This window comes from Mycoplana sp. ABR4_002 (genome assembly GCF_056159645.1).
Map to the genome: position 1 here is coordinate 287,492 of NZ_JBSWVO010000002.1, position 56,033 is coordinate 343,524.

51 protein-coding genes (1 of these 51 cut by a window edge) are annotated in these 56,033 nt (G+C 65.8%); 21 read left to right on the forward strand and 30 right to left on the reverse strand.

Annotated features, from left to right (window positions below):
• Positions 1-8: 8 nt before the first annotated feature.
• Both ACXAGF_RS21590 and ACXAGF_RS21595 read right to left on the reverse strand, forming a co-directional pair.
• Complete coding sequence (locus ACXAGF_RS21590) at positions 9-2,072, reverse strand: 2Fe-2S iron-sulfur cluster-binding protein (RefSeq protein ID WP_475019598.1); 2,064 nt, start codon at positions 2,070-2,072, stop codon at positions 9-11.
• 42 nt (positions 2,073-2,114) lie between these two features.
• Entirely contained in the window at positions 2,115-2,726 is a 612-nt protein-coding gene (locus ACXAGF_RS21595) for a glutathione S-transferase family protein (protein WP_475019599.1), read from the reverse strand.
• A 137-nt stretch (positions 2,727-2,863) separates the two neighbouring features.
• Here ACXAGF_RS21595 and ACXAGF_RS21600 point away from each other — a divergent pair, with 137 nt between their 5' ends.
• Positions 2,864-3,757 carry a LysR family transcriptional regulator gene (locus ACXAGF_RS21600; RefSeq protein WP_475019600.1) on the forward strand — a complete coding sequence of 298 codons (894 nt, stop codon included), beginning with the start codon at positions 2,864-2,866 and terminating at the stop codon, positions 3,755-3,757.
• 12 nt (positions 3,758-3,769) lie between these two features.
• Here the strand turns inward: ACXAGF_RS21600 and ACXAGF_RS21605 are convergent, their stop codons facing one another.
• The 11 genes from ACXAGF_RS21605 to speB all read right to left on the reverse strand — a co-directional run bounded on the left by ACXAGF_RS21605 (position 3,770) and on the right by speB (position 15,651).
• Entirely contained in the window at positions 3,770-4,552 is a 783-nt protein-coding gene (locus ACXAGF_RS21605; RefSeq protein WP_475019601.1) for a slipin family protein, read from the reverse strand.
• A complete protein-coding gene (locus tag ACXAGF_RS21610; RefSeq protein WP_475019602.1) occupies positions 4,549-5,970 on the reverse strand; it encodes an NfeD family protein in 1,422 nt (473 codons plus the stop codon). The genes ACXAGF_RS21605 and ACXAGF_RS21610 overlap by 4 nt, the downstream gene beginning before the upstream one ends.
• A 134-nt stretch (positions 5,971-6,104) precedes the next feature.
• Positions 6,105-6,566, reverse strand: coding sequence for a hypothetical protein (locus tag ACXAGF_RS21615; protein ID WP_475019603.1), 462 nt, complete (start codon positions 6,564-6,566; stop codon positions 6,105-6,107).
• A complete protein-coding gene (locus tag ACXAGF_RS21620) occupies positions 6,563-7,909 on the reverse strand; it encodes a sulfite oxidase (RefSeq protein WP_475019604.1) in 1,347 nt (448 codons plus the stop codon). Before ACXAGF_RS21620 ends, ACXAGF_RS21615 begins: the two co-directional genes overlap by 4 nt.
• 171 nt (positions 7,910-8,080) lie before the next feature.
• The gene (locus tag ACXAGF_RS21625) at positions 8,081-9,418 is read right to left on the reverse strand and encodes a DUF2254 domain-containing protein (protein ID WP_475019605.1); all 1,338 of its coding nucleotides are present in this window, start codon (positions 9,416-9,418) and stop codon (positions 8,081-8,083) included.
• Positions 9,419-9,752: 334 nt separating this feature from the next.
• Positions 9,753-10,529: a carbon-nitrogen hydrolase family protein gene (locus tag ACXAGF_RS21630; RefSeq protein WP_475019606.1), complete on the reverse strand. Its 777-nt coding sequence runs from the start codon at positions 10,527-10,529 to the stop codon at positions 9,753-9,755.
• An 83-nt stretch (positions 10,530-10,612) separates the two neighbouring features.
• A complete protein-coding gene (locus ACXAGF_RS21635) occupies positions 10,613-11,413 on the reverse strand; it encodes an ABC transporter permease (RefSeq protein ID WP_475019607.1) in 801 nt (266 codons plus the stop codon).
• Complete coding sequence (locus tag ACXAGF_RS21640; protein WP_475019608.1) at positions 11,410-12,264, reverse strand: ABC transporter permease; 855 nt, start codon at positions 12,262-12,264, stop codon at positions 11,410-11,412. The genes ACXAGF_RS21635 and ACXAGF_RS21640 overlap by 4 nt, the downstream gene beginning before the upstream one ends.
• Positions 12,261-13,298 (reverse strand): ABC transporter ATP-binding protein, encoded by a 1,038-nt coding sequence (locus tag ACXAGF_RS21645; RefSeq protein WP_475019609.1) that lies wholly within the window; start codon positions 13,296-13,298, stop codon positions 12,261-12,263. The genes ACXAGF_RS21640 and ACXAGF_RS21645 overlap by 4 nt, the downstream gene beginning before the upstream one ends.
• Before the next feature lie 139 nt (positions 13,299-13,437).
• Positions 13,438-14,526, reverse strand: coding sequence for an ABC transporter substrate-binding protein (locus ACXAGF_RS21650; protein WP_475019610.1), 1,089 nt, complete (start codon positions 14,524-14,526; stop codon positions 13,438-13,440).
• A gap of 66 nt (positions 14,527-14,592) precedes the next feature.
• A complete protein-coding gene (gene speB / locus ACXAGF_RS21655; protein WP_475019611.1) occupies positions 14,593-15,651 on the reverse strand; it encodes an agmatinase in 1,059 nt (352 codons plus the stop codon).
• Between the two features lie 187 nt (positions 15,652-15,838).
• Here speB and gcvA point away from each other — a divergent pair, with 187 nt between their 5' ends.
• From gcvA to repC, 5 genes are all read left to right on the forward strand, one after another.
• Positions 15,839-16,861 carry a transcriptional regulator GcvA gene (gene gcvA / locus ACXAGF_RS21660; RefSeq protein WP_475019612.1) on the forward strand — a complete coding sequence of 341 codons (1,023 nt, stop codon included), beginning with the start codon at positions 15,839-15,841 and terminating at the stop codon, positions 16,859-16,861.
• A 28-nt stretch (positions 16,862-16,889) separates the two neighbouring features.
• Positions 16,890-18,065, forward strand: coding sequence for an aminotransferase (locus ACXAGF_RS21665; protein WP_475019613.1), 1,176 nt, complete (start codon positions 16,890-16,892; stop codon positions 18,063-18,065).
• 158 nt (positions 18,066-18,223) lie between these two features.
• Entirely contained in the window at positions 18,224-18,754 is a 531-nt protein-coding gene (locus ACXAGF_RS21670; RefSeq protein ID WP_475019614.1) for a MarR family winged helix-turn-helix transcriptional regulator, read from the forward strand.
• Between the two features lie 238 nt (positions 18,755-18,992).
• Positions 18,993-20,237: a plasmid partitioning protein RepA gene (repA, locus tag ACXAGF_RS21675; protein WP_475019615.1), complete on the forward strand. Its 1,245-nt coding sequence runs from the start codon at positions 18,993-18,995 to the stop codon at positions 20,235-20,237.
• A 337-nt stretch (positions 20,238-20,574) separates the two neighbouring features.
• The gene (gene repC / locus ACXAGF_RS21680; protein ID WP_475019616.1) at positions 20,575-21,777 is read left to right on the forward strand and encodes a plasmid replication protein RepC; all 1,203 of its coding nucleotides are present in this window, start codon (positions 20,575-20,577) and stop codon (positions 21,775-21,777) included.
• A 27-nt stretch (positions 21,778-21,804) separates the two neighbouring features.
• Here the strand turns inward: repC and ACXAGF_RS21685 are convergent, their stop codons facing one another.
• Positions 21,805-22,974: an alanine racemase gene (locus ACXAGF_RS21685; protein ID WP_475019617.1), complete on the reverse strand. Its 1,170-nt coding sequence runs from the start codon at positions 22,972-22,974 to the stop codon at positions 21,805-21,807.
• Positions 22,974-24,263 carry a D-arabinono-1,4-lactone oxidase gene (locus ACXAGF_RS21690; RefSeq protein ID WP_475019618.1) on the reverse strand — a complete coding sequence of 430 codons (1,290 nt, stop codon included), beginning with the start codon at positions 24,261-24,263 and terminating at the stop codon, positions 22,974-22,976. Before ACXAGF_RS21690 ends, ACXAGF_RS21685 begins: the two co-directional genes overlap by 1 nt.
• A 736-nt stretch (positions 24,264-24,999) precedes the next feature.
• Between ACXAGF_RS21690 and ACXAGF_RS21695 the strand changes: the two genes are divergently transcribed.
• Positions 25,000-25,662, forward strand: a complete 663-nt coding sequence (locus ACXAGF_RS21695) for a TetR/AcrR family transcriptional regulator (protein ID WP_475019619.1) — start codon at positions 25,000-25,002, stop codon at positions 25,660-25,662.
• 238 nt (positions 25,663-25,900) lie between these two features.
• On the opposite strand, the gene ACXAGF_RS21700 is transcribed toward ACXAGF_RS21695, so the two are convergent.
• Positions 25,901-26,335: a MerR family transcriptional regulator gene (locus ACXAGF_RS21700; RefSeq protein ID WP_475019620.1), complete on the reverse strand. Its 435-nt coding sequence runs from the start codon at positions 26,333-26,335 to the stop codon at positions 25,901-25,903.
• A 67-nt stretch (positions 26,336-26,402) separates the two neighbouring features.
• Between ACXAGF_RS21700 and ACXAGF_RS21705 the strand changes: the two genes are divergently transcribed.
• The 6 genes from ACXAGF_RS21705 (at position 26,403) to ACXAGF_RS21730 (ending at position 35,773) form a co-directional block, all read left to right on the forward strand.
• Entirely contained in the window at positions 26,403-28,730 is a 2,328-nt protein-coding gene (locus ACXAGF_RS21705) for a heavy metal translocating P-type ATPase (RefSeq protein ID WP_475019621.1), read from the forward strand.
• Between the two features lie 233 nt (positions 28,731-28,963).
• Positions 28,964-29,908: a TAXI family TRAP transporter solute-binding subunit gene (locus ACXAGF_RS21710; RefSeq protein WP_475019743.1), complete on the forward strand. Its 945-nt coding sequence runs from the start codon at positions 28,964-28,966 to the stop codon at positions 29,906-29,908.
• Positions 29,909-29,980: 72 nt separating this feature from the next.
• Positions 29,981-32,107, forward strand: coding sequence for a TRAP transporter permease (locus ACXAGF_RS21715; RefSeq protein WP_475019744.1), 2,127 nt, complete (start codon positions 29,981-29,983; stop codon positions 32,105-32,107).
• Complete coding sequence (locus tag ACXAGF_RS21720; RefSeq protein ID WP_475019622.1) at positions 32,104-32,496, forward strand: DUF1850 domain-containing protein; 393 nt, start codon at positions 32,104-32,106, stop codon at positions 32,494-32,496. Before ACXAGF_RS21715 ends, ACXAGF_RS21720 begins: the two co-directional genes overlap by 4 nt.
• 107 nt (positions 32,497-32,603) lie before the next feature.
• A complete protein-coding gene (locus tag ACXAGF_RS21725; RefSeq protein WP_475019623.1) occupies positions 32,604-34,418 on the forward strand; it encodes a sensor histidine kinase in 1,815 nt (604 codons plus the stop codon).
• Entirely contained in the window at positions 34,415-35,773 is a 1,359-nt protein-coding gene (locus ACXAGF_RS21730; RefSeq protein ID WP_475019624.1) for a sigma-54-dependent transcriptional regulator, read from the forward strand. Before ACXAGF_RS21725 ends, ACXAGF_RS21730 begins: the two co-directional genes overlap by 4 nt.
• Positions 35,774-35,908: 135 nt before the next feature.
• Here the strand turns inward: ACXAGF_RS21730 and ACXAGF_RS21735 are convergent, their stop codons facing one another.
• The 9 genes from ACXAGF_RS21735 to ACXAGF_RS21775 form a co-directional block, all read right to left on the reverse strand.
• On the reverse strand, positions 35,909-36,286 hold the full coding sequence (locus ACXAGF_RS21735) for a DUF3307 domain-containing protein (protein ID WP_475019625.1): 378 nt from the start codon (positions 36,284-36,286) through the stop codon (positions 35,909-35,911).
• Positions 36,222-38,144 (reverse strand): adenylate/guanylate cyclase domain-containing protein, encoded by a 1,923-nt coding sequence (locus tag ACXAGF_RS21740; RefSeq protein WP_475019626.1) that lies wholly within the window; start codon positions 38,142-38,144, stop codon positions 36,222-36,224. The genes ACXAGF_RS21735 and ACXAGF_RS21740 overlap by 65 nt, the downstream gene beginning before the upstream one ends.
• A gap of 4 nt (positions 38,145-38,148) precedes the next feature.
• Positions 38,149-39,462 (reverse strand): NAD(P)/FAD-dependent oxidoreductase, encoded by a 1,314-nt coding sequence (locus ACXAGF_RS21745; protein WP_475019627.1) that lies wholly within the window; start codon positions 39,460-39,462, stop codon positions 38,149-38,151.
• A gap of 3 nt (positions 39,463-39,465) precedes the next feature.
• Complete coding sequence (locus ACXAGF_RS21750) at positions 39,466-39,939, reverse strand: DoxX family protein (protein WP_475019628.1); 474 nt, start codon at positions 39,937-39,939, stop codon at positions 39,466-39,468.
• On the reverse strand, positions 39,936-40,736 hold the full coding sequence (locus ACXAGF_RS21755; protein WP_475019629.1) for an HvfC/BufC family peptide modification chaperone: 801 nt from the start codon (positions 40,734-40,736) through the stop codon (positions 39,936-39,938). The genes ACXAGF_RS21750 and ACXAGF_RS21755 overlap by 4 nt, the downstream gene beginning before the upstream one ends.
• On the reverse strand, positions 40,723-41,754 hold the full coding sequence (gene bufB / locus ACXAGF_RS21760; protein ID WP_475019630.1) for an MNIO family bufferin maturase: 1,032 nt from the start codon (positions 41,752-41,754) through the stop codon (positions 40,723-40,725). Before bufB ends, ACXAGF_RS21755 begins: the two co-directional genes overlap by 14 nt.
• A gap of 37 nt (positions 41,755-41,791) precedes the next feature.
• Positions 41,792-42,061, reverse strand: a complete 270-nt coding sequence (locus tag ACXAGF_RS21765) for a BufA1 family periplasmic bufferin-type metallophore (protein ID WP_475019631.1) — start codon at positions 42,059-42,061, stop codon at positions 41,792-41,794.
• A gap of 241 nt (positions 42,062-42,302) precedes the next feature.
• Positions 42,303-43,367: a patatin-like phospholipase family protein gene (locus ACXAGF_RS21770; protein WP_475019745.1), complete on the reverse strand. Its 1,065-nt coding sequence runs from the start codon at positions 43,365-43,367 to the stop codon at positions 42,303-42,305.
• A gap of 44 nt (positions 43,368-43,411) precedes the next feature.
• Positions 43,412-44,242, reverse strand: a complete 831-nt coding sequence (locus ACXAGF_RS21775) for a 3-hydroxybutyrate dehydrogenase (protein WP_475019632.1) — start codon at positions 44,240-44,242, stop codon at positions 43,412-43,414.
• Between the two features lie 262 nt (positions 44,243-44,504).
• Between ACXAGF_RS21775 and ACXAGF_RS21780 the strand changes: the two genes are divergently transcribed.
• From ACXAGF_RS21780 to ACXAGF_RS21805, 6 genes are all read left to right on the forward strand, one after another.
• Positions 44,505-45,416 (forward strand): LysR family transcriptional regulator, encoded by a 912-nt coding sequence (locus tag ACXAGF_RS21780; protein WP_475019633.1) that lies wholly within the window; start codon positions 44,505-44,507, stop codon positions 45,414-45,416.
• 164 nt (positions 45,417-45,580) lie between these two features.
• Positions 45,581-46,078 carry a cupin domain-containing protein gene (locus tag ACXAGF_RS21785; RefSeq protein ID WP_475019634.1) on the forward strand — a complete coding sequence of 166 codons (498 nt, stop codon included), beginning with the start codon at positions 45,581-45,583 and terminating at the stop codon, positions 46,076-46,078.
• 76 nt (positions 46,079-46,154) lie between these two features.
• Entirely contained in the window at positions 46,155-47,369 is a 1,215-nt protein-coding gene (locus tag ACXAGF_RS21790) for an MFS transporter (RefSeq protein WP_475019635.1), read from the forward strand.
• 101 nt (positions 47,370-47,470) lie between these two features.
• Positions 47,471-47,947 (forward strand): DUF302 domain-containing protein, encoded by a 477-nt coding sequence (locus ACXAGF_RS21795; RefSeq protein ID WP_475019636.1) that lies wholly within the window; start codon positions 47,471-47,473, stop codon positions 47,945-47,947.
• A 233-nt stretch (positions 47,948-48,180) separates the two neighbouring features.
• Complete coding sequence (locus ACXAGF_RS21800; RefSeq protein ID WP_475019637.1) at positions 48,181-48,789, forward strand: TetR/AcrR family transcriptional regulator; 609 nt, start codon at positions 48,181-48,183, stop codon at positions 48,787-48,789.
• Between the two features lie 10 nt (positions 48,790-48,799).
• Positions 48,800-49,084, forward strand: coding sequence for a YciI family protein (locus ACXAGF_RS21805; protein ID WP_475019638.1), 285 nt, complete (start codon positions 48,800-48,802; stop codon positions 49,082-49,084).
• Positions 49,085-49,153: 69 nt separating this feature from the next.
• On the opposite strand, the gene ACXAGF_RS21810 is transcribed toward ACXAGF_RS21805, so the two are convergent.
• Positions 49,154-49,981 carry a MerR family transcriptional regulator gene (locus tag ACXAGF_RS21810; RefSeq protein ID WP_475019639.1) on the reverse strand — a complete coding sequence of 276 codons (828 nt, stop codon included), beginning with the start codon at positions 49,979-49,981 and terminating at the stop codon, positions 49,154-49,156.
• 197 nt (positions 49,982-50,178) lie between these two features.
• On the opposite strand from ACXAGF_RS21810, the gene ACXAGF_RS21815 reads away from it, so the two are divergent.
• Together ACXAGF_RS21815 and ACXAGF_RS21820 are read left to right on the forward strand one after the other, a co-directional pair.
• On the forward strand, positions 50,179-51,456 hold the full coding sequence (locus ACXAGF_RS21815; protein WP_475019640.1) for a 4-aminobutyrate--2-oxoglutarate transaminase: 1,278 nt from the start codon (positions 50,179-50,181) through the stop codon (positions 51,454-51,456).
• A gap of 97 nt (positions 51,457-51,553) precedes the next feature.
• Positions 51,554-53,035 (forward strand): NAD-dependent succinate-semialdehyde dehydrogenase, encoded by a 1,482-nt coding sequence (locus ACXAGF_RS21820; RefSeq protein ID WP_475019641.1) that lies wholly within the window; start codon positions 51,554-51,556, stop codon positions 53,033-53,035.
• A gap of 78 nt (positions 53,036-53,113) precedes the next feature.
• Here the strand turns inward: ACXAGF_RS21820 and hpaR are convergent, their stop codons facing one another.
• From hpaR to ACXAGF_RS21840, 4 genes are all read right to left on the reverse strand, one after another.
• On the reverse strand, positions 53,114-53,650 hold the full coding sequence (gene hpaR, locus ACXAGF_RS21825; RefSeq protein ID WP_475019642.1) for a homoprotocatechuate degradation operon regulator HpaR: 537 nt from the start codon (positions 53,648-53,650) through the stop codon (positions 53,114-53,116).
• Positions 53,651-53,870: 220 nt separating this feature from the next.
• Positions 53,871-54,515: a maleylacetoacetate isomerase gene (maiA, locus tag ACXAGF_RS21830; RefSeq protein ID WP_475019643.1), complete on the reverse strand. Its 645-nt coding sequence runs from the start codon at positions 54,513-54,515 to the stop codon at positions 53,871-53,873.
• Complete coding sequence (locus ACXAGF_RS21835) at positions 54,512-54,715, reverse strand: DUF2783 domain-containing protein (RefSeq protein ID WP_475019644.1); 204 nt, start codon at positions 54,713-54,715, stop codon at positions 54,512-54,514. Before ACXAGF_RS21835 ends, maiA begins: the two co-directional genes overlap by 4 nt.
• A gap of 5 nt (positions 54,716-54,720) precedes the next feature.
• Positions 54,721-56,033, reverse strand: partial view of an FAD-dependent oxidoreductase gene (locus ACXAGF_RS21840; protein WP_475019645.1) — the 3' portion only. It continues 304 nt past the right edge of the window; only the last 1,313 of its 1,617 coding nucleotides appear in the window; its start codon lies beyond the right edge, outside the window; its stop codon occupies positions 54,721-54,723.

Here is a 56,033-nt window from a genome sequence, read left to right on the forward strand (position 1 = left end):
CGCCGGGTTCAGATGTCCAGCGTCAGCCGCAGCTCTCCATCCTCGGCCGGAACGGCGCAACAAAGGAGCGCTTCGCCGGCGGGCAACTGGAAGGACGGCGCTGCGGGATAGGTGACGCTGCCGCCCAGGATGCGCGTGCGGCAGCTGCCGCAGCTGCCGTTGCGACAGCCATAGTCCGGTGACAGGCCGCTGGCCTCGGCGAGGTCCAGCAGGCTGTCGCCGCCCGGCTGCCACTTTGCGTCCTTTCCCGAGCTGGAGAAGACGACCCGGACCGGCTGCGAGGAGGGCGCCGGCGCGGTCGCGGCCTCGGCATCGGGTGCCCGCTTAAGCGAGGACGGGCCGAAGGCCTCCGCATGGATGCGCGCATCGGCGACGTTGAGCGCGCGCAGCCCGTCATAGAGGTCCTGCATGAACGGAGCGGGACCGCAGAGATAGAAGTCGTAGTCGTCGAAGGGCAGGTGCGCCTTGAGCAGCGCGACGTCGATGCGACCGCTGGCGTCGTAGTCTCGGCCGGCAACCGCGCCCTCCGGTCTGGTCAGGGTGCGAACGAGGCGGATGGCACCCTCGCCTGCCTCGACAAGGGCGGCGATCTCGTCGTCGAACGGACGCTCCGCCAGGGTGCGGGCGCCGTGGAACAGCCAGGCCGGTCGCCTCCGGCCCGTGAGCCGTCCCTGATGGACGAGCTCGCGCAGCATCGCGACCATCGGCGTGATGCCGACGCCGGCGGCGACCAGCACGGCCGGGCGCGGCCCGTCGGTCTCGATCGCGAAGCCCCCCGCCGGGGCGCGGGCCGAGAGGATGTCGCCCGGCCGCAACCCGTGCAGGTAGGACGAGACCGTGCCCTCGGCCTTGACGCTGATGCGGTAGATCCCGTCCGTGGCGGCAGACGAGAGCGTGTAGCTGCGCACGAGCGGATCGGCCCCGTCCTTCGGCGCGATCCGGAGCGGGAGATGTTGGCCGGCGCGGTGCGGCGGGAGGCCCGCACCGTCTGCGGGCAGAAGGTAAAGCGATCGGATGGTTGAGCTCTCCGCCTCGCTGCGGACAATGCGGAACGGCCGCCAGTGCATGGCAGGAGCGGGCGAGCGCAGGCGGTCTCCGGCTTCCGCCCAGGTTCCGGTCGCAAACACGTTGGGCGACCGGCCGTCCGCCCGCGACGACCAGCGCAGCGGGGAGCCGCCCGCCCGGAAGAGGATCTTTCGCGGCCGGAACCGCCACAGCCGCTCGGCGCCCTGGAACGCGGCAATTTCCGGGGAATCGAGCACGACCTCGGCATCCCCCGTCAGTTGCAGCAGGTCGCCGCGCTCGAAGTCGACGAAGACGAGCCCGGCGCGCGGATTGATCAGGAAGTTGCCGAGCGTGTTGAAGTAGAGATTGCCGGCGAAGTCGGGAACCGTCAGTACGCCATCCTCGCCCACGTGTACGAAGCCCGGGCGCCCGCCGCGATGCGAGACATCGATCTGCCGCTCGCCGCTGTCGCGGTCGACGTAGGAGGCGACGAAGAAGGTATCGGCGGCGGCAATCAACGCCTTAGCACGCGCGTCGAGGGCGTCGAGCCGGGCGGGCGGCAGAGAGGCCGGCGCGGCCGGATCGCGCACGAGGGCGGCGTCCCTGAGGTGGATATATTGCGGGCAGTTGCCGAAGCTCTGGCCGACATGGACGACAAAGGCCTCGTCGCTCTTCCGGCCGATCCGACCGTTGAGGCGATTGCGCCGGCGCGTCTCCAGCTGGATGCCGAGCATGGCGATGGCATCCCCGTCGTCCATTCCCGCATCGGCCGGGTCGTGCCGGTCGCGTGGAAGCCGAACCTCGAGATGGGTGGCGTCCGGCGCCTGCAGGAAGCCAGGCCGGGCGCCGCGCAGGGTCGCCCAGACGTCGCCTTCGGCATCGACCGCACCGAAGACGGCGAAGGGCAGCATCGGGAAGAACTGGCGATGCTGGTCGGGCATGAAGCTGCGCACGAAGTTCCGTCCCGGGGCATCCATGCGTTCGACCACCCCGACGTGACGCTGCAGTTGCAGTTCGCCTTCATGCCAGGGCGATCCGGGGGCGCCCGCTTCGACCTTGTCCAGCATCGCAGTTCTCCAGTCAGTGTGAACGCAAAGGCCGCTGCGCCGTCATGCCGCAAGGCCGACGGCGGACTTGCGGAAGGCGACGAAGCCGGCAAGCCCTTCGATGCGGGACAACCATGCCCGGACATGCGCATAGGCGCCAAGGTCGACATTGCCCTCGGGGGCGGCCGAGACGTAGCTGTAGAGCGCGACGTCTGCGATGGTGGGCCGGTCGCCGACGAGGAAGGCTCGTTCGGTGAGTTCGGCGTCAAGCAGCGCCAGGATCTGGTGCGCGGACGCGATCGCTTCGTCCGCCTTCAGCATGGCGCCGAACAGGGTGACGCGCCGGGCGGCAGCGGGCCCATAGGCGATTTCGCCCGCAGCGACCGAGAGCCACTTTTGCACCCTTGCCGCCGAAGCCGGATCGTCGGGCAGCCAGTCGCTGCGGCCGAGCTTCTTCGCAAGATAGACGAGGATGGCGTTCGAATCGGTGACCACCGTTTCCCCGTCGTCGAGCACGGGAACCTGGCCGAACGGATTGAGCTTCAGGAACTCGGACGACTTGTGCGCGGATGCAAGCAAATCGACGTCGATGAGTTCGCAGGGCGCGCCGATCAACGACAGGAAAAGTTCGGCCCGGTGCGCGTGGCCGGAGAGCGGATGGCGATAAAGCTTCATGACAAGATCCTTCCATATGCCAGGAACGTGGTGCGGGATGGCGTAGACATCGGTCGCGACAGACAACCTATACATTTCCGAATTTTGGCAGTAGATTGCGAAAACGGTATTACGCCTTCCAAATAATGGAAACAAAGATGGATCGCCTCGACGCCATGACCGTATTGCTCGCCGTCGTGGACGAGGGCAGCCTGTCGGCCGCAACGCGGCGGCTGCGCATGCCGCTCGCCACGGTCAGCCGCAAGCTCTCGGAGCTGGAGTCACATCTCGGCGCAAGACTGGTCACCCGCACGAACAGGCGCATCCTTCTGACCGAGGCCGGCCGCTCCTATGTGGAGGCGGCCAAGGAGATCCTGGCGCGGGTTGAGGATGCCGAGAAGGCGGCGGCCGGCGAATACAGCGCCGTCAGGGGCGACCTGACGATGACGGCCCCGATCGTCTTCGGCCGCCTGCACGTGCTGCCCGTCGTCGTTGCGTTCCTAAAGGAGCACCCTCAGGTCAACATCCGGCTGACGCTGGGGGACCGCTACGTCAACATGGCCGACGACCACATCGACGTTGCCTTGAGGATCGGAAATCTGCCGGACAGCAACCTGGTCGCGACCAGGGTCGGGTCGCTTCGCCGCGTGATCTATGGAAGCCCGGACTATCTGGCCGAACACGGTCGCCCGGCACATCCGCAGCAACTTGCCGGGCATGCCTGCATCACTTTCGAGAACCTGATGGCGGCAAGTGCCTGGACCTTCATCGAGAGCGGGCGCGAGATATCGGCGGCCATTCACTCACGGCTGGTCGTCAACACGGCGGAATCGGCCTGCGACGCCGCCGTGGCGGGGCTTGGCCTGACGCGGCTGCTTTCCTACCAGGCGGCGGACGCCGTGGCGGCGGGACGGCTGTTGCCCGTTCTTGAGGAATTCGAGCACCCGCCATTGCCGGTGCAGCTTGTCTATCTGCCGCAGGGACTGGTGCCGATGAAGCTCAGGGCATTCGTCGATTTCGCGGGGCCGCGATTGCGGGCCGCCTTGCGGTGACTGACGGCCGCCTCAGGGTTCGTGCCGCTCGCCTGGTTTCTGCACAAGATCCGTCAGCGTCTGCATCAGGTCGAGCGGCAGCGGAAAGACGATGGTCGAGCTTCGTTCTCCGGCGATGTCCTGCAGGGCCCCGAAATAACGCAACTGCATGGCGTTTGGCTGTTTCTCGAGGATCGCGCCTGCCTCGGCCAGCTTGCGCGCCGCCTGCTGCTCGCCTTCGGCGTTGATCACCTTGGCGCGGCGCAGCCTTTCCGCCTCGGCCTGCTTGGCGATGGCGCGGATCATGCTCTCGTCGATGTCGACATGCTTGATCTCGACATTCGCCACCTTGATCCCCCAATTGTCGGTCTGCTTGTCGAGGATCTCCTGAATGTCGGCGTTGAGCTTGTCGCGCTTGGCCAGCATCTCGTCGAGCTCATGCTTGCCCAGCACCGAGCGCAACGTCGTCTGGGCGAGCTGGCTCGTCGCGGCCCCGTAGTTTTCCACGTTGATGATCGCGCGCTGCGGATCGACGATGCGGAAATAGAGCACCGCATTGACCTTGACCGACACGTTGTCGCGCGAGATCACGTCCTGGCTGGGGACATCCTCGACGAAGGTGCGCAGGTCTGTGCGGACGACCTGCTGGACAACCGGGATGATGATGACGAAGCCGGGACCGCAGACGCGGCTGAACCGTCCGAGGGTGAAGACGACGCCGCGCTCGTACTCCCGGAAGATCCGGACGGCGGAAGCGAAAAAGGCCACGACAAGCGCCAGCAGGAGCGCATAGCTGATCAGGTCGACCGGTATCATGTCAGGCTCCCTGCGGCATCGGCCGACGTTCCGGGCGGGGAGGTTTGCGCCGGTGCGACGACCAGTGTCAGCCCGTCGAGCCGGGTGATGCGTACCATGTCACCTTTCTTGATTTGTCCGTCACCGCGCGCGTGCCAGCGCTCTCCCTCCGCCCAGACATGGCCTTCACCACGCGTCCAGTCGAGCACCTCTGCCGCGATGTTTTCGAGCCGCGAAACGTTGTCGACGCGGCCCTTGCGCTGGGCACGCCACAGGTAGCCCAGCAATAGCGTCAGCAAAGCGGCGCTGACGAGGGCGGTGCCGCCGACCACCCACCAGGAGATGCGGAAGGCCTCGATATCGGTGTCGATGACGATGGCGGCGCCGATGACGAACGAGACGAGCCCGCCGAGCCCGAGCACGCCGAATGTGGGTGTGAGCGCTTCGGCCACCATGAAGGCGATGCCGAGGCCGATGAGGGCGAGGCCGGTATAGTCGAGCGGCAACTGGTTGAGGGCATAGAGGCCGAGGACCAGGCAGATGACGCCGACGACGCCGGCGCCGATGCTGCCCGGATTGGCGAGCTCGAAGATCAGCCCGTAGATGCCGATCACCATCAGGATCAGCGCGACGTTGGGATTGGAGAGGATGCCGAGCGCACGCACCAGCGCGCTTGGCTCGATCCGCTCGATCGCGGCCCGGCGCGTCGCCAGCGTCACCTTCTTGCCGTTCGCGATCACCGTTCGCCCGTCGACGGCTTCGAGCAGAGCCGGGATGTCGGCGGCGACGAGGTCGATGACATTGAGCTCGAGCGCCTCGGCCGCGCTCAGGCTTGCGGCCTCGCGCACCGCTTTTTCGGCCCACTCGGCGTTGCGTCCGTGCAGTCCTGCAAGGCTGCGAATGAAGGCGGCGGCATCGTTCACCGCCTTGGCCGAGGCCGGGTTGCCGGCGTCAGGGGCGGCATCCTTGCCGTCCTCCTCGTCCGGGCTTTGCGGCTTGGGCATTTCCGGCAAGCCGCCGCCGATCTGGATCGGCGTCGCGGCGCCGAGGTTGGTGCCCGGTGCCATGGCGGCAATGCTGGTCGCGTAGAGGATGTAGGTACCGGCACTGGCGGCATGCGCGCCCGGTGGCGCGACGAAACCGATCACCGGCACGTCCGACGACAGGATCTCGGTTATGATGTCGCGCATGCTGGTCGCCAGCCCGCCGGGGGTTGCAAGCCGGAGCACCAGTACGTCGGCATTGCGCTCCGTCGCCTCGGCCACCGCCACCGAGACGAAGTAGGTCGTCGATGGTCCAATGACGCCTTCGATCGCCGCTACATAGGCGAGCCGCGTCCCGCCGGCCTGATCTCTGTCTTGGCCCATGGCCGCGCCGGCCGCGATGGCAACGACCATGGCGGCGATTGCGATCAGCCGAAGGAGAGGGCTTGGTTTCACTTTTTGTTCGCCCCTTGCCTCTACCCGCTGTACGGGTGAACCCAATCACAATCATACCACGGTTGCCTCGGACCACCGAATCCCGCGCAACCGCGCGGCGCTGATGAAACGAGGTCCGCCACACCCCTGACATGCTATCGTTCTGAGGAGAAATGGGCCTGGAGATAGCCGAGGATCGCCGCGCGCGTTTCCCTGTCCTGGTCGGGCATGTCGTGTTCGCGCACCATCCAGTCCCACAGGTAGCTCCATCGTTCGTCCGTGACGCGTTGCTGGGTCACGAGCGCGATCGAATGGCAGGCCGAGCAGAGATAGTACGTCTCTTCGGCGCCGGGCGCGTCAGGCAGGCCGCCGAGTTCCGGGTTGCCCGGAGGGGAGGTTTCGCCGCGACCCGGCCTCCCGAGACCGCGCCGCATCGGGTCGTAGCCGGGTATGGCGCCCTGTTGTGCCAGCTGAACCGGGATGTCGTTTGCGCTTACGTCCGGAACGACCGTGACGCCGGCGAGAAGCCAGGCCGCGGCGGCCACGACGCTGGCGCTGCGCGGGCCGAAGCGGGGAAATGACGAGGTCCCTCCGGTCTGCCTGCCCCTCGTCCTCATTGCGCGAACAGGGCGATGCGATGGATCATGTTGTTGCCGTAGCCGCGCGGGTTCCAGCCGGGCGGCACCGGTGGCTGCATGACGCCGTTCATGTCGGTGGCGCGTGCCCAGACCTCGTAGTAGCCCTTCTCCGACAGTGTGACGGTCGTGCGCCAGCGCTGCCAGGCAAACTTGTTCGGCGGCGGCTCCAGCGTCGCTTCCTGCCACGTCTGGCCGAAATCGTGCGAGACATGCATGGCCTTGACATCGCCGTTGCCGGCCCAGGCATGGCCCCTGACCTCGGTTGGCTGACCGACCGCGACGCGTGCCCCGGTGGCGGGGGCCGTGACGATCGACTTGACCGGCATGACGGTGAGGATCTCCATGTCTTCGGCCGGTACCTCGGTTCCCGGGGCGACCGGATAGGCAGGCAGGCGATAGGAATGCCCGCCCATCTTCTCCCCGTCGTGGACCTGGTCGCGGACCCAGATGCGGGTCAGATACTTCTGCGAGACGGAGCCGGGGTATCCGGGGATGACCAGCCGCAGCGGGAAGCCGTGGAGAGCCGGCAGATCCTCGCCATCCATCGCCCATGCGATCAACATTTCCGGCTCCATGGCCTTCTCGATCGGAACGCCACGCGATATCACGACCTTGTCTGGGTCGCCGGAGAGGTCCACGTCATTGCCATAGTGGCCGGTATAGACGGCCGAGGGCTTGACCCCTGCCTTTTCGAGGACGTCCCGCAGGCGCACCCCGGTCCATTCAGGGCACCCGACGGCGCCGACCGTCCACTGATTGCCGGAGGCGCCGGGGTCGAAGAAAGCGCGGCCGTTGCCGCCGCATTCGAGCACGAGCGCCAGGCTCACGGTCTCGAAATCGGCCTTCAGTTGGTCGAGGCTGAGCGAAAGCTCGTTCTCCACCTCGCCATCCACCTTCAGCGTCCATCCCGCAGAGTTCTTGTCGAGTGCGGTTTGGGGGATGAGCCCGTTGGAGCGGACAAAGAACCGCGAATAAGGGGTGATGTCGTCGTCGAGGAGATGGGCCGGCGTCTCGACGTTGAGCGGCCGGTCGGCGAGCAACGTCAGGCCCTCCTTGTCCGTCATCAACGCGGCGCCGGTATCCTGAGCAAAGGCCACCGGCATGAGCCCGGCCGGAAAGTAGCGATGGAACGGAATTGCCGCGCCGACCGCCGCACCGAGCGCTGCAAGCCCGCTATGCCTCAGAAAGCCGCGGCGGTCCGGACGGGGCATGCGCCCGTAGAGGCCCTGCTCGACCCGGTTGGGTTCCTCCTGATCGGCGGTACGAAAATCCGCGGGTGTGGAAATCTGGTCGCCTTGGCCCTTGTCTCCATGAACAGCCATCTGCTCCTCCCTGCGTTCGTCGTTTCCTTTTGCTGGTACAAACCCCGCAGCATACCACCACTGGGACGCACAGGGCAAAATCCGTGTCGGCATCCGGACGGGCGCTGTCGACCGATTGCCATGGCCACACGGCCATGCCGAGATGTCAGGAACGCAAGGAACGGGTTGTTTCTAGCCCTGGTCGGCCATCGCCTCGTTCGTGTCCTCGAGATATCCGATCGCTCCGGACCGCATCATGCGCAGGAACCCGCTGTAGTGCCTGCGGATGCTGCCGAGGTCGGCCGGGCTTGCAATGTGGCGGCAGGCATCTGCCATCACCAGGTCGGCATGGCGCAGCAGCGTCTCCACGCGACTGGCCCGTGGTTCGCAACTGGCGGCCGCCGTCAAGGCATCGAGGATCCTGGCAAGCACGGCGGGACTGCCCGCGGCGTTCTGCCGGATCATGTCAAACATCGCGTCGACCAAACCATCATAGTCCACCGCCGGCACGACCAGAGCCGGTCGGCCGTCCTCGAGGGTGACGCCGGTCGGAAGCTCAAGAGGTGCAAGGTCACAGAGGGCGGCGCCGAGCCGGTCGACCACACTGATGGCGGTGTGCGGATCATTGACCCCCGTCGAAAGGGCGCGTACGGCGACTTCCACCAGTTGCTTTATCGCAAATCCGACATCGCCGGCCCCGCCGCGGTCCCAGCCCAGGGCCGTCGCCGCGCGGATTGCCCCGTCGACGCCCTTCACCATCGGTTTGACCACGGCGATCGGCGTTCCGGGAAACACGTGGTCCCCGGGCTTGATCAGGAGCCGGATCACGGTCTCCCGCTCCGCCGCCCAAGCGGCCAGGCCAGTCTCGTCGAGTTGCTGCAGATAGCCGCGTCGCGGGTCGACGACAGGCGCCGCATCCCGCCAGAAACGGATTGGCGGGGGCGGAGCCGGTTGCTTCCTGGCGCAGAGCCGCTCGATCGCTCGGCCGACATCGGTACTCACCAGTTCGATGACCGTGTCGACATTGATGCGACCGGCCATGTGGCCGACGAAGAAGATCAACGTGCCGACGCAGACGAACGCCAGGACGACGCCGACAGACAGCGCCAGCTGCGGTACGAACAGCCCCTCTTCCTCCGCCCGCACCGTGCGCAGCACCATCAGCGCATAGGAGAACGTTCCGAGGAACACGCCGAGCGACATCTGGTTGGCGCGATCCTTGGTGAAGTTTTTCAACAGCCGCGGGCCCATCTGTCCGGCGGCCAGGGAGAGTGCGGCGATGGTGATGGTAAAGACGGTACCGGCGATGCCGATGGTTGAGGACGCCACCGCGCCCAAAAGCGTCCTGGCGCCGGCAGCTCCGCCGCCGTACAGCAAGGAGCTCTCGCGCCACGGGCGCGGGATCAGGCCAATTGCGTCGACTTGCACGAGCACCAGGGCAAGAAGGACCCCGGCAAGCGTCAGTAGGCCGGGAATGACCCAGAAGCTTTCACGGAGCATTGTGGCCATCTGGTAGAGGCGCGCCTTCACGTAAACCCTCCACTCTTGTTCCTTGCCAGCATCATAACCGGCTAGATCGGTCTAGACGAACGTCCTCTGGCCTGCCCGACGCCTGACATCATCTGAACGATGCATGCGCTTGGTCACCGGAGGCAAAACATGCCTGAACGAAGCAGGCGATCCGTCCGACTGGCCTCCCTGCCGCCGGAACGCATGGGTGCTCGCTCCGGTTGAAGGCCGGCCTGGCCATGGTTCTTTTTCGGCAACGCGCGACCAGCGGCGCTGGTTCCGGCAGGCGAACGAGGTCCGCTGCCTGGGTTTCGGGTTCGCCAGCGGCCTGCTGCTAAAGGCGTCCTTGCGCCTGTCAGGCTTGTCGGCCCAGATCGGCGAGATAGGTGTTTTCCGCCCGCGAGGTGGCAAAGGCGGCAGGATCGACTTCGGCGAAGAGCAGTGCCTCGCCGGTGGCCGGTGCCTCGCCGAGCAGTGTGCCGTCGGGGGCGGCGATGCGGGAGAGACCGGCATAGGTGAACTCCCGGTCGGCGCCGCAATGATTGACATAGGCGACGAACACCTGGTTCTCGAAGGCGCGCACCTGGATCATCTTGTCGGCGATGAACGAGCCCGACGATCCCGCCGGCAACGCCGTCGGCACGACCACGAGGTCGGCGCCGGCCTGTGCCAGACGGCGCACGTTCTCCGGGAACTCGACATCGTAGCAGATCAACAGGCCAAGGTTCAGGCCGCAAAGCTTCACCAGCACCGACGACGGCGCTTCGGCGCGGAACCAGCAGCGCTCGTAGTCGCCATAGAGATGCGACTTGCGATAGACCGCGTTCGTGCCGATCCCGTCAGTGAACAGCGCGCTGTTGTAGATGGTCTCGCCATCCTTCTCGGCGAAGCCGGCCACGATCGCAAGCCCGTGCTCCGCTGCGATTGCCGCCAGCCGATCCATGACGTCTCCGGCCGGCGATGCGAGTTTGGCAAACGCCTCCCCTGCCCCGTAGCCGGTCACGGCCAGTTCAGGCGCGATCAGCAGCCTGGCGCCGTTTGCGGCCGCCTCGGCCGCTGCCGCGGCGATCCGGTCGATATTGGCGTCGACCTCGCCAGAAACGGCCCGCATCTGCAGCGCTGCGATCTTCATCCAATCTCCTCCAGGCGGCAGGCCGCCAATGGCTCTGTCCGTCGCCTCTTGTGGACGCTCTTCGGCAGAGCGCCAGGGACGCGTCATTTCTCGCTGCCGGCCATCGCCCCCAGCAGGCGCGGCAGGTCGCCGAAGCGGGCGACGAGACCGAAGATCAGTGCGGCGAGTGCGACAAACAGGATCGTCACCGAGGCCATGGTCGGCGTGTAGCCGTAGCGCAGCGCGTTGAAGATCTTGATCGGCAGCGTCTCCATGGTGAAGCCGACGGTCATGTAGGCGACGATGTACTCGTTCAGCGACAGCACGAAGGCGAAAGCATAGCCGGAGACGAGATAGGGCAGGATCAGCGGCAGCACGACGGTGCGGAACACCGTGCGGTCGTCCGCGCCCATCGTCGCCGCGGCCTCGACCAGCGAACGGTCGATCGAGGAGAAGCCGAGCGACAGCGTCACCAGCGGCAGGGTGACGAAGAAGATCGCGTGGCTGATCGCCGCCGTCCAGGGCTGGCCGTAAAACCCGGTCGTCGCCCAGAAGGTCAGCATGCCGAGGGCGGTGATGACCGGCGGCAACGTGAACGGTGCGATCCCGAGCAATTGAAAGATGTTGGCCCAGGGCGCGTGGCGGCGCCATAAGAACCAGGAGAGCGGCAGCGCGATCGCCAGAGCCAGCGCTGCCGAGGCGGCCGCCAGCGAAACCGAGGCGATGAGCGCATTGCGCCATTCCGGATTGCTGAAGATCTCGCCATACCAGGACAACGAAAAGCCCTGCGGTGGGAAGGCAAGCGTCTGCTTCTCGTTGACCGAGACGCCGGCGACGACGATCAGCGGCAACGACAGGAACAGGCCGACAATACCGAAATAGAATCGCCCAAACAACGCGGTCATGCGGTTTCTCCCTTACGCCCGGCAAAGAGCGTCAGTCCGACGAGAGCCAGGGTGACGAGGACAAGGAACACGGCCATGGCGGCGGCGAACGGCATGTTCGACTGGTAGATCGCCTGGTCGGTGATCAGGACCGACAGGGTCCAGTGCTGCGGCCGGCCAAGGATCTGCGGCAGCAGGTAGGAACCGAGCGCGAAGATGAACACCATGATCAGCGTCGCGACGATCGTGTTGCGCAGGGCCGGCACGACGACGGTGAAGAACGACTTCAGCGGCGAGGCGCCGAGCGTGCGGGCCGCTTCCGTCAGCGTCGGATCGAGACGGACAAGTGCCGGATAGAGCACAAGCACGGTATAGGGCAGCGCCTGGTATACCATTGCCGTCAGCACCGCGCCGAAGCTCGGGTTCAGCGCGACCGGCTCGCTCATTAGTCCGATCGCGACAAAGAGGTTGGTGATGCCGGCCGTGCGCGAGAACAGCGTCGACCAGGCAAAGCCGATGATGACCTCGGAGAGCGACAGGACCGAAAGCAGGGCCACCAGCCAGACGACCTGGGCGCGCCGCGATGCGCGCGACAGCAGATAGGTGAATGGCACGGCGATGACGACGCAGCAGATCGCGACCGCGACCGCCAGGAACAGCGAAAAGCCGAGCACCTTGCCGAAGAACAGGCTGAGGAAGCGGGCATAGTTGTCGAACACGAAGGCCGTCGAGTAGAAGCCGGCCGGGTCGCGCTGGAAGAAGGAGACGGCGATCATCGTGGCGAAGGGCACGACGAAGAACACCGTCAGCATCGCGGCCGGAAAGAACAGCGGACCGTAATCGGCGAGTTTCTGCGGCGCTTCGCGTCTCATGACTTCAGCACCACGCAGGCGTCCGGCGAAAACTGGAGGCCGACCTCCTGGCCGACCCGGACGTCAGGGCGGGCGTGCGGCATGGAGACTGCAACGATCTGTTTGCCCCCGGCCTCGACGAAGGTCTCGATCGTGCCGCCGAGGTCGCGCACGAATGTGACCCGGCCGCTGATCGCCCCCTGGCCCGGTGCCGCCACGTGGACGTCTTCCGGGCGGACCGACAGCACGCCCTTGGAAAGACCGGTGGGAATCGCCAGCCCCGCGATCGTCGCGCCGAGCACGTCCGCGCGGCCGGCGCTGTCGACGGCAAAGTCGATCAGGTTGGTCATGCCGATGAAATCGGCGACGAAGGTGTCGGCGGGGCGACGGTAGATCTCCACCGGGGCGGCCGCCTGCCGGATCTCGCCGCGGTTCATCACCACGACGGTGTCGGCCATGGTCATGGCCTCGCGCTGGTCGTGGGTCACGACAATCGTAGTGATGCCGAGGCTCTGCTGCAGTTGCCGCAGTTCCACCTGCATGGCCTCGCGCAGCTTGGCGTCGAGGGCGGAAAGCGGCTCATCGAGCAGGAACAGCTTCGGCGAGATCGCCAGTGCCCGGGCGATCGCCACGCGCTGGCGCTGGCCGCCCGAGAGCTTCGCCACCGGCCGGTCGGCATAGCCGGAAAGGTGGATCATGGCGAGAAGCTCGTTGACGCGCCGGACCTGGTCCTCCTTCGGCGCGCCGCGGATGCGCAGCGAATAGGCGATGTTTTCGCCGACCGTGAGGTGCGGGAACAGCGCCAACGACTGGAACACCATGCCGAGGTCGCGCTTGTGCGTTGGCGTCTGGGTGATGTCGTCATTGTCGAGCCTGATCGCGCCGCTTGTCGGCAGGTCGAGGCCGGCAACCATGCGCATCAGCGTGGTCTTGCCGCAGCCTGACGGGCCGAGCAGGCAGACGAAGGTGCCGTGCGGAACGGTGAGGCTGACATTCTTCACCGCGGTGAAGCTGCCGAATTGCTTGGTGATGTTGTCGAGGGCCAGGCCGGACATGGGGTCTCCGCTCCGCAGCTATGCGAGAACTCTTTTCATTGAAAATCTGCCCCTCAGCCTGTCCCCCCTCCCACCACTGGAAGAGAGGATCCGTGGAGCCGGGTTGCCGGCTCCACGGTCGGATGAGAGGTCTCGGCGCTCAGCCGACGATCAGTTCGGTCCACTTCTGGTTCAGCCAGTCGGACTTGGTCTGATACATGTCATAGCGCGGGACGATCGGATCGATGTCGGAGGATACCGCGGCGAATTCCTCGTCCGTCAGATCGAGCAGTTCGCGCTTGACCGTCGGCGCGGTGCCGACCTTGCGCGACAGCGACGCCTGGATTGTCGGCTGGCACATGTAGTCGATGAAGACATGGGCCTCCTCGCCCTTCTGCGAGGCACGCGACAGCGCCCAGCAGCCGGAATCCAGGATGCCGCCTTCCTTCGGGAACGTGGAGCGGACCGGATGGCCGTCGGCGGCGGCAAGGCCGGTGACGTCGTGGTAGTACTGGCCCATCGGGATTTCACCGGACTTCAGCGCCTGTTCGAACTGTGCCTCGTCGCGGTACCAAAGAGCGACGTTCGGCTTGACCTCGGCGAGCTTTTCGAAGGCCTTGAGGATGCCCTCTTCCGTATCGAGCGCATTGGTGCCGCCCATGAAGGTCTTGGCCGTCACTTCCAGCAGGAAGGAGTTGGAGACCAGCGCCAGCAGGCCAAGCTTGTCGGCGTTCGCCGGATCCCACAGCGCTTCCCACGAGGTCGGCGCCTCCTTGAAGACGTTGGTGTTGCTGACCAGCGTGATGTACCAGGCCACCGCACCGATGCCGGCGACGCGGCCGTCGGGGTACTTGTTGACGAAGCGGTCGAGCAGGTTGGCGGCGTTCGGGATCTTTGCGGTGTCGAGCGGCGTCCAGAGCTCGGTGGCCTGGCCCTTCAACATGGCCACCTGCGACATCATCGAGACGTCCGCAGGCGCCTGCCCGGCCCTGGCGGCCTGCTCGAGCTGGACCAGCCAGGCTTCGCCGGTCGGCTCGGCGATGGATTCGATCGCGATCCCGGTCGCCTTGGTGAACTCGGGGAAGATGTTCTTGTCGAACGAGTCCTTGAAGTAGCCGCCATAGACGCCGACCTTCAGCGACTTGTCTTGCGCACGCAGGATCGAGGGCATCGCCAGAAGCGATGCACCGGCCACGCCGGCGCCGAGCAAGCCGCGGCGGCTCACACTGGCGTTGAGGATGTCACGCATGTCTTTTCTCCTTTTATGCCGGGCAGCGTGCGGCCGCGCCGGCTCGTTCCCACTTTGTATTGTATATCAAGCCTTTGCCGTCACGGAAGGGCTGAACACCATCAGGCTCAGGATTTCGAACAGCACCTGGGCACCGGCATGCGCCGTGTTGGTGGTGGCGTCATACTGCGGGGCGACCTCAACGACGTCGCCGCCGACGAGATTGATTCCCTTCAGTCCCCGGATCAACTCCAGTACCTCGCGCGTGGTAAGGCCGCCCACTTCCGGGGTGCCGGTGCCGGGCGCGAAGCTCGGGTCGAGGCTGTCGATGTCGAACGACAGGTAGGTCGGACCGTCGCCGACAATCGCCTTCGCCTTCTCGATGATCGCCGCAATGCCCATGCCGGTGACCTCCTCGGCATGTACCACGGTCATCCCGGATTCATAGGAGAATTCCCAAAGGTACTCGGCCGCGCCGCGGATGCCGATCTGGATCGTGCGGGTGGGGTCGAGAACACCGTCGAGCACGGCGTTCCTGAACGGTCCGCCATGGTGGAACTTGGTGCCGTCATAGGCGCCGCTGGTGTCGCAATGCGCGTCGATGTGGATCATGCCCAGCGGCTGCTTCTTGCCGACCGCCTTCATGATCGGGTGGGTGATCGAATGATCGCCACCGACGGCGAGCGGGATGACGCCGGCATCGACGATCTGGTTGAAGCGCTTCTCGATGTCCTCGTGGCTCATCTCCAGCCGATAGCGGCTGCGGAAGGGGACGTCGCCGATGTCGGCCACGCGCAGGTCGTGCAGCGGCGCGCAGCCGAGCACGTGGTTGTAGGGGCCGATGCGCTCGATGGTCCGCAGTGCGCGCGGTCCGAAGCGGGAGCCGTTGCGGTTTGTCACCCCAAGGTCCATCGGAACGCCGGTGATCGCCACCTGCAGGTTGCCGAAATCAGGGTTTTCGGCCTCCACCGGCATGTGCGGTGCTGCCAGAAGGGTGGGAACGCCGGCATAGGGGGCGAGGCGGGTGCCGCTCTTGGAGAATATCTTGTCCGCGACCTTGCGGAAGGCCGGATCGAAGATGTCGCTGCCGTGACCTTCGCCGAATTTTTCCCGCAGTGCCTTAAGCTTGCTTGCGTCGAACGACATCATCCACCTCGCTTTTCGTCAGAGTGGGCGCGCGCGGGGGCCTCGCAAGACTTGGCTGCCAATGTTCTGGTTCCCCCGGGCTTCTGCCCTTGTTGTCACTATTACGTTACAAAACGGCTGGAAAAGCAATTGACAATGTTATAGCAGTTTCTGTGAGAAAAGCTCACAAAAGGAAACCGCAGCAATCATGTCGAGCCGCTTGCCGCCACTGAACCCGCTACGGGCCTTCGAGGCTGCCGCGCGACGGGGTTCCGTGTCCGCTGCGGCGCGGGAACTGAACGTCACCCACGGGGCGATCAGTCACCAGATCCGGGCGTTGGAGGACGCTCTCAAAACGGTTCTGTTCGAGCGTGGCGGCAAGCGGTTGAAGCTGACCTCGCAGGGCGCGTTGCTGTTGCCGGCGGTGACGGAAGCCTTCGGTGGGATAGCCGCGGCTACGGCGCTGATGAAGCGGCCGGCGACCAGTGGCGCGCTGACGATCACCTGCGTGCCGGCCTTGTTGTCGTTCTGGATTATTCCGCGGCTCAATCGCTTCACCGACCAGTACCCCGGAATCAAGCTCAGCCTGGTCGCCTCCAACGACCCTGCGGAGGTGTTCTCCCCCGACGTTGACGTGGCGATCCTCTATGGCGACGGCAACTGGCCGGACTGCTGGACGCGGCTGTGGAGCCATCTGCGGTTGTTTCCCATCGCAAGCCCTACTCTGCTCAACAGCCGTCCTTTGCGCTCGGTGCGCGACTTGTCCGATCATACGTTGCTGCACGGTGATCGGGACGGAAGGGAATGGAACGCCTGGTTCGCGGCCGCCGACGCGATCGACCAGGTGCGCGGGCCGCAGCACTTCATGAGCGATGCACGCCTGTCCACCGAGGCGGCCATTCATGGCCAGGGGATCGCCCTCGGCGACACAATCACCGCGGCGAGCCTGATCGCGCGCGGTGAACTGGTCGTGCCCTTCGACCTGTCGGTGCCGGCCAACGATGCCTTCTATGTCGCCAGCCGGCAGGAGGTGCGTGCCGCACCGATCGTCAAGGTCTTCATCGACTGGCTGTTTGCCACGCTCGAGCAGGACAGCCTGCCCGAGCCGCAGATATCGGCGCGCAAGCTGCTGCGTGGGCGCAGCATGCGCGCCACCGAGAACTTCCAGCCGGCCTCCGCCCCCTCCGGGCGGCAGGTGGCTGCGAGGCAGAAGCGAACGCCCCGCGCCTGACAAACGACACATTGCGAAAGACTTGCCGATGACCAGATTCAACCCCGCCGTCGAAGCCCTTGCCGCTCCTCCGATCCCCACCGTGTTCTCCTGGGGGAGAAGCTATGACGGCCGCTACGGCCCGATGATCGACCTGTCGCAGGCCGTGCCGGGCTACGCGCCGCACCCGGAGATGCTGCGGCTGCTCGGCGAGCATGCCGCCGCGCGGGCCTCCACCGGCTATGGACCGATCGAGGGCGAGGATCGACTGCGCCGGGCCTATGGCGGCCACGTGGCGTCCGTCTACGGCGCGGCACTCGCTGCGGACAATGTCCACGTCACCGCCGGCTGCAACCAGGCCTTCACCTGCGCAGCGGTGGCGGTGGCGGGCGCAGGCGATACGGTGCTGATGACAGATCCCTACTACTTCAATCAGGAAACCACGCTCGCCATGCTGGGGATCAACGTGCGGCTTGCGCCCTGCGATCCGGGCAACGGCTTTCTGCCGGACCTTTCCGCGCTTGACGCGGCCATGACCCCGGATGTCCGGGCACTGGCGCTGGTCTCGCCGAACAATCCGACCGGCGCGATTTACCCGCCGGAGCTCCTCGGCCAGGTGTTTGACCTCTGCCAGGCACGCGGCGTCTGGCTGATTTTGGACGAGACCTATCGTGACTTCCTGCCCGAGGCAGGGCTGCGTCCGCATGCGTTGTTCGACAAGGCGGAGTGGGAGAAGACGCTGATCGGCCTCTATAGCTTCTCCAAGTCCTTCTGCATTCCGGGCCACCGCCTCGGGGCGATCACGGCCGGACCGGCGGTGATCGAACAGGTGGCGAAGATCATGGACAACGTGCAGATCTGCCCGCCGCGTGCCGCCCAGGCTGCCGTGGCCGAGGCGATCCCCCTGCTTGCCGACTGGCGCGAGCAGAATCGTCGGGAGATCGCGCTCAGGGCGGCGACCTTGCGCGAGACCATGTCCGGTCTGGGCGGCTGGACAGTCGGTGCGGTCGGCGCCTATTTCGCCTTCGTCAGCCATCCCTTTGCCGATAGCGCGTCGACCACGGTGGCCGAGCGGCTAGCGAAGGAGGCGGGAGTCCTCTGCCTGCCCGGAAGCTATTTCGGTCCCCGTCAGGAACGCTACCTTCGGTTCGCCTTCGCCAATGCCGGCAGCGAAACGATCAGGCTGCTCCGGGAGCGGCTGCAGCGGCTCTCCGGCCTCGCTTGAGGAGGCAACCTCTTGCAAGCTCCGGCTGCACGACCGACGCAAAGGTGTGAGGCACATCAGCCTAAGGACATATGTAAATAGTACTATTTATCCCCGTTCCTGCGTCTCAGGCGCGGCTTTTGCGTATTGCCAAGCGCGGCAATTGGTAGGAGCCTGCCATGGCAGTGACGGCGATGTGGGGCGCCATGACTAGAACGGCAGAAAAAGACGGCCTTACTGAGGCAGAAGAGCTCGACGTGTCTTCGATCGAGCACAGCGTCATATTCCAGATCCGGCGCACGCAAGCGCTTCTGGCCCGCCGCTTCCAGTCCCGGTTTGCCGGGCTCGACCTGCGGCCGGGGGAATACGGCATCCTCCTCCTGATCGCCACCAATCCGGGGCGCAAGCAAACCGAGATCGCCGACGCTCTCGGTGTCCAGCGCGCCAACTTTGTGCCGCTGATCAACGCGCTGGAGCGGCGCCGACTCATTGAGCGGCGTCCTTCCCTTCAGGACAAGCGCTCAAATGCGCTTTACCTGACGCCTTTCGGGGAAACGTTTGCGCGAAAGATCAATCAGGCGGAGGCCACCTTCGAGGCCGACTGCACTGCCCGTCTCGGTGGGACGAAGGCGCGCGAGGCATTTCTGTCGCTGCTGTCGCGGCTGTCGGCGGGGGCCACCACCGCGGGTACGCTGGGTCCGCGCCGGTAAGTTGCGGAAAAGATTCTGTTTCCGCATCCGGCGGTTTACCGCTCGTTAACCAAAAACGCCTTGACGCAAATCGGGAATCGTCACACCGTCTCTTACGGAATTTGACGGTTGATCTGCTTTTTGCCGTTACCTGACGGCTTTGCTGTTAGATCGACCGGCCGACGTAGGTCAGAGGCGCAACAAACTGTGCCGTGCCTCCGCGCGGCCTGACGGTTCCGACGACGAAGGAAGGGTGCGAATGGCAATGCCGGAAATCAGGGATGATGTGCAGATTGCCGCCGACGAGGCGATCGCGGCGGACGCTCGCATCCTGTCGGCACAGCTCAAGGCGATGCGCGAGCGCTTCTTTCCGCCGACGGCAACAAAGGTGCTGCGAAGCTTCACATCCGGTGAGGCGGCACGGCTGATCGGGGTCTCGGACGGCTACTTGCGCCAGCTGTCGCTGGCGGGGGAAGGACCGCAGCCCGAGACCGGACCGGGCGGACGCCGATACTATTCCCTGACCGATATCAACGCGCTGCGCTCGCATCTCGCCGACCAGGCGCTGGCCAAGGGGCACCTCGCCAAGGCGCGCAGCTATCGCAAGTGGCGCGACCGTTCGCGCGGCGAACACCTGCAGGTGATCGCCGTCACCAATTTCAAGGGCGGCTCCGGAAAGACCACGTCGGCGGCGCACCTGGCCCAATACCTGGCACTTGCCGGCTACCGCGTGCTGGCCGTCGATCTCGATCCGCAGGCCTCGCTCTCGGCGCTGTTCGGCTATCAGCCCGAACTCGATCTCGATGGCAACGACACGCTCTACGGCGCCATCCGTTACGACGACGAGGCGCGACCGCTGAAGGCCATCATCCGCAAGACCTACTTCGACGGCCTCGACCTGGTTCCGGGCAACCTCGAGTTGCAGGAGTTCGAACATGTCACGCCGAGGGCGCTGGCCAACCGTCAGGCCGGGGCTCCGGGGCAGCCTCTGTTCTTCGCCCGGGTGCATGCTGCGTTGCGCACGGTGGAGGACGACTACGATGTCGTCGTGCTCGACTGCCCGCCGCAACTCGGTTACCTGACCCTGTCTGCGCTCTGCGCCTCGACTTCGGTGATCGTCACGGTCCATCCGCAGATGCTCGACGTCGCCTCGATGAACCAGTTCCTGTTCATGACGTCGGACCTGCTCTCGGTCGTGCGCGAGGCGGGTGGAAGGCTCAATTTCGACTTCCTGCGATACCTCGTGACGCGCTTCGAGCCGAACGACGGGCCGCAGGCGCAGATCGTGGGCTTGATGCGATCGCTGTTCGGCGACCGGGTGCTGACCGCGCCGATGCTCAAGTCGACCGCCGTGTCGGACGCGGGCCTGACCAAGGAGACGCTCTACGAGGTCGGCCGGGAGAATTTTACCCGCACTACCTACGATCGGGCGATGGAAAGCATGAACGCCGTCAACGCCGAGGTCGAGGGCCTGATGCTGCAGGCCTGGGGGCGGAGCGGCTAGCACGCGATTCCGGCGGGCCGAAGGGGCATTGCCGGCGCAATGGAAACGAAACGGGAAAGGATCGGAGCAAGAAAAAAGGCCTCCAAAACGTCGCCATTCCGGAAGCCCTCTTCAATGTAGCAATTAGAGAGAATCACTTCCGACAGCCAAAGTCAAGAGTCCGCAGCGGCGTTGCCGTTTGCGGAGCAGGGTTTTCGTTGTCCTTCGTATCCTGTGGACCGGCGGAAAAGGCTTCACGCTCAAGAGCTTGGAGCCCTAGCGGGCGTTGCTGGGCAGCGCACGATGGCTTTGTCATGACGTAGCGGTCCGGCCTCTTGCCTCGTTGCGAGGGACAACGATGACGGACAGACTGGCAACGACGCCTTTCGGCGGCGGCAGGATGACTGCGCGCATGTTCGCGCTGCAGAGACGCGTTGCGGAAACGCAGGGGCGGCTGGCGGCGGAGGCTGGCGGCAACGAAACCGGCACTGCCGACAAGTGGCAACTGCTGCGGGCGCTGACGGAGGCGCGTGCTTCGTACGGCCTTTCGGATAGGACGATCGCCGTGCTGGATGCGCTCCTGTCCTTTCATCCCGACAAGGTCCTTGACGGGCGCGCGCCGATTGTCGTGTTTCCCTCGAACGCGGAACTGTCTGTTCGTTCGCGCGGGATGGCGCCGGCGACGCTGCGACGGCACCTGGCACTGCTCCTTGAAGCCGGCATGCTGATCCGGCGCGACAGCCCGAATGGCAAGCGCTACTGCCGACGCGACGACCGCGGGGCGGTGGAGGAGGCGTTCGGCTTCGACCTCGCGCCGCTGGCGCTGATGGCGGACGGCATCCATGAACAGGCGGAGCGGGCGCGCGCTGAAGCCCGGCGGATCCATGCGCTGCGGGCCGAGGTGACCCTGCATCTGCGCGACATCGCGAAGGTCATCGAGGCGGCGGTGTCGGAAAGGCGGCCCGGTGCCTGGAGCCAGCATCAGGCCGATCTTGCCGATGCGTCAGGCCGCCTGGGGCGGACGGCGGCCAGAGAAGTACTGGAGGCCAGAAAAGCGGCACTGCTGAACTTGCGGCGGCGCGTGGAAGACGACTACCTCAACGCGCTCTCGATCGAAGAAATGAGCGCCAATGACTTACAAAACGAGCGCCATATACAGAATTCAAATACAGACCCCCAATTTGAAAAAAACGGCAATGAGTCAACCAAGGCGGAGCCGGAGGCAAATAGGGGCGAGCCGCCGCACAAGCGGGTGGCGGTCAGCCTGAAACGTGTGCTGGCGGCGTGCCCCGAGATCGGGACCTATGCGAAGGACGGCATTTCGAGCTGGGCCGAACTGATCAAGGCCGCCGCGCTGGTCCGCTCGATGCTCGGAATTTCGCCGGACGCCTACGAAAAGGCGCGAGCGGCGATGGGCGATGCCGCCGCGGCGGTGGCAATCGCCGCCATCCTGCAACGTTCCGATCAGATCCGCTCGCCCGGAGGATATCTGCGCGAACTGACACGCCGTGCCGCGGATGGGCGCTTCTCCGTCCTGCCGATGATAAGGGCGCTTGAATAATGTCGGCATCGATTGCGGCATGCTGCGTCAACCGGTTGGCAGGACCGGCCATTCCCCGACAATGCGACCGCCTGCCAGCAACTGCAGGGGGCCAAACTGCTGCAGCACGGCCTCCGACTGGGTCGGGCGAAAGAAGACAAAGTCGTCCGGCGCCAGCCTGCAAGTGTCGGACAGGCCCATCATCTGCTGGTTGGAGGACTCCCCCCACAGCGCATTGCCTCGCAGACCAGGCGGGTGCACGGGTTCGGCCATGAACTTGCCGCCGTACACGAAGCAGCCCTTGCGCGGAAGTCGCCCGAGCAACCGCGCGAGGCCGGTGATCAAGGCCGGGCCGGGCAATCTCGGCTCGACGACCTTCAGCACCGGGGTGGCGATGAACAGCGCAGGAACAAGCGCTGATAGTGCAGGGTCGTCGAAGCCTGCCGGTTTCAGGAACGCCGTGCCGATTGAGACATCGGTTGCCGTCCGTTCCTGCCCATAGCAGAGCGCGGTGTGGCTGCCGCCGGTGTTCAAGATCGAGCGCTGTTCCGGCGCCAGGCACTCGACAAAGGCTCGGAACTTCCGGCGGGCTTCTCGCAGAGCGGCGTCGGGGCCGCCGAACAGTCGGGGGACGGCGGAGACGTGCGCCTCGTATCCCATCAGCCCGTCGCAACGAAGCAGCTCTTCGCGCGCAAGTGCGCGCAGGGCGCTTGCGAGCGCGCCGGGCGTCTCGAAGCCGCCGCGCCGCATGCCGATGTTGACTTCGAAGGCAAGCCGCAGTGGTCGCCGGATCGTCCGGGCGAGGACCGCGTACTGGGCGAGCCGCTCCTGCGTATCGATCAGCCAGGTCACTCTCTCGGCGAGGCTGGCCGTCTGTTCCGGGCCGGCGGCCGCAAAGGTCTGCGCGGCGGCCGCCGCCGGCATCGGCTTTCCGAACAGCGCGTGCGCGTCCGGCAAGGCGGAAAGGACGGCCTTCGTCACCGGGAGGTGAAAGGTCATGATCCTTTTGGAACCGATCCTTTCCATCACGTGCATCAGCAGCGGCAGCGAGGGAAGCGATTTGTCAACGATGCGAAGCGCCGGCCCGTCGCGCATTGCGTTGCGGACAAAGGCGAGGTTGGCGTCAAGGCGGTCGAGGTCGAGCAGCAGCACCGGGCGGTGGATGCCGGCCTCCTCGAGCGCGGCCGACAGGATGCCGAAGTAGGCGTCGTGCTTCATCATGGCAGTCCGAAAAGCCGGGCGAGGTAGGGTGAGATGAAGCGCTGGTCCGGGTCGAAGGCCCGTCTCACCTCCATGGCGTCCCTCCAACGCGGATAGATCGAGGCGAAATCGGCGGCGGACAAGCTGTGCATCTTGCCCCAGTGCGGGCGGCCGCCGTGGCGGCGGAAGATCGCCTCGGCCGCGGTCATGAAGGCTTGCGGATTCTCGTTGGCGTCGTGATGGATGGCGATCGAGCAAGTCTTGCGCCGGTAGAATGGGCTGAGCCAGAAGTCGTCGGCGTCGACCGCGCGCACCTCGATCGGAAAATAGACCTCGGGAAAGCGTTGCTCGGACAGGGCGATGATTTCGGCCAGCGCCTTCGGCCCCTCCTCGAAGGGCAGGTGGTATTCCATCTCGTTGAACTTGCGACGGCGATCGCTGGCATAGACGTTGAGCCAGTCCTGAACGTAATCTTCGCGCGGGACGCGCGACAGGGCCATGCCGATCAAGATCCGGCGCAGCATCGGAAACCAGCCGAGCCAGTTGCGCAGCGCCTTCAGCGTTGCGAGGCCTTCCTCGTCCTGTTCGGGCGGCCGCGACATCACGTCGGCGGTCGATAGGTCGCTCGCGATCAGCAATGCGTGCCCGGAGAAAGGAATGAAATAGAATTCGGCCGAGCGGTGGCCGGCCATGAACACCTCGAAGCCAGACAGGATCTCGCCAATTGGCACGACCCACCGGCGACGGCGCAGCCGATAGCTCGGCATGTTCTGCAGTGTTACTTCGGTGAGCGCGCCGAAGGCACCAAGCGTCACACCGATCGCCTCGAGCACTTCGCGGTCGTGCTCGACGGTGAAACGGCGTACCGAGCCGCGGCCGTCGACCAGTTCGAGGGCCGCGAGCTGGGTATGGTAGGCGCCAAGCGACAGACCGCTGCCATGGGTCGCGGTGCCCAATGCCCCGCCAATCGACTGCTTGTCGATGTCGCCCATATTGGGAAGCCCCTGCCCGAGGCCATGCAACAGCTTCGTCAGGTCACCGAGGCGCGTGGCCGCACCGAAGCTTGCGCGCAGTGCCTCCCCGTCATGAGAGACAAGGCCCTGGAAGCGATCGAGATCGAGGATCGTACCCGCCGTTTCGACGAGTGGAGTAAAGGAATGGCCAGCGCCGACGATGCGAACGGGTCCCGGAGCCGTCCTGATCATATCGACGAGTTCGGCCAGGCCACGCGGCCTCGCGACGGTTGCCGTCGAGGCGATAACGCTTCCCGACCAGTTGGTCCAGGCAGCGCTCGCGCCATGGCTCATGCGCTGCTGTCCACGGCGTTTTCGACCAGCAGAGCCTGCGGCCCGCTGCGGGCGGAGTGCTGCCGCCGGGGCGACGGGAAGGCGGCCGGCGACCACAAGGGTCGCCGGCGGTCGATGGTGCTATCGTCGCTGCCCTGTGTGCGGTCCGCCTGGCGACCAGGGTTGCGATGAGCGCGCCTACGACCTGAAAGTCCGAAAAGACGGTCGTGTCCCTTGCCATAGCGGTCCTGCGTCAGCCGGAACGGCTCGACAATTCTCCGGAACCTGTAGAAGGGAAGTTGGGCGAGCGGGAGTGGCGTCGCGCCTGCCCCGGCGCCACGCATGCCGTCGACGGTCGATATGGCCGCGACAAGCAGGTTGTCCCGGTTGGCCAGCCCCAGGCGCTGTATCATAAGCCGGTCCCTCGGAAATATGATACTTGATCAGATAAGCGAAAGTGATGACTGACGGCGCCGTTGTCAACGCCAAAAATGAAGCGTCGCTCCGAAGGGCTCCGCCCGCCATCCGAGACCGTCGTCATGAGAAAAATCGGAGCCGAAACGAGAATATTCCTTAAGCTTGCACTGATTTAGTGAGAAAATATCGTAATGGCTCATGACATGCGGGAAGAGCAAGTCGGGAAACACAATGGCCGCGACGGTTTCCGGGTCGGCGGCCGAGCGTTGCGCAGGTCTGATGGTCCGGAACCAATGCACCTGGCCGGCGTTGTACGTTGAAGGGAGGAATAAGGGGCATGATGGCAGATGCCGGCGATCTCGAGCAGCGCCTGCGACGCAAGCCCAAGCAGGAACGCAGCCGCGAGCGCGTCGAGGAAATCTTACGGGTCGCGATGGCCCTGATCGGCGAAAAGGGCATCGACGGCATGACGATGCGCGAGGTGGCTTCGCTCACCGGCGGGCCGATCGCCTCCGTATATCAATATTTCCCGAACAAGTCGGCGATCATCGCCATGCTGTACGAGCAGTACAGCGCCGCAACCCGGGGCGGCATCGAATCCAGCCTTTGTGGTGTGTGCGATCTGGCCGGGGTCCGCGATGCAGCCGACGCGATCCTCGACGGCTACTATCTGCGCGTCGCCGGCGATCCCGCAATTCAGGATCTCCTCAACGCCATCCAGGCGGACAAGGAGCTGCAAAACATGGATATCGTCGAGACCCGTCGGCAGGCGGATCTGTTCTGTGCGATGTCGCGCCACCTCCTGGCGGAGAGCGACCGCGAGCGTTTCGGGCGGCTCGTCTTTTTGCTGTTCCAACTGGCCGGCAGCATGGTGCGGCTGGCGATCACGCTTCCCGCGGACGAGGCGGAGATGATGCTGGTCGACTTCAAGCAGATCATTCACGGTCAGCTTGACAGCTTTCGCCCCGCGGCTGTGAAGCGCAGCCAGCAGACAATGGCGTGACCTTGCCGTCTGGCAAGGTCGATCATTGCGCCGGTTGGCAGCGAAACTGCCCTCACTCTCATGTTGCGGGTTGACCTGCTGCCACAGTTCGCGCCACGGTCACCGCCGCCGCTAGGAAGGTGTTTCCGGATCCCAGCGTTTCAGCGTATCGATCAGCCGACGGGTCTCTGCGTCCGAAGCCTCCAACGCCAGCGATGTCGTCGCTGTAGGCCGCAGGCCGGCCGCACTGCTGCAGACTTCAGCGGGGTGGGCGATGGTGCCGCTCACAGGCGCCGCACTGCGCCAGCGCCTCGATCACCTTGCAATCGGCAATGGTGCCATGACCACAGCTCGACAGGGTCCGTTCCAGTTCGGCTTCGAGCAGCCTTAGCCGCGCGATCCGCTGGCGAACGTCGTCCAGCTGGCGGCTGGCGATCTCGTCAGCCTCGTGGCACGGCAGGTCGGGATGCTGCGCGAGTTGGATCAGCTGGCGTATGGCCTCGATCGAAAGGCCGAGATCGCGGGCGTGCAGGATGAAGACGAGCCTGTCATAGTGGCGCGCGCCATAGCGGCGCTGATTGCCTGCGTTGCGCTCCGGCGCCGGCAGCAACCCGATCGATTCGTAGTAGCGGATGGTCTCGACCTTGGCCCCGCTGGCCTCGGCGAGCTTGCCGATCGAAAAGACGCGTTCCATGGGATTTTCCGCTTGAACCTATAGTCACTACAGGAATTATAGGTGATGCAAATCAGGGAGATTTGCAATGGACGACCAGCACAGCAAGCCGCGATCCGGGCCCGCCGGCGACGATTTACCTCTGCCGGATACCGCGCATGGCGGCTGCTGCGACCATGACCACGGTCTCAATGGCGTGGCTGTGCCGACAGGACTGGCATCTGATGTCGCCGGTTGCGCGGCCGGAAGGGCGCACCGCCCGAGCGACCTGGGGGCGGGCGATCGCCATCTTCGTTTTCGCGTTTCGGGAATGGATTGCGCCAGCTGCGCCAGCACGATCCGCACCGCGGTATCCGGCCTGGCTGGAGTGTCGGACGTCCGCGTCTCGCTCGCACGAGAGCTGCTGTCCGTTGAACTCGACCAGGGCCAGACGGGACCATCGGCCGTTTGCCGCACGCTGGAGAGCCTCGGTTATGGTGCGGAACTGCTGGTCGACGACAGTCCTGCCCCGCGGCCGCAGCGGGTCGCATTCTGGCGGACCTGGAAGGGCCTGCATGCGCTTGCCGGTGGCCTCGTCAGCGCGGCGGCTTTCGCTGTCAGCTGGCTGTCGCCGCAGTTCGGTCACTACCTGTTTGTCGCGGCGGCTGTCCTTCTCGCCGTTCCCGTCGCACGCCGGGCGGTTGCCGCCGCTCTGGCCGGTGCACCGTTCACCATCGAGATGCTGATGACCATCGCCGTCGTCGGCGCCGTCCTCATCGGGGAACCGGCCGAGGCGACCGTCGTCGTCTTCCTGTTCGCCACCGGCGAGGTGCTGGAGGGCTATGCCGCCGGGCGCGCCCGCGCTGGCATCGAGGCGCTGGCCTCGCTCGTTCCCGATCGCGCCTTCGTCGAGGAGGACGGGATCGTGCGTGAGGTCGCGGTCTCGACGATTCGTCCCGGCGACGTGGTGCTGGCCCGGCCCGGCGATCACGTCGCCGCGGACGGCGAGGTGGTCGAAGGGCGCGCCCATCTCGACGAAGCGGCGATCACCGGCGAGAGCATCCCCGTCTCGCGCGGGCCGGGCGAGCGGGTCTTTGCCGGATCGGTCACGCTCGACGCGATGCTGAAGATCCGGGCCGAGAAGGTTGCCGCCGACAACACCATCGCCCGCATCGTCGCGCTGGTGGAGGAGGCGCAGGATGCCAAGGCCCCGGTCCAGCGCTTCATCGACGGATTCGCCCGCATCTACACGCCCCTCGTCGCGGCGCTCGGCCTGGCCGTCGCCCTCGCCCCTCCCCTCCTGTACGGCGGTGACTGGCATACCTGGATCTATCGCGGTCTGGCGCTGCTGCTGATCGGTTGCCCATGTGCGCTGGTGATCTCGGTGCCCGCGGCGATCGCCTCGGCACTGACGTCGTCCGCGCGCGCGGGCATCCTCGTCAAGGGTGGTGTGGTGCTGGAGATGCTGGCAAGGGCCGACATCGTCGCTTTCGACAAGACCGGCACCTTGACCAGGGGCCGTCCCGCCGTGACGGAGGTTCATGCGTCCGAAGGATCGGAAGACAGCCTGCTGGCACTGGCCGCGGCGGTCGAGACGGGGTCAAGCCATCCGCTGGCCGAGGCCATCGTCGCAGCGGCGAAACGGCGCGGTCTTTCACACGCTTTCGCCGCCGGTGTGAGGACGCTCGCCGGTCGCGGCGTTTCCGGACAGGTCGACGGACGGAGGATTTTCGTCGGCGCACCGCGTTTTGCCGCGGAGGAAGGCGCGATCGGTCCGGCACTGGCCGTGAAGATCACGGCCCTGGAGCAAGCCGGGAACACGATCGCCGTCGTCGTTGCCGATGGGCAGGCGATCGGTGTCGTCGGGCTGCGTGACGAACCGCGCGACGACGCCGAGGACGGCGTCCGGGCGCTGAAGGCCCTTGGCGTCGAGACGGTCATGCTCTCCGGGGACCATCCCGTGACCGCCACCGCGATCGGCCGGGTGCTCGGCATCGACGATGCGCGCGGTGGGCTGCTGCCGGCGGAAAAGCTTGAGGCGCTGCGGGCGCTGGCCGCGCGGCGCCGCGCGGTAATGGTCGGCGACGGCATTAACGACGCGGCGGCGCTGGCCGCAGCCAGCGTTGGCATTGCCATGGGGTCGGGCACCGGCCTTGCGCGCGAGACGGCTGGCGTGGCGCTGATGGGCAACCGGGTGCTGGATGTCGCCCGCGCGATCGCACTCGGCCGGGCGACGATGACCAATATCCGCCAGAACGTCGCGATCGCGCTCGGACTGAAGGCCGTCTTCCTTGTCACCACCGTGCTCGGCGTGACGGGCCTGTGGATCGCCGTCTTTGCCGACACGGGGGCCACGGTTCTGGTGACGCTGAACGCGATGCGACTGCTCCTGCCCTCCAAGGCTTCGGTCGGCGACCACGTGCACCGTGCGGGGTGATGAAGGCGCTGACGTGACCCAGAAGCGGGCGCTGTGCCACGGTCGCGCCGGCAAGAACTTGCCGGAGCGCCGCCGATGCGTGGCAAAACATTGCCTGAGTTCCCGCCGATGATTCTCGGCCGCCAGATAAATCAATGGTTTGAATTTGGCCCGACACTTGCAATCATGTCCATGGCGCGGGTGGAAGAGACCGCGTCAAGATGCAGAACGGGAGGAATTCCATGAACCATGTCATGAAGCGCGTCGCGATCGCGGCGCTCGCCAGCATCTCCATTGCCGCGTCGGCCACGACTGCGCGGTCTGAGGAGTTTATCAACGTCCTGACCGGCGGCACGTCCGGTGTCTACTATCCGCTCGGTGTCGCCCTGTCGAAGATCTATGGCGAGAAGATCGATGGCGCGCGTACCCAGGTTCAGGCGACCAAGGCATCGGTCGAAAACCTTAACCTGCTGCAGCAGGGACGAGGCGAAATCGCCTTTGCGCTCGGCGATTCGGTCAAGCTGGCCTGGGAAGGCGACACGGAAGCCGGTTTCAAGGCGCCGCTCGACAAGCTGCGCGGCATTGCCGCGATCTATCCCAACTATATCCAGATCATGGCCTCGAAGGATTCCGGCGTCACGACGCTGGCCGACTTCAAGGGCAAGAGCCTGTCGGTCGGCGCGCCGAAGTCCGGCACGGAACTCAATGCCCGCGCTATCCTTGCCGCGGCCGGCATGAGCTATGACGACCTCGGCAAGACGGAGTACCTGCCGTTTGCCGAATCCGTTGAGCTGATGAAGAACCGCCAGCTCGACGCGACGCTGCAGTCGGCCGGTCTCGGCGTCTCGTCGTTCAAGGACCTGGCGACGTCGCTCGACGTGCAGATGGTGGCCGTACCGGAAGAGATCGCAACGAAGCTGGGCGCGCCGTACATCGCCGCAACCGTGCCGGCCGGCACCTACCAGGGCCAGGACAGCGATGTGTCGACGGTCGCCGTCGTCAACTTCCTTGTGACCCACTCGGAGGTCTCCGACGAGACCGCCTATGAGATGACCAAGCAACTCTTCGAGAACCTCCCGGCCATGGTGGCCGCGCACAAGGCGGCCGAGAAGATCAGCCTTGAGGACGCCACCAAGGGCATGCCGGTTCCTCTGCATCCGGGCGCCGAGCGCTACTACAAGGAAAAGGGGCTGCTCTGACGGCACGGGACAGCCATGCGGCGGACGAGGACCGCCGCATGGCGCCTGCACACGCAGGTGGCATGGGAGGAAATGATGCACGAAACCAATGGACCGACCGACGCTACGGCCGTCGACCTCAGCAAGCATGACGCGCTCGCAGGCGCTTTTCCCGCGACGCCGGAAGGACGCCTGCTCTTTGCGATCGCCTTTCTGTTTTCGCTTTTCCAGATTGCCACCGCCGCCCACCTGCTCGACCCGCCGAGCCAGCTCGTGCGCGCGATCCATGTGGGCTTTGTCACGGTGCTGATCTTCCCGCTGCTGGCCGCCATGTCGGGCAAGAGCGTGCCGGTGCGCGCCATCGCCTGGGGGCTGTCGCTGCTGGGGGCGGCCGTCGCCTTCTACCAGTGTTACGAATACGCGGACCTGCTGGTGCGCGCGGGCGATCCGCTTCCGCGTGACGTCGTCTTCGGGGTGATCGCTATCGGCGTCGTCTTTGCGGCCGCCTGGACACTGATGGGACCGGCGTTGCCGATCATATCCGGCATCTTCCTCGGCTACTGCCTGTTCGGCGAATACCTGCCCTCGCCGCTGAACCACCGCGGCTACGACTTCTCCCAGGTCATCGATCACATGGCCTACGGAACAGAGGGCATCTACGGCATTCCGACATTGGTCTCGGCGACCTACATCTTTCTCTTCATCCTGTTCGGCACCTTTCTGGAAAAGGCCGGCATGATCCAGCTGTTCAACGACGTCTCGCTCAGCCTCGTCGGCGCGCGGCGCGGCGGGGCGGCGAAGGTGTCGATCATCTCGTCCGGCCTGATGGGCACGATTTCCGGGTCGGGCGTGGCCAACGTCGTCACCACCGGCCAGTTCACCATCCCGCTGATGAAGCGGTTCGGCTATCGTCCCGCCTTTGCCGGCGGCGTCGAGGCCACGGCCTCGATGGGCGGCCAGATCATGCCGCCGGTCATGGGCGCGGTCGCCTTCATCATGGCCGAGACCCTGGGCGTCGAATATCACGAAGTGGTCAAGGCCGCGCTCATTCCGGCGATGCTCTATTTCGCCTCGGCCTTCTGGATGGTGCACCTGGAGGCCGGCAAGCGCGGACTGCTCGGCCTGCCGAAGGCCGAGCTGCCCTCGGCCCGGGCGGCGATTACCAGGGGCTGGTACCTGCTCCTGCCGCTTGCAACGCTCGTCTGGCTGCTCTTTTCCGGTTACACGCCGCTGTTTGCCGGCACGGTCGGCCTCGGCTTCACGACGCTGCTGATCCTCGGCAGCTCCGTCGCGCTCGGGCTCCCCTCGACGGCGGTCCGGGTGATCTTCTGGATCGGCCTCGGCCTCGTCGCCGCCGCCTTCTTCCAGTTCGGCATCGAGGTCGTCGTCGCAGCGCTGGCGCTATTGATCCTCGCCAATGCCTTCCGGCAGGGCGGACGGGAGACACTCGCGGTCTGCCGCGATGCGCTGGCGGAAGGGGCCAAGACCGCGCTGCCGGTGGCGATCGCCTGCGCGCTCGTCGGCATCATCATCGGCACGATGACGCTGACGGGGGCGGCCAACACCTTCGGCCAGTTCATCGTCTCGGTCGGCGGCAAGAGCCTGTTCCTGTCGTTGCTGCTGACCATGGTGACCTGTCTCGTGCTCGGCATGGGCATCCCGACGATCCCGAACTACATCATCACCTCCTCGATCGCCGGTCCGGCCCTTCTCGAGCTTGGCGTGCCGCTCATCGTCAGCCACATGTTCGTGTTTTACTTCGGCATCCTTGCCGACCTGACGCCGCCCGTCGCTCTCGCCTGCTTTGCCGCTGCTCCGATCGCCCGCGAAAGCGGCCTCAGGATCTCGCTCGAGGCCGTCAAGGTCGCAGCCGCCGGATTTGTCATCCCGTTCATGGCCGTGTATTCGCCGGCGCTGATGCTCCAGGACGGCGGCCCGGTCGCTGCTGCCCTCGGCTATCCCGCCGCAGTCGCCTACATCGTCATCAAGACGGGGCTGGCGATCGGGCTTTGGGGGGCAGCCGTGATCGGTTTCGCCGCCGTGCCGCTTGCGATGTTCGACCGGGCGCTCGCGGCCGCCGCGGCCTTTACGCTGCTCGTAGCCCTGCCGCTGACGGACGAGATCGGTTTTGCGCTCGGCGCCGCCTTCGTCGCCCTGATCTGGAGAAAGGCGCGCGCGGCGAAGCTCGCGCAGTCGGCGTCGAGACCACGACCGGCATGAGCCTGATGCTCTGCATCGCCGGCGGCAAGTCCATCGCCGTTGCCGCCGGCCTGTTCACCCTCGGCTGGGTCCACTCGGTGGAGAAGACCGAGTGGCAGGAGCGCTGGACGGTGACGGAGGAAGGCCTGGTCCTGCAGCAAGCGCGGGTGAAGGGCTCGGGCGCCGGCATGGAGCCTGGCGAAAATGCGCGCCGGGAGGGGGGCTGGTGGGTGTGGGAGCCGCAACTGCCGCCGCTGACCGAACTCGTGCTGGCGGCTTCCGGGGCGACACTCTCCGGCTGGACGCTCTGCGATGCGAACGGTTGCCGGGAAATCGGCGGGCGCCGCGGCGAGCCTGTGGTGCTTCGGCCTTGTGCCGCCGGGCAACCCGCGGCCGGACAGCAACGATAGACCGAGATGACATCGGCCGAAATGACGTGCGATTCTCCTGTTCTCCCGGTGTGGAAGTGACGCTAGAGTCAATGGATGAGAGGACCCAGAGCCGGATTGAACCGAGAATGACGCGTGCCATCGGTCGCATCACCGTCGCCATGCTGGTCGTGACCTTTGTCGTGCCCTTCGTCGCATATTACCTGGCGAGCGGTGTCGCGATCGGGGCGTTGGAGAGCCAGCTCCAGCGCAGCCTCGTCCTGACCAACCGGGCGATCAGGACCGAAGTCGAGCGCTTTCGTTACCTGCCCGCCGTCGTCGGCGAGGATGCGCGCATCCGGGCGCTGGCAGGGGGCGAACCAGGCGCGGCGCAGCTGGCGGCGGCCAACGACTATCTGGAATCGATCGTCAGGCAGGCCGGACCGGCCGAACTCTACGTGCTCGATGAGCGCGGCATCACGCTCGCCGCAAGCAACCACGCGACGCCCGAGAGCTTCGTCGGACACGATTACAGCTTCCGCCCCTATTTTCGCAACGCCTTGCGCGACGGCGCCGGACGCTACTATGCGATCGGGGTAACGACCAGAAAGCCGGGATACTTTCTCGCCTCCCGGATCGACATAGCCGGCAAGCCGGCCCTCGTCGTCGTGGTCAAGGCGGATCTGCTGCCGCTGGAACTGACCTGGGAGGCCGCAGGCGTGCAGACGGCGATCGCCGACCGCTGGGGCATTGTCTTCCTCTCCGGTAACCCGGACTGGAAGTACCGGCCACTGGCCCCGCTCAGCGCGGAGGCTACCGCGCGCCTGGCCGAGGAGCGAACCTATGACGGCGCCGACCTGATGGCGACCAGGCCCATCTTGCCGGAGGGGATGCCCATCCCCGCGGACGCGGCCGGGGAACCGGCTCTTCGCATGGCCGAGGGAGACCAGCACCTGCTTGCGAAATTCGCCCCCGTCGAGCCGGACGGCTGGCGGGTGCTGGCTGCGACCAGGATGGAGGATACGGCAAAACTCGCGGGGTTCTGGGCGCTGGCAGCGCTGATCGCCTGCCTGGGTGCGACCGGCATCCTCTATTTCGTCCATCAGCGCGCCCTGCTGATCCGCATGCGGCTGCGCCAGGGCGACTTGCTCGAACGCATGGTGGCCAAGCGCACGCAGGACCTGGCCTGCGAGATCGACATGCGCAAAAAGACGGAGGCGGAACTACGCCGCGCGCAGGAGGGGTTGATCCATTCGGAAAAGATGGCTGCGCTCGGCCGCATGTCCACGGCGATCGTGCACGAGGTCAGCCAGCCGCTTGCCGCGCTCGACGCCACGCTGGCGACGGCCGGGGTGCTGGCTGGCCAGGAACGGGCGAATGCGGTCGGCGATCGGCTCATGGATGCCCGCTCGCTTGTCAAGCGCATGCAGCGCACCGTCAAGCACCTGAAGACCTTCGCCCGCAAGGACGCGTCCGACCTCGAGGAGGTGGTGATCGACACGGTCATCCGCAACGTGGTGGATCTCGCCATGCCGCGCGCCAGGGTGGTCGGCGTGACGCCGGTGATCGAGGCGCAAGCGCCCTCTCCCGTGGTGGTCGCCGTGGCGCTGAAGCTCGAACAGGCGATGCTGAACCTTCTGCTCAATGCGCTCGATGCGGTCGAGGGCCGCCCCGACCCTTCCATCGTCGTCAGGCGCACACAGGGCGACGGGCGCGTCGATATTGCGGTCATCGACAATGGGTCGGGGATCGCGCCGGAGCACCGTGACCGGATCGCCGAGCCGTTCTTCACCACGAAGCTTACCGGCGAGGGGCTGGGACTCGGTCTTGCGATCGCCACGACCATCGTCCGGGAATGCGGCGGCGAGATCCGCTTCGTCGAGGCCCAGGGCGGCGGGACATGCGCGGTGATCTCGGTGCCGCTGGGCACCCGCAGCATGGTCGGCCTGGAGGCCGCGCAATGACCCGCGGTCGTGTGCTGCTCGTGGATGACGACCGCGACCTGTTGAAGGCCGCCGCCGACTGGTTGACCGTCAGCGGCTTTTCCGTCGATGCCCACCATCGTCCGGAGGACGCGTTCCGAGTGCTGCTGCAGGCGGAGCCGGACGTGGTGGTGACCGACGTGCGCATGCCCGGCATTGACGGCATGACGCTGCTGAACTCGGTGAAAAAGAAGCGTGACGTGCCGGTCATCCTCATCACCGCCCATGGCGACGTGTCCCTCGCCGTGCAGGCGATGAAACAGGGAGCGGAAGACTTCCTGGAAAAGCCCTACGATGCCGACCGATTGCTCTCGGTGCTCGACAAGGCCGTGGAGAAGCGGCGAATGAAGCAGGAAATCGCGCGCTTGCGGGATCTTGTCGGGGCAGACGGGAGCGCGGAAGCGATCATCGGCGACGCTCCGGCGATGCTGGATCTGCGCGGCCGCATCGCCACGCTTGCGGCGGTCGACATCGACGTGCTGATCATCGGCGAGACGGGAACGGGCAAGGAGCTGGTGGCCCGGGCCCTGCATCGTCAGAGCAGCCGGGCGGGCGGCCCGTTCGTCGCGATCAACTGCGGCGCACTGCCGGAGAGCATCTTCGAAAGCGAGGTCTTCGGCCATGCGAAAGGCGCCTTCACCGGCGCCATCTCGGAGCGAGAGGGCAAGTTCGAACATGCGGCCGGCGGCACCATCTTCCTCGACGAGATCGAATCGATGCCGCTCGGCCTCCAGGCAAAGATCCTGCGGGTGCTCCAGGAGAGGCTGATCGAGCGGCTCGGGGAAAACCGCCTGCGGCCGGTCGATGTGCGCATCGTTGCCGCGGCCAAGAGCGATCTGTCCGGCGATATTGCCGCCGGCCGGTTTCGCGAGGATCTGTACTACCGGCTGGCTACCGTGGAGGTTGGCATTCCGCCGCTGCGGCAACGCCGAGACGACATCGGCTTGCTGTTCGGACATTTCGCCTCGCTTGCCGCCCGGCGCTACGGTCGCGCCGAGCGCCCGCTTCCGCCCGAGCTGATCGCCCGTCTGTGCGAGGAGCGGTGGCGTGGCAACGTCCGTGAGCTCAAAGCGCGGGCCGAGCGTTTTGCCCTTGGCCTGGAGGCACTGGCCGGACCCGCCGAGGACAAGGAAACGGTCCCCGGAAACCTGGCACTGCCTGACCGGTTGGCCGCATTCGAGGCGAACCTGATTTCCGAGGCCCTGCGAAAGAGCGACGGCAACACTGCGCGGGCGGCGGCAAGCCTCGGCATTCCCCATCGCACGCTGAACGAAAAGGTCGCCCGGCGCGGTTTGCGCGCCCTGCGGGAAAGGCAGCCGGACGCCGGCGAGGAGTAGCGCGGACTGGCGATGCTTCCTTGGATCCTTGCCGTGATGGCCGAAGCGCACGCTGGCGCCGGCCCGGTGGTCTCACGTCGTGATCGCTGCGCCTTGCCGCACGACAGAATGTGTCCTCAGCCCGCTATCCTGCGTTCATGCCAGCACGGCCAGGATCAGTGCCACATAGGTGAGCTGGTGCATCAATTGGTCGGCGCCATGCATGACCCAAAAGCTACGCCTGCTGGAATCGGAGCAACTGCGACGGGAAGCCAGCGCCTTCACAAAGTCGATGAGGTAGTGGGCGACGAATTCGGCGAGCACCAGGATGACGATCCGCGCAGGCCCGGCGCCGGCGATCATCAGCGCGGGAGCGCTGCCGAGGGCATGGGCTGCGGCGTGGACATAGCCGCCGACCATGCGCAAGTCGCCCTTGCCGCGCAAAATCCAGGCGGGCTGCAGTACATAGTCAGCGAGAAAATGCTTGAGCTGCATGCAGGCGAGCATGGCCACCGTAGCTGTCGCCATTTCCATTGCACCCTCCTTGAGAAGTGTCCTGCGGTCCGTCGATGGTGTGCACCCCGACGGGCTCCGCCTTTCCACGGACCTCGGCCCGGCCGAGGGACCTCGTGCAAAAGCCCGCGCCGAGCCTCTGCAGGGTCGCCTCGCTCAGCGTTATCTCCACACCGCGCTGCTTCGCCACATCCACGAGCCGGCTGGCGACGTTCACCGTGTCGCCAATCGCGGTGTAGCTCAGGCGCTCGGCCGAACCGATGTTGCCAATCAGGGCCATGCCGCTGTTGATGCCGATCCGCACGCGAACCGCGCCGTTCCTGGAAGCGCCCGGCGGCCCTTCATGCATGGCCGAACGGATGGCAACGGCCGCGCGGCAGGCGCGCGCGGCGTGATCCTCCTGCCGTCCGGGGGCGTTCCAGATCGCCATGATGGCGTCGCCGATGAACTTGTCGACGGTCCCGCCCTCGGCATGGACGGCCGCGACCGCGATCGTCAGAAATCGGGTCAGATGGGGCTCGACGCCGGGCCCGAGCCGCTCAGTCAATTCGGTGAAGCCCGGCAGATCGGCAAACATTACCGTAATCTCGCCCAGCACGCCGCCGGGTTTCGCCTCGATGCTGCCCTCGACCAGCGGTCGCACAACATCGAGCGGCATGTAGCGCGCGAACGCCGACAGCCCGACCGACATGCGCTTCAGGGCCTGGGAGAAGTCGTTGAGCTCGGACAGGAAGGTCGGGTGATGACGGATGCCCGCAAGCGAAAAGCGCTCGACGGCGCGCAACTGGGCCGCCAGCCTTGCGACCGGTCGGGCAAAGAGCAGATTGGCGACGATGACAGCCGTGCCGCCGGCCAGGACTGCGATGACGAGCACGATAATGGCGATGCGGCTGATGTTCTCGTCGATGCCGCGGGCGAAGGTCGATCGGGGCGTGGCCATGACCAGTCTCCAGCCTTCGAACGGAAGGGGCGACGACGACACGAAGACCGGCCCCTCGGTGGCGCTTCGCACGACCGTGCGGAGCGGATCGTCACCGTGCGACGCCACTGCCTCCGCGGTGGCCGCGGCAATGGCATCGGAGGCGGGAAAGTCGGAAAAGTGCACGGCCATGACGCCGTCCGAAGGGCGCGACGAAGCCAGAACGAGGCCCTGCCGGTCGAGTACGAACGCCTGGCTCGCCTCGGGAAGGTCGAGCGCCTGCAGGGTCTGAGACAGGCGACCGAGGCTGACCGCCACCATCACCACGCCTGCGAACCGGCCGACCGTCTCGACGCGCTTCGACAGCACGATCGACGGCTCGAAGCCGTTCGGCAACACGTTGGCAACCGTCCAGACCGACCCTTCGCTGTCCTTTCCGCGGCGATACCAAGGCGCGCCGAGCGTGACATAAACGCTCTCGGCCTTGACCCGCTGTTGGAAGAAGATGTCGCCGGGAATCGGCCGGTAGAGGTCTCGACGAAGGGCGCGAGGCTTGTCCGGCGCGCCCGGGCCAATTTCGACCATCTCGATCCGGCCGTCCGGCGCTGCGTGCGAGCCGAAGAAGCGCCCGTCGGGAAACCCGAAACCGATCCAGGCGATCGCCGGTTGCTCGCGCAATAGCGAGAGGAAGAGGAACTCCCGCTTCACCTCGTCCTCGGTCCTGATTGCTCCCTGAAAGAAGATGGACCGGACGATCTCCGCGGTGCTCGAGACCAGCGCGAGCGTGGAGGACAGTTCGTTCCGCACGGAACCTGCCGTCTGCATGTCGAGGCTTGCGACAATTTCCTCGATGCTCCTGCTTGCGGTGCGCTGCCAGGTCAGGTGGACCAGTACTGCGGTCGACAGGACCGCGAGCAGCAGCAGAACGACGACGACCTGGGCGAGCTTCGGGCGGTACATGGCGCTAGCCGTCGTCTTTACCGGTGATCAGGCGGGCGCTGCGATCGTACCGGATATAGGCGAAGGCCCAGTCGAGAAAGACGACGAGCCGGTTGCGGAAGCCGACCAGGAACCAGAGGTGAGCGAAATTCCAGACGAGCCATGCCGGGTAGCCGGAGAGCCGCGTGCGGCCGAAGTCGGCAACCGCTGCCTTGCGGCCGATGGTGGCGAGGTTGCCGAAGTCGCGATATCTAAAGGGTGCCGGCCGCCGGCCGGCGAGGTGCTCGAGAATGGCGGCGCCGGCGTAGCGTCCCATCTGTTTGGCCGCCGGCGCCACGCCGGGGACGGAACGCCCGGCCGCATCGACCACCGCGGCGGTATCGCCGATCACGAAAATGTCGTGGCGACCGGGGGGATTGAGGCGGTCGTCCACCTTGACCCGGCCGGCACGGTCGGCCTCGGCGCCGATCCACCTGGCGGCACGGGACGCCATGACGCCGGCTGCCCAGAGGACGCAGGCGGAGGCGATCTCCGTGCCGTCGGCGAGCCGAACACCACTGTCGCTGCACTCGGCCACGGCATTGCCGAGTTGAACCTCGGCGCCGAGTTCCTTTAGCTGGGTCTGGGCCTTATCCGACAGGGCCGGCGGCATGGTCGGCAAGATCCGCTCGCCTGCCTCGACCAGCACGACACGGGCGGACGCGGCATCGATGTGCCGGAAATCGTGGACGATGGCCTTGCGGGCCAGTTCCAGGATGGCGCCGGCGAGTTCGACGCCGGTCGGCCCGCCGCCGACGACGACGAAGGTCAGCAGCCGTTCGCGCAGTTGCGGGTCGTCGGTCACCTCGGCCCGCTCGAAGGCGGAAAGGACGCGGGAGCGGATCGCGGTTGCATCGCCGATGGTCTTCAGGCCCGGGGCGTGCTCTGCCCATCCGTCATTGCCGAAGTAGGTGTGGCGCGCCCCGGTCGCGATGATCAGATAGTCGTAGGCGATGCGCCGGTTGCCGGTCAGGACACACTTCTGCGCCACGTCGACGGCCTCGACCTTGTCCATCAGTACGGTGGCGTTCCTCTGCCGGGACAGGATGCGCCGGATCGGCATCGCAATCTGTGCCGGAGACAGCCCCGCCGTCGCGACCTGGTAGAGGAGCGGCTGGAACAGATGGTAGTTCCGGCGGTCGATCACCGTCACCTCGACCGGGGCACGGCGCAACGCCATCGCCGCGTTCAGGCCGCCGAAACCGGCGCCGAGGATGACGATGCGCGGTCGTTCCTGCTTCCGATCCTGACCGGCCACGGTGCAGACCGCGGCTGGTTCTTCGATGCGCTCCCTCCACATCGCTCAGCCTCCGGCCCGAACGCGGCGGGCGACCAGATGATCGACGGAGAGAAGGCCAGCGCCACGTGACAGGACCAGCAGCAGGAGGCTGGCCCACATTAGGTGTTCGGCCCAATGGCCCGGATAGACGAAGATCTGGATCGTGGCGACCACGCCCAGAAGCATGAGCGATGCCAGACGTGCGAACAGCCCGAACGCCAACAGCACGGCGCCACTCAGTTCCGCAGCGGTGGCCAGCGCGGCCGCAAGCCCCGGTTCGAGCAGCGGCACGCGATACTCGAGGGCGAAAAGCTGAACCGTCACCGGCCAGGAGGCGAGCTTGGTCTGGGCAGATTGCCAGAAGACCTGGGCGAGCGCGATCCGCGCCGAGAACTGTACGATCGACAGTGGCAAGGCCGACGCCCAGTGCACGATCGTCTGGTGAAGCCGGACAACGGTCCTGGAGGCACTCATCGGTGCGATTTGCGTTGTGCTCATGACATTTCCTCCTCTTGATTGATGCTTGCACTAACGGGGTGGATGCCGGCCACGAGGCCGCCGACGAAAAGCCTGGTCAGCGCCCGGGCGAGATCGAACTCCGGGGCGTGGCGGCAGGCGCGCGCCATCGCATCCTCTATCCGCCTGCCCCGCATCAGCATGAGCCAGAGCGAGAACTCGGCGGCATCGAGGCACTGGAAGCGAACGGTCTCGCCATGCCGCCACAATGCGATGCGCTCCGGCGTGCGGCGGATACCGGCGAGGCTGTCCGGATCGCCGTTTTGCTGGTGGGCCTTCCATATCCGCAGCGCCGGCCAGCGGCACAGAACAACCCGCAGCGATGGTTGCAGGAGAAGCGCGAACGACCCGCCTGCAAGCCCGTCATAGAGTTCGAAGAGGGAGCAGGACCGTCGCAGCGGCGCATGCAGCGCCTCGGCAATGCTCCACTCCAGACGCGCCGTCTCGGACACGAAGGGCATTGCGGCCGTAGCCGGAAAGCGGGCCAGGAAGGATGCAAGGTCTGCGCCGTAGCGGGACAGTCGCGGCTCGTGCGGCGGATGGTTGCCGATGAAGCTTGCGGCGACATAGTCGAAGCAGCCTTCGCCGAGGAGCCGGACCGTCACCGGGAACACCGCTTTCAGCGTCGCGGTCAGCGAGGCGCGGGTGTTGTTCCGGTAGATGGCGAGTTGCCGTGCGGGATCGAACCGACCCCGCGCCAGCAGCGGCAGGACATCGACGGGCTCGGTCGTCAGGACCGCGCGCGCGACAAGGCGCTGCATGGTGTCAATGGAGGACATGGCCGGTCCTCCGCTCCTGGTCCGGGCTGCAGCCGCGGCACGCTGCGCGCAGGGCTGCCACCGCCGCAAGCGTCGGGAAATGGATGCCCGCGCCCTCAGCGTGCCGAGGCTGCAGCATCGCCTCGAAGCAGCGGGACGGCATCGGGACGGCCGGCGGCGCCGCGCGTTCTTCGAAAACGACGCGACTGGCCAGCATGTCGGCCCACATCGCCTCGCCCAGCAGCACTTGCAGCGGCGGGACGTCCGTGTCCCATTCGATCAGCGTCGGTCGCGGGCCGATCGTGCGGACGGCATGGGCATAGAGCGACCAGACCGCGGGCGGCACGCGCGATCCATGGTCGTCGATTAGGATGATGTCGCCGTCCGCCTCGTTGACGGCATGCCCGGCAAGGTGGATTTCGCCGATAGCCGCGGCGGGCAAGGCGTCGATGAAGGCCACGGCGTCGAAATCGAGGTTTCTTGCGGAAACGTAGACGTTGTTGACGTCGAGCAGCAGGCCGCATCCGGTTCGGTTCACGAGCTCGGTCAGAAACTCGGCCTCGCTCATGGTGGAGTCCGCAAATGCGAGATAGGCGGACAGGTTTTCGATCAGTACCTGTCTGTTCAGCGCGTCCTGCACCTGTGAGACATTGCGGGAGACGATGGCGATCGCCTCGTCGTCGTAGCGCAGCGGGAGCAGGTCGTTGAGGTAGGCGCCGTCGGCGGCGCTCCACGCCAGGTGTTCCGACACGATCGCCGGCTGGAAGCGTTCGCAGACGAGGCGCAGCCGCTCCAGGTGGGCCTGGTCGAGGCCGGAGGCGCTTCCGAGCGACAGTCCGACCCCGTGCACCGAAAGCGGATAGATCTCCCGCAGCTGTTCCAGCGCATCGGCGGCGGCCGACTGGTTCATGTAGTTCTCGGCATGGACCTCGAGCCAGCCGGCAGCCGGCGTGCGGGCTATCATCTCGGCAATGTGTCTCGAGCGGAGGCCGATGCCCGCAGCGCATGGCACCGGGAGGGTTGGGAACGTCTTGGGCATCGGTGTGCTCCTTCCTGTCGTATGAAGCTGGAGGTGCTTAGGCCTTGGGGGTGTTGCTGCCCCCGGCGATCTTTCCGCAGGTGCCGGCCGGCACGTAGATCCAGGCGTCGGCCTGGTCGTCCATCGTCGAGGTGCCCGCGCAGGAATGGGTTGCGGTCTGGCAGTCGTTCTGCCCGGCCTTGACGACGCCGTAACATTTCTCGAACGAGAAATCGGGCTGGGCCGCCGGTCCGGCGGACGCCGGGGACGCCGAAACGGAGGCGATGGCCGCCAGTGCGGAACCGATGAGCGTGCGAGTGCTGATCATTGTGAACATCTCCTGAACCCGGTTGTTCAGGTCGGACATCGACCTGATACCGAGAAGCTTGGCAGAGCGGGGGTGCGGTTTGAAATGCTGTTGGGGCATGGTTTCGATAGGCCCGGACTATTCGCCGTCCGGCTCCGGCCGCGACGAAAAAAGCCCCCCTTTCGGGGGGCAGTCGGGCCGTTCGGGGGCTGGAAAGACCACAGCCGCGCTTGCGACGCCGCGAGGGTTGGAATGGCGCAAACTAGAGATAGCGTTCCCGGATATCGATGCTCGAGCGCTTTCCTATGGTGTCGTAGTTGGCTGCGAGCCAGTCCTCCGCGCACTGGCGGCCGCGGTCGCGCAACTCGACCAGAGCACTCCAGTCGGCATTGAGCTTGCTCGAAACGCTGAGGCTTCTCATCGTCTCGTCGTCGAAGATGCCATGCACGAAGACGCGCTTGAGGCCGAGACCCTTGCTGGCCTCCGAGTCAATCAGCTCGGTGACGAAGGCGATCGCCCGCATCTCGCGCAGGAGCGAGGAGTTGAAGCTTATTTCATTGATTCTGTTTAATATTTCTGACGCCGTGCGGGGCAGTTCGGCGCGTTCGAGCGGATTGATGTGCACCACCAGCACATCCGGCGTGTCGCAGCCGTAGATCAGTGGAAAGATGGCGGGATTGCCCATGTAGCCCCCGTCCCAATAGGCCTCGCCGTCGATCTCGACGGCCTGGAAGAGGAACGGCAGGCAGGCCGAGGCCATCACCGCGTCGATCGAGATCTCGTCGTTCGCAAACACCTTGACCTTGCCGGAGCGCACATTGGTCGCGCAGATGTTGAGCTTGACCGGACAGCGCGCCATCCGCAGGGCATCAAGGTCGATCGACTGTTCGAGCACGTGGCGCAGCGGATTGTAGTTCAGCGGATTGAACTGGTAGGGCGACAGCAGTCGCGTGATCATGTCGAACAGAACGAAGGACGGCGAATACTCCAGCGACTTCGATCCCGTCATCTTGTCCAGCAGACTCGGCTGCAACGGGCTGAACGCGGCCGCGTGGCTGACGCGGCGCCAGAAGTTGGCAAGCGCCGTCTGCGCGCCGCCGCGCCCGCCTTCGGCGAGGCCATAGGCCATGACGGCCGCGTTCATCGCCCCGGCGCTGGTGGCAACGATGCCCTCGAACGACAGGTTCGGCTCGTCGAGCAACCGGTCGAGCACCCCCCAGGTGAAGGCACCGTGCGCGCCGCCGCCCTGAAGCGCCAGATTTATCGTTCGCGGCGGGCGTTTCCCGGCTTCGGTTACCCGCTTCTGGTCTTCGAGCGGCAGGTCCATGTCAGGGTGCTTGTACATCGGGCGCCTCCTCCTTCGTTGCCGTGTTAGTGAGCGGTCCATCCGCCATCGACAGGGATGGCCGTTCCGGTTATCGACGCCGCCGCGTTGCTGCACAGAAAGACGCTCAGCGCTCCCATCTCCTCGACCGTGGCGAAGCGTTTGGTCGGCTGGTTCTTGAGGAACACGTCGCGGATCACCGCATCGCGGGCAATGCCGTGCGATTTTGCCTGGTTGTCGATCTGCTGCTCGACAAGAGGGGTCCAGACGTAGCCCGGGCAGATCGCATTTGCCGTGATGCCGAACTCGGCGCCCTCCAGGGCCACCACCTTGGTCAGGCCGACAAGCCCGTGCTTGGCGGCGACATAGGCGGACTTGAACGGCGAGGCGATCAGCCCGTGGGCCGAGGCAACGTTGACAATCCGACCGAAGCCGCGGGCGCGCATCTGCTCATAGGTCGCCTGGATGAGATGGAAGGCGGCGGAGAGGTTGATTGCGAGCACGGCGTCCCACCTGTCGGCGGGAAACTCGGCAACGGGGGCGACATGCTGGATGCCGGCGTTGTTGACGACGATGTCGATCTGGCCGAAGCGCGCGCTCGCGCGCTCGACCATGGTGCGGATGGCGCTCGGGCTGGACATGTCGGCGCTGTCGAAGGCCACGTCGACGTCGAATTCGTCCGCCATCGCCGCGCGCTGCCGCTCGATCTCGACCGGGTCGCCGAAGCCGTTGAGCATGACCGCGGCGCCGGCTCCCGCAAGTGCCTGTGCAATGCCGAGACCGATGCCGCTGGTCGAGCCGGTGACGATGGCGCTGCGGCCTGCAAGCATCCGGCGACCGAACATCACGTCGAGTTCCTTGTCCATTCCCTTAAGCATGTGACACCTCCTAACGCTGGGGCCGACGGGCCTGACAGCGAGAGAATGGCGCGGCATTCATTTCAACTGAAATGCCACTGTGCTATGAATTCGATAGGTGAATTGCATCGGCGGTGGCGGCATGCCGTCGCGCCGGCCACGGACGTGTCGGTCGGACAGGGAAGGTCGCCGGTCGATGTTGGATATTGAGGGGTCCTGTCCACAATTCGGACCCACTTTTTCAGTTTAACAAGCGAGCGGTGACCAGCCTGCGGGGGCGGCTATGGACATTCACCACGTGCGTTATTTTCTGGCGGTTTGCGAGACGCGGAACTTCACGCGTGCGGCCGAGAACTGCAATGTGACGCAGCCGGCGTTGAGCCGCGCGATCCAGCAGCTCGAGGACGAGGTCGGCGGGCTTCTCTTCCGGCGGGAGCGGAACCTGACGCACCTGACCGATCTCGGCAACCTGCTCAGACCCCGGTTTCAGTCCATCCTCGACGAGTTGACCGGCGTGCGACGCGAGGCGACGCGATTCCTTTGCCTGGAGGACGCCCATGTCAAGGTCGGCATCATGTGCACGATCGGGCCCCGCCGCTTCGCCGGCCTGCTGACCGATTTCAACATGCGGCACCAGGGCATCCAGCTCCAGCTCACCGAAGGCGTGCCGTCCGCCCTGTCGGCGCTCTTGGAGAACGGCGACATCGACGTGGCCATCATGGCCAGCAGCGACCGCTTCCCCGAGCGCTTCGATGTCACTCCGCTCTATCGGGAGCGGTACATGCTGGCCTTTCCGGCCGGGCACCGCTTCAGCCAGTACGAGGCCATTCCCGTCGCCGCAATCGACGGTGAGGTCTATCTCAAGCGGGTCAACTGCGAATACAACGACCATCTTACCGATGTATGCGTTGCCTGCGGCGTGCGGACCAGGGATTCCTATTCGAGCGAGCGCGAGGACTGGATCCAGAACATGGTGGCCGGCGGCCTCGGCATCTGCTTCTTGCCCGAATACAGCGCCGTCATGCCGGGCCTTCAGGTTCGTCCGGTGACAGAACCCGAGGTGGCGCGCGAGGTTTGCCTGGTGACGGTGGCCGGCCGGCGGTTCTCGCCCGCAATGGCGACATTCGTCGGCGCGGTAAAATCCTACGGCTGGGCCGCGCCGCATTCCGGCATTGATATGCGGCGGGCGGACTGAACCACCGCGCCGATGCCCGGCGCCGCCAGCCGAGGCGCGCCTTGTGGGCAATAGCTTCCAGCTATGGAATCCAATAGCAGCCGGCATTTCAGCAGCGGCCGATTGTCCCGCAATCTCCCGAGGTCCGCCGGAACAGCTCCGGCACTTCAGAGGAGATATCGGACATGACTTGCACGCTCATTGCCGGCCGCCTGCCGTTGACCATTGCAGCAGCGCTGAGCCTTCTGGCCGTCGCCCCACTCGCCGCCTCCCCCGCTCTCGCCGGAGAGTGCCCCCCGGATCAGGTCGCGGCGGACGCGACGGCGCCTGGCGCGACGGCTCCGGAAGGCGTGACGGACGAGGTCCTCGCCTCCATCGATCTGTCGCCGAAGGGCGGCGACTGGAACGGAAACGCCCTGCGACTGCGCAAGCTGGTGATCCAGCCGGGCGGCGTTGTGCCGTGGCATTCGCATGAGGTGCGCCCCGCCAACATCCTCGTGCTCGAGGGTTCGGTCACCGAGTACCGCAGCAGCTGCAAGGTGCCGATCGAGCACCGGGAGGGTGAAGTCGTGGCCGAGTTCGGCACACTCGCCCATTGGTGGAAGAACAATGGCGACAAGCCGGCCGTGCTCTACTCGGCCGATATCCTGCCGCCGATGGACGAACCCGCCGACGTGATGTGACGGCGACGGCTTCCACTTTCATCCGGGACGTTTCGAGCCTATCGGCGAGAAGCGTCCCCCTCCAGGAGAACTGGCGATGGTGAACCTCGATCGCGCCGCGCTGCCGGAGGCCGGGTCCGCTCTGGCGAGCCCGGCGGCGGACCGCTGGCATTTCGGCATCATAGCACTCATTGCATTCCTGACGCTCGTCGATCTCTTCGCCGCCCAGGCGATCCTGCCAGCCTTGCAGCAGGAGTACGGCGTCAGCCGCGCGGCGATCGGCTTCGCCGTCAACGCCAGCACGTTGGGGATGGCGGTGGCCGGTCTGGCAGTCGGAATCTTCGGGCGAAACATCGACCGGCGTAACGGCATCTGGATCAGCCTGGCCGTGCTGGCCGTCCCGACGAGCCTGCTGGCATTCGCCCCGGACATCTGGCTGTTTGCGACCCTTCGCGTGGCGCAGGGGCTTTGCATGGCGACCGCCTTCACGCTCACCATGGCCTATCTCGCGGAACGCTTTCCCCTCGAACGGGCCACCGGCGCGCTTGCGGCCTATGTGACCGGCAATGTCGCCAGCAACCTCTTCGGACGGCTGCTGTCGGCGGCGGTGGCCGACCTGGGCGGGCTTTCGGCCAACTTCCTGACTTTCGCCGCGCTCAACCTCTTGGGAGCTGCGCTGGTCTTGGTGACGCTGAGGCGGGGCGAGCGCCTTATGCCGGCAAGGTCCGGACCGGGATCGGCCAGGCGCTGGCACTGCAATCTCCGCAGCCGGCAGCTCCAGTGCGTGTTCGCCATCGGCTTCCTGATCCTGTTCGTGTTCATCGGCACCTACACCTATGTCAACTTCCGGCTTGTCGAGCTCGGCCTGTCGCCGATGCAACTCGGGCTGGTCTATCTCGTCTTTCTGCCGTCCCTGTTCACGACTCCGCTCGGGGGGCTGGTTGCGCGCGGTGTCGGCGGCGGTATCGGCATCATGATTTCCTTGTTCGCCGCCGTGCTCGGACTGATCGCGCTGCTGAGCACCAATCTTGCCGTCGTGCTCGGCGGTCTGGCGCTCGTTGCGGCGGGCACCTTTCTCGCCCAGGCGCTTGCGACCGGCCAGGTCGGCCGTATCGCCGAAAGCGAGAAGGCGGCGGCGAGCGGCACCTATCTCGCCTCCTACTACAGCGGGGGGCTCGTCGGCAGCCTGCTGGTCGGGCAGGTCTACGACCGGTTCGGCTGGAGCGCCTCGGTCGGCGCGCTCATCGCGGCGCTGGGTCTTGCCATGCTGCTCGCGGCGCCTTTGCGCAGCCGCCATTCCCTCAAACCATAAGGCGCGATTATCGAATTGGACAGGGCACGGCATTGGCAGGAGCCGTTCTCTGTCGACATCCTTGAATCAATCCATCCGGAGCAACAGAGAGGAGCATGCAGATGAAGAAGTTCCGAAATGCAGCGAAGGCGGGCGTCCTGATCGCCACGATAGTCTTTGCCTCGGCATCGATCGCGGCTGCGGGCGGCGGCGATGGGGTCGTCACGGTCAAGAGCCGCTACTCGGTCGAAGAGACCGTCGACCGCATTAAGCACAGCGTCGAGGACAAGGGCATCATGATGTTCGGCGACATCGACCAGGCGCAACTCGGCAACGCTGCCGGGAACGAGGTCCAGCCCTCGCGGCTGGTGTTGTTCGGCAATCCGGCGCTGGGAACGACGTTCCTGACCGCAAATCCGCACGCCGGCCTCGACTGGCCGGTGCGTGTACTCGTCTATCAGGCAAAGGACGGATCGGTCTATGCCGCCTACACCGACTTCGGCTGGATTGCACAGCGCCATGGAATTACGAGCCGCGACAAGGAGTTCACCATGGCGACCAAGGTAATTCAGGCCGTCACCGCCAGCGTGAAGGAATAGGCTGAGAGCAAGGCGTGGCGCCCCGTTAACGCGCGGGCGCCACGCGTCCTGTTGTCTGCCACCCCTTCCCCGGTTCGGAGCCGATCGCGGAGCATCAGTAAGGCGTGCAAGGTTCAAGGTCGTCTCTCGCAAGGGTTGACAGGACTAGGACAATTGACCTAATAAGTCCTGAACCAGCCAAGCGGCAGCGGTGCAGGGCAAGTCCCGACCGCAAGGCACGAGAAGGGTCGCACATGGGGGCGATGCAGACGCGACGGCAGATTCTGGAAGCGGCCGACAGGCTGTTCTATGAGCGTGGCTTCGAGGCAACCTCCTTTGCCGACATCGCCACGGCGGTCGGGCTCTCCCGCGGCAATTTCTACTACCACTTCAAGACGAAGGACGAGATCCTCGGCGCCGTCATCGAACTGCGCTTGGCGACGACGCAGGCCATGCTGGACGAATGGGAAGCCGGAAGCCCCTCGCCGCGCGAGCGGATCCGCAGTTTCGTTCGTGTTCTCATCATGAACCGGGCGAAGATCATCGCCCATGGCTGCCCCGTCGGCACGCTCTGCGGCGAGCTTGCCAAGCTGGAGCATGCGGCCAGGGACGACGCCGCCCGGCTGTTCACCCTGTTTCGCGACTGGATCGCCAGCCAGTTTGCCGCCCTTGGTCGCGAGGCCGACGCCGATGCGCTCGCCCTGCACGTCCTGATGCGCAGCCAGGGTGTGGCAGCCCTCGCCACGGCCTTCGGTCAGGAAGATTTCATTCGCCGCGAGGTTGACGACATGGACGCCTGGATTGACGCCCAGTGCCCTGCCGGGTTGTCCGACGCCCGCCCCGCTCCCCGCCAACCCGTCTGATGGAACCGCGATGTTTGTCATAACCCTTCGATTTGCCGACAAGGCGAAAGCGCCGCAATACATGGATGGGCACAACGCCTGGATCAAACGCGGGTTCGACGATGGCGTCTTCCTCGTGGTCGGAAGCCTTCAGCCATCCGCCGGCGGTGCCATCCTCGCGCACAATTCCGCGCGCGCCGACATCGAGGCGCGTGTGCAGGACGATCCCTTCGTCGCCGAGGGGGTGGTCACCGCCGAAATCCTCGAGATCGCTCCCGGCCGGACGGATGAGCGGCTCGCCTTCCTGAAGGCGTGACCGTACCAACATTTCCGGCAGGTCGGCTGCAACGGAATCGCAGCCTTTTCGCGAGGCGCCGAAGGCTGGTCAGAACGTCGGCGGGGTGTTGATCCACAGCAATACCGTCTCGCCGTCGTGGCGGTTGCGCCAGGAGTGATGGCGACGGCTGTCGAAATAGAGGGAATCACCCGGGCCGAGCTCGTGGAACTCGTCGCCGTCGAGCACCATCTCGAAGCGGCCGGACAGGATGTGGATGAACTCCTCGCCTTCGTGACGGTAGGCACCGTCGCTGGAGGCGCCGGGTGACAGCACGAAGCGGTGGCAGTCCATCATGTTGCGACCGTCGGCCAAGACCTGCACGACCACACCCGGCGAGGTCTCCGGCCAGAAATTCCACTCGCCTGCGCGCACGACGCAGCGCCGCTCGGCATCGTCCTCGCCCGACAGTTTCGACACGGTCGTGCCGTAGTAGTCGGCGAGGTCGTGCATGGCGCGGAAGGTCACCCCCTGCGAGGTGCGTTCGAAAGTGGAAAGCAGGGAGGTTGCGATACCGATGTCGCCGGCCACCTGATCCAGCGTCCTGCCGGCTGCGTGCCGCAGCGCCCGGAACTTGCGCCCCACGCCCTGCGGCGCCTCGGTGTCGGCCGCAGGGAGGGCCAGGGCCGTCGTCGAGGCCGCGTTTTCGGCTTCAAGCGCTTCGCGGATCGCGGCCGGATTCAGCCCGCGCTCGGTTCGGTACCAGGCGATTTTCTTCAGGCGCGCGACGTCCTCGGCGCTGTATTGGCGGTGCCCGGTGCCGGACCGGTCGGGGACGACCAGCCCCTGGCTTTCCCACAACCGCAGCGTGGAGGCGGATACGCCGGCGAGGCGCGCGGCCTCCGCCACTCTGTAGTAGACCGTTTCCGGCTCGTGCATGCCAATGAACCCTGATTCTTATGTTATTCTGTTTTTATAGCAGCTTGCAGGTAGAGCGGCGCGGCTGCCCTGCCGGGCGTTGCCGCTGCCTGAAAAATTCCCGTTGCAATCTTACAGAAAAAATGTAGGTGTATCCAACATTATCTTGCAGAAAAAATGCAAGATACACGAGAACCCCAGAGCTAGGACCCCGCACCATGACCGCGACGACCCTCACCGACCGCAAGAACGCCGCCATCTCCCGCGGGGTTGGCATGACGACCCAGATCTATGCCGATCGCGCCGAAAACGCCGAGATTTGGGACAAGGAAGGCAATCGCTACATCGACTTTGCCGCCGGCATCGCCGTCGTGAACACCGGCCACCGCCATCCCCGCGTCATCGAGGCGGTGAAGGCCCAGCTCGATCGCTTCACCCACACCTGCCACCAGGTCGTTCCCTACGAGAACTACGTCGCGCTTGCCGAGCGCTTGAACCAGCTCGTTCCCGGCGACTTTGACAAAAAGACGATCTTCGTCACCACCGGTGCCGAGGCGGTCGAGAACGCGGTCAAGATCGCCCGTGCCGCCACCGGCCGCCAGGCGGTCGTCGCCTTCGGCGGCGGCTTCCACGGCCGCACCTTCATGGGCATGGCGCTGACCGGCAAGGTGGTGCCGTACAAGGTCGGCTTCGGCGCGATGCCGGGCGACGTCTTCCACGTCCCCTTCCCTGTCGAACTGCACGGCACTTCGCCCGAGCAGTCGCTCGGCGCGCTGAAGAAGCTGTTCGCCGCCGACGTCGACCCGAACCGGGTCGCCGCGATCATTATCGAGCCGGTGCAGGGTGAAGGCGGCTTCTATCCGGCCACGACCGCGTTCCTGAGGCAGATCCGCGAGATCTGCGACCAGCATGGCATCCTGCTCATCGCCGACGAAGTCCAGACCGGCTTCGCCCGCACCGGCAAGCTGTTCGCCATGGAGCATCATGGCGTTGTCGCCGACCTGACGACGATGGCCAAAGGCCTCGGCGGCGGCTTCCCGATCGCGGCGGTGACCGGGCGCGCCGAGATCATGGACGCCCCGGGCCCCGGCGGACTCGGCGGCACCTATGCCGGCAACCCGCTCGGTGTCGCCGCCGCCCATGCGGTACTCGACGTCATTCAGGACGAGGACCTGTGCAACCGCGCCACCAGCCTCGGCAACCGCCTCAAGCAGCGCCTGGAGTCGCTGCGCGAGAAGGCGCCGGAAATTGTCGACGTCCGCGGTCCGGGCTTCATGAACGCCGTCGAGTTCAATGACGCGACGACGAAACTTCCAAGCGCCGAGTTCGCCAACAAGGTGCGGCTGAAGGCGCTGGAGAAGGGTCTGATCCTGCTCACCTGCGGCGTGCACGGCAACGTGATCCGTTTCCTCGCCCCGCTGACGGTCCAGGACAGCGTCTTTGCCGAGGCGCTCGACATCATCGAGGCTTCGATCGTCGAGGCACGCTCCGCCTGAAGCGACGGGGCGTCACCAACCATACCTTCGAGGTGGCGGCTACGTCCGGGCTTGAGCGTCCGGACGCCCCCTCTTCATCGTCCAGGGAACTGAAGAAATGGCCTTCTACGACGCACTGACCAAGCACCTGAAGTCGACCGACTTCCTGCGCGATTCCGGCTATGTCAACGGCAGCTGGGTCGGGGCAACCGCCACCGCCACCTTCGACGTCGTCAACCCGGCGACCGGCGAGACGCTGGCGACGCTGCCTGAGATGGGCGCGTCCGAGACGGCCGCGGCGATCGATGCCGCCTATGCGGCGCAAGGCTCGTGGGCCGCACGCCCGGCCAAGGAGCGCAGTGCGATCCTGCGGCGGTTGCACGACCTGATGGTCGCCAATGCCGATGAACTGGCCGCGATCCTGACGGCCGAGATGGGCAAGCCGCTGGCCGACGCCAGGGGCGAGATCCTCTACGCGGCCTCCTACGTCGAATGGTATGCGGAAGAGGCCAAGCGCATCAACGGCGAGACCATCCCCGCGCCCTCCGCCGACAAGCGCATGCTCGTGGTCAAGCAGCCGGTCGGTGTCGTCGGCACGATCACGCCCTGGAACTTCCCCTGCGCCATGATCGCCCGCAAGGTGGCACCGGCACTGGCCGTCGGCTGCACCGTCGTCGCCAAGCCGGCCGAGCAGACGCCGCTGTCGGCAATCGCGCTCGCCGTTCTTGCGGAGAAGGCCGGCGTTCCGGCCGGCGTCTTCAACGTCATCGTCGGCACCGATGGCCCGGCGATCGGCAAGGAACTCTGCTTCAATCCGAAGGTGCGCAAGATCTCCTTCACCGGTTCCACCGAGGTCGGCCGCATCCTGATGCGACAGTGCTCCGACCAGATCAAGAAGGTGAGCCTGGAACTCGGCGGCAATGCGCCCTTCATCGTCTTCGACGATGCCGACATCGACGCCGCCGTCGAGGGGGCGCTCGTCTCGAAGTACCGCAACGCCGGCCAGACCTGCGTCTGCGCCAATCGCATCTATGTCCAGTCAAGCGTCTACGACGCCTTTGCCGAGAAGCTCGCCGCCAAGGTGAAGGCGCTGGCGACCGGGAACGGTTTCGACAAGGGCGTCACCATCGGCCCGCTGATCGAGGAGGCGGCGATCGCCAAGGTGGAGGCCCACATTGCCGACGCCGTCGCCAAGGGGGCCAGCGTCGTCGTCGGCGGCCAGCGTTTTGCCGGCGAAGGCACGTTCTTTCAGCCGACGATCCTGACGGGCGTCGATCGCACGATGAAGGTGGCGCGCGAGGAAACCTTCGGGCCGGTGGCGCCGCTCTTTCGCTTCGAGACGGTGGACGACGTGATCGCCCAGGCGAACGACACCGAGTTCGGCCTTGCCGCCTATTTCTTCGCCGGCGACCTGAAGAAGGTCTGGAAGGTGGCAGAGGCGCTGGAATACGGCATGGTCGGCATCAACACCGGCCTGATTTCGTCGGAGGCGGCCCCGTTCGGCGGCATCAAGCAGTCGGGGATGGGACGCGAGGGTTCCACCCACGGCGCGGATGACTACCTGGAGATGAAATACCTCTGCATCGGAAATCTGACCTAAGGTTATCGAGCCTCCCGACCCGGGAGGCTCGATCGCTTGAGGCTCGATCGCTTGCGGGGACGCTTTGAAAATGTCTTGTCACTGGGGGCGCGTATCCCCGTCGGACCGGCCATCGTCCTCCGCGTCCGCATCGTGATGCTCATCCTTCAACAGCGCCAGCTCGTTCAGGAGGTCGAGCAGGTGCTCGACGCGGTCCCGGCCGTAGCGGGTCTCGAGATGCTCATAAATCGCGCTGGTGTCCGGCGTGACGGTGTTAAGGATCGCATAGCCGGCTGGCGCGAGCTTCAACAGCACCCGCCGCCCGTCCTCCTTGTCCTTCTGCCGGGTGATGAAGCCGCGCTCTTCCAGTGACTTGATCATGCGGGTCAGGCTCGGCGCGAGGATAAAGGCTCTGTCCGCGACATCGGACGCGTCAAGCGTCCCCGATTCCGCGAGGACCCGGATTACGCGCCACTGCTGCTCGGTGACCTCGTACCTGGCGAGCATCGGCCGGAAGTGGCTCATCACCGCTTCGCGCGCACGCAGCAGCGCGATCGGCAGGGAGCGCCGGGTGTTGCGCGGCAGCAGCCGGTCGTCAACGATGTGGTTCGAGTAGGCCAGGTTGGTTTCGCTCATCACTCGTCAGTCCGATATGGTGCCGCGACCAATCGCTTCATGGTCGAAGCGTCGTAACAATGCCGATGGGACGAAAAGTGTTCCCGCAGAACATTCGGCAGATTCCCAAACGTCGGGCTCGGTGCATTCTGCCCCACATTCAAGAGACGGCTGCGGCCGGCAGTCTATTCGGGCTGTGAAGGCCAACGCCGCAATACAAGCGGCCAGACGGTGTGTGGCGCTACGGTCCCGGCTTCGACAGATCAGGATGCGCCGCCCTGAACGCGGGCAGTTCGGCGCAGGCCGCGGCGATGCGGCAAACGCGGGGGAGGCCGGCAATGTCGGCGCCCCAGCGCTCGGCATTGTAGACCTGCGGGACGAGACAGATGTCCGCCATCGTCGGCGCGTCGCCGTGGCTGAAGAGGCCGGTGCGCGGATCGTCCAGCATCCGCTCCACCGCCGCCAGTCCCTCGCCAATGAACTTGCGCATCCAGCCGGTACGCACCGCGTCGCCGCCGCCGGTCAGTTCCACGACATGGGCGGCGACGGCCATGTTGCAGACGGGATGGATGTCCATTGCGACGGCGTCCGCGAGCGCGCGCACCCGCTGGCGGCCGGCCGGTTCGTCGGGCAGAAAGCCCGATGCAGGGCGTGTTTCGGCCAGATACTCGATGATGGCGAGAGACTGGGTCATCACCAGCCCGTCGATCTCGAGAACGGGCACGAGCCCCTGCGGATTGCGGGCAAGATGGACGGAGGACTTGTGGGCGCCCTCCAGCAGGTTGACCGGAACGGCGCGGTAGGGGACCTCGAGGCTGTTCAGCGCGATGCGGACGCGGTAGCTCGCGGACGAGCGCCAGTAGTCAAAAAGGATCGCCTCGCTCATGCATCCCTCTCCCTTCGGGCCGCACTTGCCAGCGCTTGCGCCAAGATCTCGCGGTCGCCGATATGATTGGCGAGCAGCAGGATCAGCCGCGCGTTGAAGGCGTCGCTTTCGGCCTTGGACAGGCCTTCGTGCGCAGCAAGCAGATCGGCATAGAAATCGTCCGGCCGGTCGATGTTGGCCGCGGTGGTCAGCTTCGCCATCTTCGTCATCCCCTTCGGCCTGTGGCCCTTTGCACTGCGGCGCGGACTGCGCCCTCGTCATAGCGCTCCCAGCGGGCGGCGACGTGCTGGTCCGGGCGCAGCAGAACGACCGCGCTTGCGGCCGGTCCGAGCCAGCGCTCGCGCAGTGCACCCGCCACCCCGCCCGCGGCGACCGCGACCCGCTCGACGACGATGTCGTCGATCTCGATCCTGTCCGGGGCCTTCGCGTCGATCGTCAGCAGTTGGAAGCGCCCACCGAGTCTGTCGAGCAGCCAGCCTCCCGCAACCGGCGCGTCGGCGGCGGGCGCACCCGGACGCGTCCTTGCCGGCAGGGAGGGGCAATCGGGTCCGTTGAGCGGCGAGCCGTCGTAGACGAAGGGAAGCGAGAGCCTGCCGGAGTTCACCATCGGCCGGGTGGCGGCGTAGAGTTCCGACAGGTCGAGCACGGCGTCGCGGAACAGGCGGCTTGTCTCCGTTTTTGGCGTGATGAAGTCGGTGGATCGGGTGGAGTTGAGGATATTCTCGTCTGCGGCCGGGACGCGTTCGGCATCGTAGCTGTCGAGCAGCGATGGCGGCGCCCTTCCCTCGACCACCAGCTTCAGCTTCCAGGCAAGATTTTCCGCATCCTGTATGCCCGAGTTGGCCCCTCGAGCACCGAATGGGGAGACCTGGTGGGCGCTGTCGCCGGCAAAGATGACGTGGCCATGGCGGAACCGCTCCATCCGGCGGCACTGGAACGTGTAGATCGACACCCAGTCGAGTGTGAATTGCGTCTGTTCTCCGAGAAAGGCCTTCAGCCGTGGGATGACGTTCTCCGGCCTTGCCTCCGCGTGCCTGTCCACGTTCCTGCCGAGTTGCAGGTCCACGCGCCAGACATGGTCTGGCTGCTTGTGCAGGAGCGCCGACTGCCCGCGGTTGAAGGGTGGATCGAACCAGAAACGGCGTTCGACCGGGAAGGCCGGGCCGTCCGCCATGACGATGTCGGCGATCAGAAAATTGTCCTCGAAGACACGACCGACGAAATCAAGGCCGAGATACCGCCGGATCGGCGAGCCGGCGCCGTCGCAGGCGACCAGCCAGTCGGCGAGCAGCGTGTAGGGGCCGTCCGGCGTGTCCACGGTAACTGTGACCCCGTCCGCCTCGTCCGTGACGGACGTCACCTGGTTCCTGCCGCGCAGCTCAATCGATGCGCCTTCGGCCCGCAGCGCGCGTATGCGCTCGATCAGGCTCTGCTCGAGATAGTACTGCTGCAGGTTGATGAAGGCTGGCTGTTTGTGACCGCCCTCGGGAAGCAGGTTGAACTCGAATACCTGACGCT

What these genes read in the sequence shown, in the direction of transcription:
- ACXAGF_RS21800 (WP_475019637.1), top strand. Translation starts at nt 48,181, where the DNA reads ATGGGGGCGATGCAGACGCGACGGCAGATTCTGGAAGCGGCCGACAGG.
- ACXAGF_RS21725 (WP_475019623.1), top strand. Translation starts at nt 32,604, where the DNA reads ATGACGCGTGCCATCGGTCGCATCACCGTCGCCATGCTGGTCGTGACC.
- ACXAGF_RS21745 (WP_475019627.1), bottom strand. Translation starts at nt 39,462, where the DNA reads ATGTGGAGGGAGCGCATCGAAGAACCAGCCGCGGTCTGCACCGTGGCC.
- ACXAGF_RS21700 (WP_475019620.1), bottom strand. Translation starts at nt 26,335, where the DNA reads ATGGAACGCGTCTTTTCGATCGGCAAGCTCGCCGAGGCCAGCGGGGCC.
- ACXAGF_RS21645 (WP_475019609.1), bottom strand. Translation starts at nt 13,298, where the DNA reads ATGTCCGGCCTGGCCCTCGACAACATCACCAAGCAATTCGGCAGCTTC.
- ACXAGF_RS21805 (WP_475019638.1), top strand. Translation starts at nt 48,800, where the DNA reads ATGTTTGTCATAACCCTTCGATTTGCCGACAAGGCGAAAGCGCCGCAA.
- ACXAGF_RS21590 (WP_475019598.1), bottom strand. Translation starts at nt 2,072, where the DNA reads ATGCTGGACAAGGTCGAAGCGGGCGCCCCCGGATCGCCCTGGCATGAA.
- ACXAGF_RS21630 (WP_475019606.1), bottom strand. Translation starts at nt 10,529, where the DNA reads ATGAAGATCGCAGCGCTGCAGATGCGGGCCGTTTCTGGCGAGGTCGAC.
- speB (WP_475019611.1), bottom strand. Translation starts at nt 15,651, where the DNA reads ATGTCGTTCGACGCAAGCAAGCTTAAGGCACTGCGGGAAAAATTCGGC.
- ACXAGF_RS21790 (WP_475019635.1), top strand. Translation starts at nt 46,155, where the DNA reads ATGGTGAACCTCGATCGCGCCGCGCTGCCGGAGGCCGGGTCCGCTCTG.
- ACXAGF_RS21780 (WP_475019633.1), top strand. Translation starts at nt 44,505, where the DNA reads ATGGACATTCACCACGTGCGTTATTTTCTGGCGGTTTGCGAGACGCGG.
- ACXAGF_RS21765 (WP_475019631.1), bottom strand. Translation starts at nt 42,061, where the DNA reads ATGATCAGCACTCGCACGCTCATCGGTTCCGCACTGGCGGCCATCGCC.
- ACXAGF_RS21720 (WP_475019622.1), top strand. Translation starts at nt 32,104, where the DNA reads ATGAGCCTGATGCTCTGCATCGCCGGCGGCAAGTCCATCGCCGTTGCC.
- hpaR (WP_475019642.1), bottom strand. Translation starts at nt 53,650, where the DNA reads ATGAGCGAAACCAACCTGGCCTACTCGAACCACATCGTTGACGACCGG.
- ACXAGF_RS21815 (WP_475019640.1), top strand. Translation starts at nt 50,179, where the DNA reads ATGACCGCGACGACCCTCACCGACCGCAAGAACGCCGCCATCTCCCGC.
- ACXAGF_RS21690 (WP_475019618.1), bottom strand. Translation starts at nt 24,263, where the DNA reads ATGAGCCATGGCGCGAGCGCTGCCTGGACCAACTGGTCGGGAAGCGTT.
- ACXAGF_RS21635 (WP_475019607.1), bottom strand. Translation starts at nt 11,413, where the DNA reads ATGACCGCGTTGTTTGGGCGATTCTATTTCGGTATTGTCGGCCTGTTC.
- ACXAGF_RS21795 (WP_475019636.1), top strand. Translation starts at nt 47,471, where the DNA reads ATGAAGAAGTTCCGAAATGCAGCGAAGGCGGGCGTCCTGATCGCCACG.
- ACXAGF_RS21705 (WP_475019621.1), top strand. Translation starts at nt 26,403, where the DNA reads ATGGACGACCAGCACAGCAAGCCGCGATCCGGGCCCGCCGGCGACGAT.
- ACXAGF_RS21770 (WP_475019745.1), bottom strand. Translation starts at nt 43,367, where the DNA reads ATGGACCTGCCGCTCGAAGACCAGAAGCGGGTAACCGAAGCCGGGAAA.
- bufB (WP_475019630.1), bottom strand. Translation starts at nt 41,754, where the DNA reads ATGCCCAAGACGTTCCCAACCCTCCCGGTGCCATGCGCTGCGGGCATC.
- ACXAGF_RS21685 (WP_475019617.1), bottom strand. Translation starts at nt 22,974, where the DNA reads ATGAAGCACGACGCCTACTTCGGCATCCTGTCGGCCGCGCTCGAGGAG.
- ACXAGF_RS21600 (WP_475019600.1), top strand. Translation starts at nt 2,864, where the DNA reads ATGGATCGCCTCGACGCCATGACCGTATTGCTCGCCGTCGTGGACGAG.
- ACXAGF_RS21740 (WP_475019626.1), bottom strand. Translation starts at nt 38,144, where the DNA reads ATGTACCGCCCGAAGCTCGCCCAGGTCGTCGTCGTTCTGCTGCTGCTC.
- ACXAGF_RS21665 (WP_475019613.1), top strand. Translation starts at nt 16,890, where the DNA reads ATGACCAGATTCAACCCCGCCGTCGAAGCCCTTGCCGCTCCTCCGATC.
- ACXAGF_RS21605 (WP_475019601.1), bottom strand. Translation starts at nt 4,552, where the DNA reads ATGATACCGGTCGACCTGATCAGCTATGCGCTCCTGCTGGCGCTTGTC.
- gcvA (WP_475019612.1), top strand. Translation starts at nt 15,839, where the DNA reads ATGTCGAGCCGCTTGCCGCCACTGAACCCGCTACGGGCCTTCGAGGCT.
- ACXAGF_RS21620 (WP_475019604.1), bottom strand. Translation starts at nt 7,909, where the DNA reads ATGGCTGTTCATGGAGACAAGGGCCAAGGCGACCAGATTTCCACACCC.
- ACXAGF_RS21615 (WP_475019603.1), bottom strand. Translation starts at nt 6,566, where the DNA reads ATGAGGACGAGGGGCAGGCAGACCGGAGGGACCTCGTCATTTCCCCGC.
- ACXAGF_RS21755 (WP_475019629.1), bottom strand. Translation starts at nt 40,736, where the DNA reads ATGTCCTCCATTGACACCATGCAGCGCCTTGTCGCGCGCGCGGTCCTG.
- ACXAGF_RS21750 (WP_475019628.1), bottom strand. Translation starts at nt 39,939, where the DNA reads ATGAGCACAACGCAAATCGCACCGATGAGTGCCTCCAGGACCGTTGTC.
- ACXAGF_RS21835 (WP_475019644.1), bottom strand. Translation starts at nt 54,715, where the DNA reads ATGGCGAAGCTGACCACCGCGGCCAACATCGACCGGCCGGACGATTTC.
- ACXAGF_RS21640 (WP_475019608.1), bottom strand. Translation starts at nt 12,264, where the DNA reads ATGAGACGCGAAGCGCCGCAGAAACTCGCCGATTACGGTCCGCTGTTC.
- ACXAGF_RS21595 (WP_475019599.1), bottom strand. Translation starts at nt 2,726, where the DNA reads ATGAAGCTTTATCGCCATCCGCTCTCCGGCCACGCGCACCGGGCCGAA.
- ACXAGF_RS21785 (WP_475019634.1), top strand. Translation starts at nt 45,581, where the DNA reads ATGACTTGCACGCTCATTGCCGGCCGCCTGCCGTTGACCATTGCAGCA.
- repC (WP_475019616.1), top strand. Translation starts at nt 20,575, where the DNA reads ATGACGGACAGACTGGCAACGACGCCTTTCGGCGGCGGCAGGATGACT.
- ACXAGF_RS21710 (WP_475019743.1), top strand. Translation starts at nt 28,964, where the DNA reads ATGAAGCGCGTCGCGATCGCGGCGCTCGCCAGCATCTCCATTGCCGCG.
- ACXAGF_RS21730 (WP_475019624.1), top strand. Translation starts at nt 34,415, where the DNA reads ATGACCCGCGGTCGTGTGCTGCTCGTGGATGACGACCGCGACCTGTTG.
- ACXAGF_RS21650 (WP_475019610.1), bottom strand. Translation starts at nt 14,526, where the DNA reads ATGCGTGACATCCTCAACGCCAGTGTGAGCCGCCGCGGCTTGCTCGGC.
- repA (WP_475019615.1), top strand. Translation starts at nt 18,993, where the DNA reads ATGGCAATGCCGGAAATCAGGGATGATGTGCAGATTGCCGCCGACGAG.
- ACXAGF_RS21715 (WP_475019744.1), top strand. Translation starts at nt 29,981, where the DNA reads ATGATGCACGAAACCAATGGACCGACCGACGCTACGGCCGTCGACCTC.
- ACXAGF_RS21695 (WP_475019619.1), top strand. Translation starts at nt 25,000, where the DNA reads ATGGCAGATGCCGGCGATCTCGAGCAGCGCCTGCGACGCAAGCCCAAG.
- ACXAGF_RS21775 (WP_475019632.1), bottom strand. Translation starts at nt 44,242, where the DNA reads ATGCTTAAGGGAATGGACAAGGAACTCGACGTGATGTTCGGTCGCCGG.
- maiA (WP_475019643.1), bottom strand. Translation starts at nt 54,515, where the DNA reads ATGAGCGAGGCGATCCTTTTTGACTACTGGCGCTCGTCCGCGAGCTAC.
- ACXAGF_RS21670 (WP_475019614.1), top strand. Translation starts at nt 18,224, where the DNA reads ATGGCAGTGACGGCGATGTGGGGCGCCATGACTAGAACGGCAGAAAAA.
- ACXAGF_RS21810 (WP_475019639.1), bottom strand. Translation starts at nt 49,981, where the DNA reads ATGCACGAGCCGGAAACGGTCTACTACAGAGTGGCGGAGGCCGCGCGC.
- ACXAGF_RS21820 (WP_475019641.1), top strand. Translation starts at nt 51,554, where the DNA reads ATGGCCTTCTACGACGCACTGACCAAGCACCTGAAGTCGACCGACTTC.
- ACXAGF_RS21735 (WP_475019625.1), bottom strand. Translation starts at nt 36,286, where the DNA reads ATGGAAATGGCGACAGCTACGGTGGCCATGCTCGCCTGCATGCAGCTC.